51 protein-coding genes, 1 tRNA gene and 2 pseudogenes (2 of these 54 running past the window's edge) are annotated in these 57671 nt (G+C 60.6%); 29 read left to right on the top strand and 25 right to left on the bottom strand.

Annotation, left to right across the window (positions count from 1 at the left end):
* The 6 genes and pseudogenes from F451_RS0112050 to F451_RS27235 all read left to right on the top strand — a co-directional run.
* A protein-coding gene (locus tag F451_RS0112050; protein WP_020681623.1) for an NAD-glutamate dehydrogenase crosses the window boundary here: on the top strand, positions 1–3277 show its 3' portion. It extends 1562 nt beyond the left edge of the window; the window shows 3277 of its 4839 coding nt (coding positions 1563–4839); its start codon lies beyond the left edge, outside the window; it ends in the stop codon at positions 3275–3277.
* A 61-nt stretch (positions 3278–3338) separates the two neighbouring features.
* Positions 3339–3572, top strand: coding sequence for a hypothetical protein (locus tag F451_RS0112045; RefSeq protein WP_156826460.1), 234 nt, complete (start codon positions 3339–3341; stop codon positions 3570–3572).
* A gap of 594 nt (positions 3573–4166) precedes the next feature.
* Positions 4167–5510, top strand: a complete 1344-nt coding sequence (locus tag F451_RS0112040; RefSeq protein ID WP_020681621.1) for an aspartate aminotransferase family protein — start codon at positions 4167–4169, stop codon at positions 5508–5510.
* Positions 5507–6067, top strand: coding sequence for a carboxymuconolactone decarboxylase family protein (locus tag F451_RS0112035; RefSeq protein ID WP_020681620.1), 561 nt, complete (start codon positions 5507–5509; stop codon positions 6065–6067). Before F451_RS0112040 ends, F451_RS0112035 begins: the two co-directional genes overlap by 4 nt.
* Positions 6068–6203: 136 nt before the next feature.
* Positions 6204–6278 (top strand) — tRNA-Gly (locus F451_RS0112030).
* 238 nt (positions 6279–6516) lie between these two features.
* Positions 6517–6756: pseudogene (locus F451_RS27235) on the top strand (Arm DNA-binding domain-containing protein); the annotation flags it as partial.
* A gap of 65 nt (positions 6757–6821) precedes the next feature.
* Here the strand turns inward: F451_RS27235 and F451_RS25450 are convergent.
* The 6 genes and pseudogenes from F451_RS25450 to F451_RS0111995 all read right to left on the bottom strand — a co-directional run bounded on the left by F451_RS25450 (position 6822) and on the right by F451_RS0111995 (position 12375).
* Positions 6822–7834: pseudogene (locus F451_RS25450) on the bottom strand (IS110 family RNA-guided transposase).
* Between the two features lie 109 nt (positions 7835–7943).
* Entirely contained in the window at positions 7944–8429 is a 486-nt protein-coding gene (locus F451_RS0112015) for a cyclic nucleotide-binding domain-containing protein (protein WP_040879767.1), read from the bottom strand.
* Between the two features lie 212 nt (positions 8430–8641).
* Positions 8642–9634 carry an aldo/keto reductase gene (locus tag F451_RS0112010; RefSeq protein ID WP_020681617.1) on the bottom strand — a complete coding sequence of 331 codons (993 nt, stop codon included), beginning with the start codon at positions 9632–9634 and terminating at the stop codon, positions 8642–8644.
* Positions 9635–9789: 155 nt separating this feature from the next.
* The gene (locus F451_RS0112005; protein WP_026291721.1) at positions 9790–10743 is read right to left on the bottom strand and encodes a Gfo/Idh/MocA family oxidoreductase; all 954 of its coding nucleotides are present in this window, start codon (positions 10741–10743) and stop codon (positions 9790–9792) included.
* 167 nt (positions 10744–10910) lie between these two features.
* Positions 10911–11075 carry a hypothetical protein gene (locus F451_RS27770; RefSeq protein ID WP_156826459.1) on the bottom strand — a complete coding sequence of 55 codons (165 nt, stop codon included), beginning with the start codon at positions 11073–11075 and terminating at the stop codon, positions 10911–10913.
* 76 nt (positions 11076–11151) lie between these two features.
* A complete protein-coding gene (locus F451_RS0111995; RefSeq protein WP_020681614.1) occupies positions 11152–12375 on the bottom strand; it encodes a LysR family transcriptional regulator in 1224 nt (407 codons plus the stop codon).
* 226 nt (positions 12376–12601) lie between these two features.
* On the opposite strand from F451_RS0111995, the gene F451_RS0111990 reads away from it, so the two are divergent.
* From F451_RS0111990 to F451_RS0111940, 11 genes are all read left to right on the top strand, one after another.
* Positions 12602–13609: an amidohydrolase family protein gene (locus F451_RS0111990; RefSeq protein WP_020681613.1), complete on the top strand. Its 1008-nt coding sequence runs from the start codon at positions 12602–12604 to the stop codon at positions 13607–13609.
* Positions 13610–13638: 29 nt separating this feature from the next.
* Entirely contained in the window at positions 13639–14316 is a 678-nt protein-coding gene (locus F451_RS0111985; protein WP_020681612.1) for a 4-carboxy-4-hydroxy-2-oxoadipate aldolase/oxaloacetate decarboxylase, read from the top strand.
* Positions 14309–15373 carry a 4-oxalomesaconate tautomerase gene (locus F451_RS0111980; protein ID WP_026291720.1) on the top strand — a complete coding sequence of 355 codons (1065 nt, stop codon included), beginning with the start codon at positions 14309–14311 and terminating at the stop codon, positions 15371–15373. Before F451_RS0111985 ends, F451_RS0111980 begins: the two co-directional genes overlap by 8 nt.
* 16 nt (positions 15374–15389) lie before the next feature.
* Entirely contained in the window at positions 15390–16262 is an 873-nt protein-coding gene (locus tag F451_RS0111975) for an amidohydrolase family protein (protein WP_020681610.1), read from the top strand.
* A 16-nt stretch (positions 16263–16278) separates the two neighbouring features.
* On the top strand, positions 16279–16638 hold the full coding sequence (locus F451_RS0111970; RefSeq protein ID WP_020681609.1) for a protocatechuate 4,5-dioxygenase subunit alpha: 360 nt from the start codon (positions 16279–16281) through the stop codon (positions 16636–16638).
* Positions 16631–17470, top strand: coding sequence for a class III extradiol dioxygenase family protein (locus F451_RS0111965; RefSeq protein WP_020681608.1), 840 nt, complete (start codon positions 16631–16633; stop codon positions 17468–17470). The genes F451_RS0111970 and F451_RS0111965 overlap by 8 nt, the downstream gene beginning before the upstream one ends.
* 219 nt (positions 17471–17689) lie before the next feature.
* Complete coding sequence (locus tag F451_RS27765) at positions 17690–17857, top strand: hypothetical protein (protein WP_156826458.1); 168 nt, start codon at positions 17690–17692, stop codon at positions 17855–17857.
* Between the two features lie 63 nt (positions 17858–17920).
* A complete protein-coding gene (locus tag F451_RS28420) occupies positions 17921–18142 on the top strand; it encodes a hypothetical protein (RefSeq protein ID WP_020681606.1) in 222 nt (73 codons plus the stop codon).
* Between the two features lie 427 nt (positions 18143–18569).
* Complete coding sequence (locus tag F451_RS0111950; RefSeq protein WP_169434510.1) at positions 18570–18764, top strand: four-carbon acid sugar kinase family protein; 195 nt, start codon at positions 18570–18572, stop codon at positions 18762–18764.
* Between the two features lie 568 nt (positions 18765–19332).
* Positions 19333–19611: a type II toxin-antitoxin system TacA family antitoxin gene (locus F451_RS0111945; protein ID WP_020681604.1), complete on the top strand. Its 279-nt coding sequence runs from the start codon at positions 19333–19335 to the stop codon at positions 19609–19611.
* Between the two features lie 78 nt (positions 19612–19689).
* The gene (locus F451_RS0111940; RefSeq protein WP_240476470.1) at positions 19690–20127 is read left to right on the top strand and encodes a GNAT family N-acetyltransferase; all 438 of its coding nucleotides are present in this window, start codon (positions 19690–19692) and stop codon (positions 20125–20127) included.
* A gap of 229 nt (positions 20128–20356) precedes the next feature.
* On the opposite strand, the gene F451_RS28935 is transcribed toward F451_RS0111940, so the two are convergent.
* The 3 genes from F451_RS28935 to F451_RS0111925 all read right to left on the bottom strand — a co-directional run bounded on the left by F451_RS28935 (position 20357) and on the right by F451_RS0111925 (position 22068).
* A complete protein-coding gene (locus tag F451_RS28935) occupies positions 20357–20590 on the bottom strand; it encodes a transposase (RefSeq protein WP_476738557.1) in 234 nt (77 codons plus the stop codon).
* A 170-nt stretch (positions 20591–20760) separates the two neighbouring features.
* Complete coding sequence (locus F451_RS28415; RefSeq protein ID WP_240476469.1) at positions 20761–20904, bottom strand: hypothetical protein; 144 nt, start codon at positions 20902–20904, stop codon at positions 20761–20763.
* 222 nt (positions 20905–21126) lie between these two features.
* Positions 21127–22068 carry a LysR family transcriptional regulator gene (locus F451_RS0111925; protein WP_083928418.1) on the bottom strand — a complete coding sequence of 314 codons (942 nt, stop codon included), beginning with the start codon at positions 22066–22068 and terminating at the stop codon, positions 21127–21129.
* 525 nt (positions 22069–22593) lie between these two features.
* Between F451_RS0111925 and F451_RS0111920 the strand changes: the two genes are divergently transcribed.
* The 10 genes from F451_RS0111920 to F451_RS0111875 all read left to right on the top strand — a co-directional run bounded on the left by F451_RS0111920 (position 22594) and on the right by F451_RS0111875 (position 36756).
* Positions 22594–23922, top strand: a complete 1329-nt coding sequence (locus F451_RS0111920) for a porin (RefSeq protein ID WP_020681600.1) — start codon at positions 22594–22596, stop codon at positions 23920–23922.
* A 249-nt stretch (positions 23923–24171) separates the two neighbouring features.
* On the top strand, positions 24172–25158 hold the full coding sequence (locus tag F451_RS0111915; RefSeq protein WP_026291718.1) for a TAXI family TRAP transporter solute-binding subunit: 987 nt from the start codon (positions 24172–24174) through the stop codon (positions 25156–25158).
* Positions 25159–25251: 93 nt separating this feature from the next.
* Entirely contained in the window at positions 25252–27195 is a 1944-nt protein-coding gene (locus F451_RS0111910) for a TRAP transporter permease (RefSeq protein WP_020681598.1), read from the top strand.
* Positions 27192–28514 carry a sulfatase family protein gene (locus F451_RS0111905; protein WP_020681597.1) on the top strand — a complete coding sequence of 441 codons (1323 nt, stop codon included), beginning with the start codon at positions 27192–27194 and terminating at the stop codon, positions 28512–28514. Before F451_RS0111910 ends, F451_RS0111905 begins: the two co-directional genes overlap by 4 nt.
* A gap of 8 nt (positions 28515–28522) precedes the next feature.
* Entirely contained in the window at positions 28523–28984 is a 462-nt protein-coding gene (locus tag F451_RS0111900; RefSeq protein WP_020681596.1) for a DUF3237 domain-containing protein, read from the top strand.
* Between the two features lie 385 nt (positions 28985–29369).
* A complete protein-coding gene (locus F451_RS0111895; protein ID WP_020681595.1) occupies positions 29370–30200 on the top strand; it encodes a p-hydroxycinnamoyl CoA hydratase/lyase in 831 nt (276 codons plus the stop codon).
* Between the two features lie 99 nt (positions 30201–30299).
* Positions 30300–31748 carry an aldehyde dehydrogenase gene (locus F451_RS0111890; protein ID WP_020681594.1) on the top strand — a complete coding sequence of 483 codons (1449 nt, stop codon included), beginning with the start codon at positions 30300–30302 and terminating at the stop codon, positions 31746–31748.
* 130 nt (positions 31749–31878) lie between these two features.
* Entirely contained in the window at positions 31879–33741 is a 1863-nt protein-coding gene (locus F451_RS0111885; RefSeq protein ID WP_020681593.1) for a feruloyl-CoA synthase, read from the top strand.
* Positions 33719–34996 carry a thiolase family protein gene (locus F451_RS0111880; protein WP_020681592.1) on the top strand — a complete coding sequence of 426 codons (1278 nt, stop codon included), beginning with the start codon at positions 33719–33721 and terminating at the stop codon, positions 34994–34996. Before F451_RS0111885 ends, F451_RS0111880 begins: the two co-directional genes overlap by 23 nt.
* Positions 34997–35013: 17 nt before the next feature.
* Positions 35014–36756: an acyl-CoA dehydrogenase family protein gene (locus F451_RS0111875; RefSeq protein ID WP_020681591.1), complete on the top strand. Its 1743-nt coding sequence runs from the start codon at positions 35014–35016 to the stop codon at positions 36754–36756.
* A 419-nt stretch (positions 36757–37175) separates the two neighbouring features.
* On the opposite strand, the gene F451_RS0111870 is transcribed toward F451_RS0111875, so the two are convergent.
* From F451_RS0111870 to F451_RS0111815, 11 genes are all read right to left on the bottom strand, one after another.
* Positions 37176–37646, bottom strand: coding sequence for a MarR family winged helix-turn-helix transcriptional regulator (locus tag F451_RS0111870; protein ID WP_020681590.1), 471 nt, complete (start codon positions 37644–37646; stop codon positions 37176–37178).
* Positions 37647–38066: 420 nt separating this feature from the next.
* On the bottom strand, positions 38067–39038 hold the full coding sequence (locus F451_RS0111860; protein WP_020681588.1) for an IS1380 family transposase: 972 nt from the start codon (positions 39036–39038) through the stop codon (positions 38067–38069).
* Between the two features lie 179 nt (positions 39039–39217).
* Positions 39218–40417, bottom strand: coding sequence for a formaldehyde dehydrogenase, glutathione-independent (gene fdhA / locus F451_RS0111855; protein WP_020681587.1), 1200 nt, complete (start codon positions 40415–40417; stop codon positions 39218–39220).
* A gap of 70 nt (positions 40418–40487) precedes the next feature.
* Entirely contained in the window at positions 40488–41351 is an 864-nt protein-coding gene (locus tag F451_RS0111850) for a class III extradiol dioxygenase family protein (protein ID WP_020681586.1), read from the bottom strand.
* On the bottom strand, positions 41351–41707 hold the full coding sequence (locus F451_RS0111845) for a hypothetical protein (protein WP_020681585.1): 357 nt from the start codon (positions 41705–41707) through the stop codon (positions 41351–41353). The genes F451_RS0111850 and F451_RS0111845 overlap by 1 nt, the downstream gene beginning before the upstream one ends.
* Before the next feature lie 18 nt (positions 41708–41725).
* Positions 41726–42166 (bottom strand): nuclear transport factor 2 family protein, encoded by a 441-nt coding sequence (locus F451_RS0111840; protein WP_020681584.1) that lies wholly within the window; start codon positions 42164–42166, stop codon positions 41726–41728.
* A complete protein-coding gene (locus F451_RS0111835; RefSeq protein WP_020681583.1) occupies positions 42163–42873 on the bottom strand; it encodes an alpha/beta fold hydrolase in 711 nt (236 codons plus the stop codon). Before F451_RS0111835 ends, F451_RS0111840 begins: the two co-directional genes overlap by 4 nt.
* Before the next feature lie 75 nt (positions 42874–42948).
* Complete coding sequence (locus F451_RS0111830) at positions 42949–44241, bottom strand: porin (protein WP_020681582.1); 1293 nt, start codon at positions 44239–44241, stop codon at positions 42949–42951.
* Positions 44242–44389: 148 nt separating this feature from the next.
* Complete coding sequence (locus F451_RS0111825; protein WP_020681581.1) at positions 44390–46027, bottom strand: sulfatase-like hydrolase/transferase; 1638 nt, start codon at positions 46025–46027, stop codon at positions 44390–44392.
* Positions 46027–47955 carry a TRAP transporter permease gene (locus tag F451_RS0111820; protein WP_020681580.1) on the bottom strand — a complete coding sequence of 643 codons (1929 nt, stop codon included), beginning with the start codon at positions 47953–47955 and terminating at the stop codon, positions 46027–46029. Before F451_RS0111820 ends, F451_RS0111825 begins: the two co-directional genes overlap by 1 nt.
* A gap of 93 nt (positions 47956–48048) precedes the next feature.
* The gene (locus F451_RS0111815; protein WP_020681579.1) at positions 48049–49053 is read right to left on the bottom strand and encodes a TAXI family TRAP transporter solute-binding subunit; all 1005 of its coding nucleotides are present in this window, start codon (positions 49051–49053) and stop codon (positions 48049–48051) included.
* A 128-nt stretch (positions 49054–49181) separates the two neighbouring features.
* On the opposite strand from F451_RS0111815, the gene F451_RS0111810 reads away from it, so the two are divergent.
* Entirely contained in the window at positions 49182–50081 is a 900-nt protein-coding gene (locus tag F451_RS0111810; RefSeq protein ID WP_020681578.1) for a LysR family transcriptional regulator, read from the top strand.
* A 26-nt stretch (positions 50082–50107) separates the two neighbouring features.
* Here the strand turns inward: F451_RS0111810 and F451_RS0111805 are convergent, their stop codons facing one another.
* The 5 genes from F451_RS0111805 to F451_RS0111785 form a co-directional block, all read right to left on the bottom strand.
* A complete protein-coding gene (locus F451_RS0111805; protein WP_020681577.1) occupies positions 50108–51061 on the bottom strand; it encodes a PDR/VanB family oxidoreductase in 954 nt (317 codons plus the stop codon).
* Between the two features lie 22 nt (positions 51062–51083).
* On the bottom strand, positions 51084–52139 hold the full coding sequence (locus F451_RS0111800; protein ID WP_020681576.1) for an aromatic ring-hydroxylating dioxygenase subunit alpha: 1056 nt from the start codon (positions 52137–52139) through the stop codon (positions 51084–51086).
* Between the two features lie 613 nt (positions 52140–52752).
* Entirely contained in the window at positions 52753–54321 is a 1569-nt protein-coding gene (locus tag F451_RS0111795) for a sulfatase family protein (RefSeq protein WP_020681575.1), read from the bottom strand.
* Position 54322: 1 nt separating this feature from the next.
* A complete protein-coding gene (locus F451_RS25440) occupies positions 54323–56230 on the bottom strand; it encodes a TRAP transporter permease (protein WP_020681574.1) in 1908 nt (635 codons plus the stop codon).
* 95 nt (positions 56231–56325) lie between these two features.
* Positions 56326–57327, bottom strand: a complete 1002-nt coding sequence (locus tag F451_RS0111785; RefSeq protein WP_020681573.1) for a TAXI family TRAP transporter solute-binding subunit — start codon at positions 57325–57327, stop codon at positions 56326–56328.
* Between the two features lie 113 nt (positions 57328–57440).
* On the opposite strand from F451_RS0111785, the gene F451_RS0111780 reads away from it, so the two are divergent.
* Positions 57441–57671: the start of a LysR family transcriptional regulator gene (locus F451_RS0111780; protein WP_020681572.1), read on the top strand. It continues 681 nt past the right edge of the window; only the first 231 of its 912 coding nucleotides appear in the window; its start codon is at positions 57441–57443; its stop codon lies off the right edge, out of view.

Raw genomic sequence — 57671 nt, 5'->3', positions numbered from 1 at the left:
CGGCACTTTCTCAAGTGCGTACCGGGAACACTTCCCGGCCGGGAACGCGATTTACGATATTCAGCGACTGGACGAACTCTCGCCTCAGCGGCCCCTGTCGATGAGCTTTTACCGCAAGCTCGAGCAGTCCCGTGAATTGCTGCGTTTCAAGCTGTTTACGGCCGACCAGGCGCTGGTGCTGTCCGATATGATCCCGATCCTTGAAAACCTCGGCATGCGTGTACTGGGTGAGCATCCGTATGAAGTCCGCCGGCGCGACGGCCGGCATTTCTGGCTGCATGACTTTACCTTGCAGTACAACAGCAACGAGCCCGTTGAGCTCGAAGACGTAAAGAGCATCTTCCAGGATGCCTTCGGGGCGATCTGGCAGGGGCAGGCCGACAACGATGAATTTAACCGTCTGGTCGTTGGCGGCAAGTTTAACTGGCGGGAGGTGGCGCTGCTACGTGCTTACACCCGTTACAATCGTCAGCTGAGATTCGAGTTCAGCCAGCCTTACATAGCCGATGCCCTGGCGCGGCATTTGTATGTTACCAAGCTGCTGGTCAACCTGTTCAAGGCACGGTTCGACCCGGCCAGACGCAGCAGTGACAAGGCGGATGCGGTCGTCAAGCGCCTCGAAGCCAGCGTGCTGGAAGCCCTCGATCAGGTCGATAATCTAAATGACGACCGGATTCTTCGGCGTTTGCTGGAGTTGATAAAGGCAACGTTACGGACCAACTATTTCCAGACGGGTGCCGATGACGAGCCGCACCCCTATATCGCGTTCAAACTCGATCCGGGAAGTATCGCCAATATCCCGCGTCCGCGTCCGATGTTTGAGACTTTCGTGTATTCACCTCGTGTTGAAGGGGTGCATTTGCGTGGCGGAAAAGTGGCCCGTGGCGGGTTGCGCTGGTCTGACCGCCTGGAGGATTACCGTACCGAAGTCCTGGGTCTGGTGAAGGCTCAGCAAGTTAAAAATGCCGTGATCGTGCCCGTCGGCGCCAAAGGTGGCTTTGTCGCAAAATGTCTGCCGGAGGACGGCGGGCGCGAAGCGATTCAGGCTGAGGGCATTGCCTGTTACAAGGTCTTTATCCGCGCCTTGCTGGACCTGGCAGACAATCTCGTGGCGGGTCAGCTGGTACCGCCTGCGGATGTGGTGCGCCATGACGGCGATGATCCCTATCTGGTGGTCGCTGCCGACAAGGGGACAGCCACCTTCTCGGATATTGCCAACGAAATTGCGGCTGAATATGGTTTCTGGCTCGGTGATGCCTTCGCATCTGGTGGAAGTCAGGGCTATGACCATAAGGGCATGGGCATTACCGCCCGGGGTGCCTGGGAATCGGTCAAGCGTCACTTCAGGGAGCTTGGACTGGACACCCAGAGCGAGCCATTCACCGTCGTGGGCGTGGGCGATATGGCCGGCGACGTGTTTGGCAACGGCTTGTTGCTGTCCCCGTTTGCCTGCCTGGTGGCGGCATTCAACCATCAGCATATTTTTATCGACCCGAATCCGGATGCGGCGGCAGCATTCAAGGAGCGCGAGCGGATGTTCGCGTTACCGCGTTCGAGCTGGGCTGATTATGATGCCAGCCTGATTTCGTCCGGTGGCGGCATTTTCCCGCGTCAGGCCAAGTCGATCGCAATAACCGACGAAATGCGCGAGCGGTTCGATATACAGGCCCAGCGGTTGACGCCGAATGAATTGATATCAGCCTTACTCAGGGCGCCGGTTGACCTGCTTTGGAACGGTGGTATTGGTACCTACGTCAAGGCAAGCCAGGAGACCCATGCCGACGTTGGAGACAAGGCCAATGACGCGGTGCGTATCAACGGTGCACAGCTGCGTTGTCGCGTTCTGGGCGAGGGGGGGAACCTTGGGTTCACGCAGCTTGGTCGTATCGAATTTGCGTTGAATGGCGGCGCCTGCAATACCGACTTTATCGATAATGCCGGTGGCGTTGACTGTTCCGACCATGAAGTGAATATCAAAATCTTGCTTAATGAAGTTGTAGCGGCCGGCGATATGACCGTGAAGCAGCGTAATCTCCTGCTCAAGGAGATGACCGATGATGTTGCCCAGCTGGTACTGAATAACAACTATCACCAGGTGCAGGCGCTGAGTCTTGCCAAACGTCATGCCCGGGAGTCGCAGGACGAATATATACGCTTGATCGACCGTCTTGAGGCTGATGGAAAACTCGATCGCGAGCTCGAATTCATACCCGGCGACGAAGAGCTGCAGTTGCGTAAAGGCCGCGAACAGGGCCTGACGTTGCCCGAGTTTTCGGTGCTGATTTCCTACGTCAAGGCGGAGTTGAAACAGGGGTTGAATTGCCCCGCGATTTATCAGGACAGCTACCTGGCACGCGAAGTGGACGGCGCTTTCCCTGCGCGCATCGTGCAGCAGTTCCCTGATGCGGTAACCGGCCACCGCCTGCGCAATGAGATACTTGCCACGCAACTGGCCAATGGCATGGTCAATCGTATGGGCATCAGCTTTGTGAGCGTGGTGAGGCAGGCAACGGGGGCTGACGATGCCGAGATCGCCAAGGCGTATGTCATTGCGCGTGAAGTATTCCGCATGGATGAGTACTGGCAGCAGATTGAAGCGCTCGATGGGCAGGTGCCGGCCGATGTTCAGGTATCGATGATGGCTGAGCTGGTGCGGCTGGTTCGCCGCTCTACGTTCTGGTTTGTGCGTCATCAGCCGCAGGGTCTCGATGTTGCCGGCTGTATAGACTGCTACCGTCCTGGCGTCGAAACGCTGTCGATGCGCATGAGTGATCTGATTCACGGCAGTCGTCTCAAGGCCTGGGATGAACGCAAGGGGCAGCTCCTTGAGTCGGGTGTGGGTGAGTCGCTCGCAGCTATCGTGGCCAGTTGCGATAGCCTGTTCTCCCTGCTCGGCATCATTCAAATCGCGCAGCAGATTGATCAGCCGGTTGACCGCGTGGGACTGGTGTATTTCACGGTGGGCGACTGTCTGGATATGCACTGGTTTGCACAGCAGGTACGCAGCTTCGATGCCCGCAGTCATTGGGAAGCATTGGCCTGTGAGGGATATCTGGATGAGGTCAGTACGCAGCAACGCGCACTCACGGCGCAGGCGTTGCGTGATCCAGGCGAGGCCGAAACAGCCAGAAAAAGGGTCGGTAACTGGCTTGCGCAGCATCCACAGCCATTGAAGCGCTGGCAGGCCATGCTGGAGGAGATGCGATCGGCTCAGGTTCAGGATTGCGCTATTTTTTCCGTGGCCTTGCGCGAACTGCAGGAACTTTCTCAGGCCTGAGCAACAGGCTGGCCGGGGGGTATGCCGGCTGGCTCATTCAACTAGAGATATGGACAATACCATGAGCAATATCCTGTACCTGCATCGTTTCAACCGAGTGCAGGAGGTGGACAGCATGGAGCAGTGGGGCCCCGAAAGTTGGTGGGTTATTCGCCGCCAGGTGTCGCGCGACGGCACGCCGTTGCATGCCAGTCGGGTGGTGCATTTTGCCTGCAGCGAAACTGATGCACGGGGCTGGGTCGAACGTCAAAAGGGGCTGAGTGCGGTAACTGACCCTCTGCGGGCGACGGGTTAATTTAAACGTACGCCGTGCTCCAGCCGGAATGGGGCGCGGCAGGGTCATACTAAGGGTATGACGCCAAGACAGTGGCCAGGGCTGGCGGCGATAGGCATCATGGCAAGACCATAAAGTGGCCGAGCGCGAGCCGTTCCAGCTGGCCTTCCTGCATTGTTGGCCGACCTCGACTGGAGCCCGTGTTGGTCTGGCGCCGTTAAACGATCATTTTCTCATTGTTGCCATGCTCATGGCGCGACGTGGGCCCTCAGGCAGGGACTGTGGCGTTGTGTCGTTACCTTGCAAGATTTCCGCCTGAAAACGTTAGGAATGGCTGCTGCTCCCAGACAGTTGCAGCCCGTTCAGGTTCTGGCTGGTTAAGGACCTGTCGGGGCCTGAGCGCTGTCGCGCAGCCGTCTGTGGTTGTCGAAAATACCGGCAATGGCGTTTGCGCCCTTTTACTCACTATCTTTTAAACAGGAAAGCAGCAGGACCGGGGCATTATCGGGCTCGCCGGTTGTTGTTTGTTATTTGTCTTTGCGCAAAAAGATTTGCATATTTATTTTAATGCAAATATATTTGCATATATAGGCTCACCCATCGGGGAACATTTACATGACTCACGTCTTTCACCGCAATATCCACCAGTCCTACCCGGTTGCTGTCGCCGGTGATGGCCCCTATATCATTGCGGCTGACGGGCGCCGTTACCTAGATGCCAGTGGCGGGGCGGCAGTCTCGTGCCTGGGGCACAGTGCCACTGAAGTGGTGCAGGCTATTCAGGCGCAGGTGGCGAGTCTTGCGTATGCACATACCTCATTCTTTACCACCGAGCCCATGGAGCAGCTGGCGGATTTTCTCATCGAGCGTGCCCCGGCGGGACTTGAGTACGTGTACTTTGTTTCCGGCGGTTCGGAGGCCGTGGAGGCGGCGCTGAAGCTGGCGCGGCAATATTTCACCGAGACAGGGCAGCCGCAGCGCAGGCATCTGATCGCCCGGCGCCAGAGCTATCACGGTAACACCCTGGGTGCGCTGGCGACCGGTGGCAATGCCTGGCGCCGTGCCCAGTTTGAGCCGCTGCTCACCAGTGTCAGCCATCTGACGCCCTGTTATGCCTATCGGGAACAGGGCGAGCAGGAATCTGATGACGCCTTCACCACGCGTCTGGCAAAGGAGCTGGAAGATGAAATCTTGCGCCTGGGTGCCGATGAGGTGATGGCCTTTGTCGCAGAGCCGGTCGTGGGGGCAACGCTGGGTGCCGTACCACCGGTGGCGGGTTACTTTCGCAAGATCCGCGAGGTCTGTGACCGTTACGGTGTGCTGCTGATTCTGGATGAGGTCATGTGCGGCATGGGGCGTACCGGTACCCTCTTTGCGATCGAGCAGGATGGCATCAGCCCTGATATCACAACGATCGCCAAAGGGCTTGGGGCGGGTTATCAGCCCATTGGCGCGACGCTGGTCAGTGGCCGTATCTATGATGCGATTGCCGCCGGTAGTGGCTTCTTCCAGCATGGTCACACCTATATTGGTCATGCCACTGCCTGCGCGGCGGCACTTGCGGTGCAGCGCACCATCGAGCAGAAGCAGCTTTTGCCGCGCGTACGGGAACTCGGCCATGCACTTGAAGCACGGCTGCAGGATCGCTTTGGCGATCATCCCCATATTGGTGATCTGCGTGGTCGCGGTCTTTTCCAGGGGCTGGAGCTGGTGCTTGACCGTGAGACCAAGGCGCCTTTCGATCCGTCGCTCAAGCTCAACGCGCTCATCAAGCGCGAGGCCATGGAGCAGGGCCTCATGTGCTACCCGATGGGAGGTACCATCGATGGTCGGCAGGGCGATCATATCCTGTTGGCACCGCCCTTTATTCTGGAAGAGCACCACCTGGATGAGCTTGTCGACAAGCTGGATCGCGCCATTGGCGTATCACTGCGCAAGGTAAAAGGGGATCGTGCATGAAGTCGCGCTTGAGCGAGCTGTCGGCCGCACAGATGAGCCCCGAGCAGCAGCGCGTGCTGGACGCTATTCTCAGCGGCCCGCGCGGCAATCTGGACGGACCCTTTCTGGCCTGGATTCACAGTCCAGGGCTGGCGGATAATGCCCAGGCGCTGGGAGCATTCTGCCGATACCATACGTCCATGCCGTTGCGTCTGTCTGAGCTGGTGATTCTGGTCACGGCGGCCTGGTGGCAGTCCCAGGCCGAGTGGCAGATTCACGAGCCTATTGCGCGCCAGGCCGGCCTTGGCGACGAGGTTATTGATGCACTGCGCCTGGGCGCTACACCAGAATTTGAGCATGCAGACGAGCAGCTGGTGTATCAAATTGGCTGTACGCTGTATCAAACCCGGCGCATAGACGCGCAGCTCTACCAGCGTGCCGTGGCCGAGTTTGGTGAGCCTGCTCTGGTCGAGTTAATTGGGATCTTTGGCTATTACGCGCTGGTTGCCATGACACTGAACGTGTTTGAGGTGCGCCGCGAGGGTGCCACGGCCCTGCCGTTCACGGAACCCGAGTAGGCACCGAGCGCCAGGCGTTTGCACGGCCTTAGGGTCTGTATTATTGATCGATAGAGTGCTGTTGCGCCTTTTGGTTGCGGCGCGGCGGCACCGGGTATTGCACGCATTGCGGCACAGCGTTAAATTGGCTCATCAGGCGGGTATCGTATAGTGGTTATTACTCAAGCTTCCCAAGCTTGCGAGGCGGGTTCGATTCCCGCTACCCGCTCCAAGTCAGCTTTCCAGGGGCTTCCGCTGAAGTCGATAGATTTATTTAAGACACTGATTATGTTAATTTTTTAGCCTGAGCTCGATCCAGTGGCGTCCAGCGCAATCCACTGACTACCGGTACAAAACGGTACAAAAAGTGGTACAACAATGCGGCGAGCGCCCATTCCGCATTGTTACTGGAGGAGCACGGGCCCGATAACGAACATGGCATCCAGTTCGCTTCAAAAGGAGTTGGACACATGCTCACCGATATGACAGTCCGCCAAGCCAAGGCTACCGGCAAAACGTACACTATCGCCGACTTCGACGGCCTTTCCCACTTCGTCTCGGCCAAAGGCAGCAAGGCCTGGCACTTCCGCTATTCCTGGATGGGTCAGCGCAGCCGCATCTCCCTGGGCAGCTATCTCGAGTTGTCGCTGCGCGAAGCCCGGAAACTGCGAGACGAGACGCGCTCGCTGGTTGCCAAGGGCACCAACCCACGGTACAACCGGTTGTGCCACCACGCCAATGCTGTTGCATTCACCTCGGTTAACACTTTTCAAACTCATGCCGGCCGGTATTCAGACCTCTTCGCCAACATCGCCCAGAGTATCCGTGCATGCTTTGCCGCCAGGGCAACCGCTGCTTTGTTAAAGCCTCTGCGTTCTCGAACCGCCTTGACCCACTGGCTCTTTCGGTCATCCTTATTCATCAGGTAGCGCATTACAGCGCGCGCCCCATGGATCAGCAGCGTTCGCAGATAAACGTCTGCGCGTTTGGTGATCCGGCCATGTCGCGATCGACCACCGGTTGACCACTGTCTTGGTACAAGCCCGAGCCATGCCGTAAATTGCCGGCCGTTTTTGAAGGTGCTGATGTCACCAACCGTGGCAATGAGAGCCGTAGCCGTAATCGGACCAACACCCTCAAGAGCCATCAGTCTTTTGGCGTCTGCATCGGCTTGGGCCAGCGCCTCAATTCTCTTGTCATACTCGCCGATCTTTCGATCCAGGTTGCAAAGCCGTTCATACTGGCTTGCGAATACCTCTCTCGCTATAGCCGGCAATTCATTCTCGGCATCCTCGAGAATACCGGGTAATTGGCTGCGCACATGGCAGCGGCCTTGCGGCAAAACAATACCGAACTCGCCCAACAGCCCCTGATCTGATTGACGAGTGATGTACGCTCACCCACCACCAAGCTTCGAACTCGGTGGACCATCAGTACGGCTTGCTGCTCTTCGGTCTTTATCGGTACGAAGCGCATATTGGGCCGACCGGCGGCTTCACAAATGGCTTCTGCGTCATTGTGATCGTTTTTGTCGCTCTTTCGGTATGGAGCCACAAACTGTGGAGCCATCATTCTGACTTCATGGCCAACGCTGCGTAGCTTTCGCGCCCAATGGTGGGCACTGCCGCAGCTTTCAATGCCGACAATACAAGGATGGAGCAGAGCGAAGAACTCCATTACCGGGTTACGCGTGAGCGTCTTGCGCAGGACCTGTTGTTCTTGCTCATCAACGCCAAAGACTTCGAAAACACTCTTGGCCAAGTCGAGACCAAAACGCATAATTTCCATGATGGGCTCCTTCTTTACGATTGGTTGCGTCAACTTCCAATCTGGCACATAGATGCCGTAGGAGGGGGAGTCCATCCCATTTCCTTAGTAACCGGCCGCGCGGCCGGGGTCAGTGTCCGATCGCGTGTTCTACCAGGATGTCGCTCAGCTTGCGGACGATTCTCGCCAGATCCCGCGCAAGGTTGAGCGTCATGATGCCGAAATCGAATGGGTACTTTTCATGCAGCTCGGCAAACAGGGCGCAGGGGATCTCCAGCACGATGCTGTCTTCCCTCGCTACCGCCTTGCCGACGTGCTCGTGCAGCGCAATCATGGCGACGAAACCCACCTCGCCACCGGGTTCGGCGGTCCGGGTGTAGGCGTGCTCGCCTCGGTGCTGCTTGTAGAAGTCAAGCGCCCCCTGGCAGACGATGAAGAAGCTGTCGCCGGGGGTGCCGGCGGCGAAAATTTCCTCGCCCTTGCGGACGCGAAAGATCCGCCCGTTTTGCAGCAGGAACTCGATCGCGTCGCGCGATATGGCGCCGAAAATGGAGCCGCTCTGCAACCAGTCCGGATCCAGTTCTTTGCGCAATGATGTAAAGCTCACCGGTTCCATCTTATCGCTCTTGTTGCTGTCAGCCAGTAGTGCAACGGTTCGCTGCAAAACGCTGTCTTTAACAATAGCCCAGTTGCAGCTGACCTATTTGGTCTACTGAAACCTTGATGTGACCGGCCGTGCCGCGGGGGCCGGTGGTCGCCGGGTGCTGCAGAAGGGCGGGGCGGCCAGGGGGCGCCCCGGCCGCGGGTCGATGCCGGGGCAGTCTGGTGTCAGGCGAACTCTTCGGTGTCGATCTCGGCCTGCTGTGCGGCGTTGTAGCGTGTGCCGGAGACGCTGGACTGGTTGATCAGCGCGTCGAGCCGGGTGACGGTCTCGTTGGCGAGCGTGACGCTTTCGGCCTGCAGGTTTTCCCGCATATGGTCGACGATCCGGGTGCCCGGAATCGGTACGACGAAGTCACCCTTGCTGCGCAGCCAGGCCAGCGCCAGCTGTGCTGGTGTGCAGCCGGCCTCCTGTGCGATGGCCACATATTCATCCAGCAATGCCAGGTTCTTCGGATAATTCTGCGCGTTGAAACGCGGCATGATGTTGCGGATGTCCTTCGATTCGAGGCTGCCGGTATCCGTCAGCGTCGCGGTCAGATACCCGCGTGCCAGCGGGCTGAAGGCGACCAGCGCGGTGCCGGAAGCGCGGCAGGCGTCAAGCACGGCGATCTCCGGGTTGCGGGTCCAGAGAGAGTATTCGGACTGGAGCGCAGCGATCGGGTGCACGCCCTGGGCCTTGGCCAGCGAGACTGCCGAAACTTCCGACAGACCGATGGCGCCGATCTTGCCGTCGTCGACCAGCCGGGACAGAGCACCGACGCTCTCCTCGATTGGCACCTGCGGATCGAGGCGGTGCAGATAATAGAGGTCGATGAAGTCGGTCTGCAGCCGGCGCAGACTCGCTTCACACTGGCTTTTCAGGGTTTCCGGGCGGCCGTCGATCTCTTTCTTGCCGCTCTCCTGGCCGATCGCCATGCCGCACTTGCTGGCCAGGAACAGTTGTTGGCGCTTGTCTTTCAGCACCTTGCCGACCAGCTTTTCGTTGGCCCCGCCGCCATAGAGGGTGGCGGTATCGAAATGGCGGTAGCCCATGTCAAAGGCGGCGTTCAGTGCCTGGGCGGCGTCGGGTTCCGACAGCGGGGTGCCATAGGCGTGGGACAGGTTCATGCAGCCCAGGCCGATCCCGGGGCCGTTGAAGAATGGGTTTTCAATCTGCATCGTGTCAGGCCTCCTTTTAGTGTCCGGACGATAAAGCAGGCATCCGTTCCAGCCAAAATACAAAAGGCAGTCCTAGGAGCCTGTCGGGCTTTCCGCAGTAGATCAATGTTAAGTCCGACAGGCTGCTAGAGCTGCCTCGTTCTGGGTCGTGCTGATCAGGCGTCTTCCTGCAGGCACTGCTCTAGACGGTGCAGCGTTTCCATCGCCGGCAGGCACTGGGCGACGCTGGCGTTGGGCTCGCGGCCTTCCCGAATGGCGGCGATGAATTCGCGATCCTGGAGTTCGATACCGTTGTTGGATACGGCCACGCCACTCAGGTCGATCTTGTTCTCGTGGCCGTCGAACAGATCGTCATAACGGGCGATGTAGGTGCCGTTGTCGCAGATGTAACGGAAGAAGGTGCCCAGCGGACCGTCGTTGTTGAACGACAGCGACAGGGTGCAGATGGCGCCGCTCGGGACCTTCATGCCGATGCTCATGTCCATGGCGATGCCCAGCTCCGGATGAGTCGGGCCTTCCAGCGCCTGTACCTTGCTGGCGGTTTCACCGGTCTGGTACTGGAACAGGTCGACGGTGTGACAGGCGTGGTGCCACAGCAGGTGGTCGGCCCAGGAACGCGCCTGACCCAGGGCGTTCTTGTTGGTGCGGCGGAAAAAATAGGTCTGCACGTCCATCTGCTGCACTTTTAGCTCGCCGGCCATGATCTTGTTGTGGATCCACTGGTGGCTCGGGTTGAAACGGCGGGTGTGGCCCGCCATGGCGACCAGACCGGTGCGCTGTTGGGTTTCGACCAGCTTACGCGCATCTTCGATGTTGTCCGCCATCGGGATTTCCACCTGCACATGCTTGCCGGCTTCGAGGCACTGGATGGCCTGGGATGCGTGCAGATGGGTCGGCGTGGCCAGGATCACGGCGTCGACGTCATCGCGCACCAGGGCTTCGGCCAGGTCGGTGCAGTAGTGGCCGACGCCGCGCTCTTGGGCAAAGGCGCGAATCGCATCCAGCTTGGTGCCGACAACCGAGGAGACCTCGGCGCCTTCGATAGCGGCGATGGCATCCATATGCTTCATGCCGAAAGCGCCGGAAGCGCCTGCGATACATACTCTCATCTGTCTTCTCCTGCTAGTTGCCGGGGGCCGGACCGGGGGGCAGAGCCGGTCCGGTGTGTGCCCGGTGCCTTCTTGGGGCTATGGATAGTGCAGTCCCGGGCGGGCTGCACCCTTATAAGGTCAGTGCCGATGCCTGTTTGCACCGGCGGGTGTTCAGGCTGAACGGGTCAGCCCGCGGCGCGGCCGAGCCGCGCCAGAATGTTGTCTGTCTGCATCGTCAGGTCCGTGTCATCACCGCATAGCTGCAGATCACCTACGCGCTGCTGCCAAGTGGTCGTGGCGCTGGCCATTTCATTGCCGATCAATTCGCTGGTTCGGAATTCTTGTTTCAATGTAACAGCGGTGGCCGGGACTGAATAATTGAATCTGGTTTAATGGTATTCAATTTATGCATAGTCCTATGTTTTATCAGAGGTCGGCATAACGGCCGGCGGCGGCGCGCAGCATGTCGAGAAACTGATTCTGGGCGGGGGTAGGCTGCCAGTTTCGGCGCAGGGTAATGCCAATTGGTCGACGCGTATGACTGAGGGAGAAAGGCAACACGCAGAGCACGCCGAGGCGAAGTTCGTGCTCGATCTGGTGAGTCGATATCATCGTCAGTCGGTCGCTGCCGCGCAGCAGTTCGCGGATAAGTATTTGCGAACTGGTCTCGACCAGCCGGTGCGGTGTGGACTGTCCCCTTTCGACGAAGAGCGAGTCGAAGAAGGTGCGGGTGGGGGTGCCGATGCGCGGCACCACCCAGGAGTATTCGGCCAGCGTGTCGATATCGAGGGACGTGCTAGTGGCAAGCGGATGACCCTTGCGCGCGACGATTGCCAGCGGCGGTGCCAGCAGCTCTTCCTGCAGAATGTCGTCGACCGGCGGCGGGAAGCGCAGCGCGCCGACCAGAAAATCAAGATCGCCCTCGCGCAGGCGCTGCAGCAGGCCGTCGTAGGGTGCATCGACCACGTTGATGCCGATATCCGGGTGCAGAGCGCTGAAGCGGTTGATCACCTCCGGCAGAATCGAGGTGCGCGCGAGCGGCATGCTGCCGAGATTGATGCGGCCGACTTCCCGTGACCGCAAGGCGCTGATCTCATAGTAGCCCTGTCGGATTTCGGCGAACGCCAGCTTGGTGGCCCGGGCCAGCACCTGGCATGCCTTGGTGGTGCTGATGCCGGTGCTGGTCTTCTCGAACAGCGGTATTGCCAGCAGCTGCTCTAACTCCCGGGCGGCACGGTGCAGCGACGACTGGGAAACGCCGAGGTTGCGGCTGGCGAGGGTGAAGTTTTTCGCCCCGCTGACGGCCACCATGGCCTTGAGCTGGGTGGTGGTCAGCAACGGCAGTATCTGCTGGGCCGATGCGGGACGGCCACCGGCGCGGTTTTTCAGCGCTTCGCGGATACCCCGTTCGATGTAGTCCAGGCAGCGCCCGATACGGTTGCACCATACCTTGCCGGCGGCGGTGGGGTACATGCCGTCGGAGTGGCGTTCGAACAGCTCCGATTCGAGTAGCGATTCCAGTTTTGCAATTGCCTGGGTGATCGCCGGCTGAGACAGGAAGACCCGCGGTGCAGCCTTGCTGATGCTCTGATATTTCGCCACTTCAACAAACACCCGCAGGTGTCTGAAATTGGGGATCGGGTACGTCATGGGTCTCGCTCGTTTTTTTGTCGATGGAAGGTGCTATATCAAAATCTAATACCATCGCAGTCAAAATGAAATGGCCAAAAACGATCGGGTCGGTCGATACTGATTACACGATGTAAGACGCCGCTGGCGCCGGTCCCCGGATCCGGTCCGCAAGCGCCGAGCGCCACTGGGCATGGGGTGCAGTACGGCGCGACGATAAACCGAACGGAAAAAAGAGAGTCTAGCAATGATTATCGACTGTCATGGCCACTACACCACCACACCGCCGCAAGTCGGTGAGTATCGCGACAAGCAGAAGGCCGCCGTTGCCGAAGACCCTGCCTTCATTGGGGAAAAAGGGCAAATGATCATCGGCGATGACGAGATCCGCGAAAGCATCGAGAAGAACCAGTTGCGACTGCAGCAGGAACGCGGCACCGATCTCACCATTTTCTCGCCGCGGGCCAGCTGGATGGGACACCATATCGGAAATGAATACACCAGCCAGTTCTGGACAGAGCATCAGAACGACCTGATCCGCCGTGTCTGCGACCTATTTCCGAGCAATTTCGCGCCCGTGGCCCAGCTGCCGCAGTCACCCGGCGTCGATCCGGCCAAGTCGGTGTCGGAGATCGTGCGTACCGTCGAGCAGATGGGCTTCATCGGCATCAACCTGAACCCGGACCCCAGCGGTGGCCACTGGAACGGTGCCTCGCTGGCGGATCGCAGTTTCTACCCGATCTACGAGAAGATGGTTGAGTACGACATTCCGGCCATGGTGCACGTCAGCGCGGCCTGCAACGACTGCTTTCACACCACCGGTTCCCACTACCTGGGTGCTGATACCACGGGCTTTCAGCAGCTGATGATGTCCGACGTGTTCAAGGATTTCCCGCAGCTGAAGATCATCATTCCCCATGGTGGTGGCGCTGTGCCCTATCATTGGGGGCGATTCCGAGGTCTGGCGCTGGATCAGGGCTTTGAGCTGGAAGAACGCGTGCTGAACAATATCTATTTCGATACCTGTGTTTACCATCAGCGCGGCATTGATCTGCTGCTGGATATTGTTCCGGTCGAAAACATTCTGTTCGCCTCCGAGATGATCGGTGCGGTGCGGGGCATCGACCCGCTCACCGGCCATTATTTCGACGATACCAAGCGCTATATCGACAACAACCAGGCGCTCAGCGCTGGCCAGAAACAGCAGATCTTCGAAGGCAACACCCGTCGAGTGTTCAGCCGTTTGAAAGTCTGACGCGACAGAAATAAGAGGGGTGAACTGAAATGAAAGAGACCATCGTTGTACAGCATATCGAGCGCGCCGAGCAGGCCGTGATCGATGGCCTGGCCAAATGTGGTGTTGCCACCATTCATGAGGCGCAGGGCCGTGTGGGTCTGTTGGCGCACTACATGCGCCCGATTCAGATGGACAAGAGTATTGCGGGCTCTGCAGTGACCATCTCCGGCGCGGCGGGCGACAACTGGATGATGCACGTGGCTATCGAGCAGTGTAAAGCCGGCGACATGATGGTGTTCGCACCGACATCCCCGTCTTACCACGGTTTCTTCGGCGACTTGCTGGCCACCTCCGCCCAGGCCCGTGGCGTGGTGGGACTGGTCATTGATGGTGGCGTGCGCGACACCCGCGACCTGCGTCAGATGGATTTCCCGGTTTGGTCCAAGGCGGTTTTCGCCGAAGGCACCATCAAGGAGACCGTCGGTTCCGTAAACGTGCCGATCGTCTGCGCCGATGCCCTGGTCAATCCGGGTGATGTTATTGTCGCCGACGACGACGGTGTTGTGGTCGTGCGCCGCGAAAAGGCCGCCGAGGTGCTGCAACTGGCGCTGGAACGCATGGATCGCGAAGAGGCCAAGCGCGTGCGCATGGCCAACGGCGAACTGGGCCTGGATATCTATGACATGCGCCCGCGCCTGAAAGAAAAGGGCCTGAAGTATGTCTGACGGCATCCGTTGCATGTGGATGCGCGGCGGTACCTCCAAAGGGGGATACTTCCTCGCCTCGGATCTGCCCGCCGATACGGCCGAGCGTGACGCCGTTCTGCTGCGCGTGATGGGCTCGCCCGATGCGCGCCAGATCGACGGCATGGGCGGCGCCGACCCGCTGACCTCCAAGGTCGCCGTGGTCAGCCCGTCCAGCCGTGACGATGCCGATGTCGACTACCTCTTCCTGCAGGTGTTCGTCGACCAGGCGATCGTCACCGACGCCCAGAACTGCGGCAACATCCTCGCCGGTGTCGGGCCTTTCGCCATCGAGCGCGGCCTGGTACCGGCCCAAGATGGCGAGACCGAGGTGCGCATCTTCATGGTGAACACCGGACAGATCGCCACCGCACGCGTCTGCACGCCGGCCGGCAAGGTCAGCTATGTGGGCGACGCCCGCATTGATGGCGTGCCCGGTCACAGCGCGCCGTTGCCGATCACCTTCGCCGATACCGCCGGCTCCAGCTGTGGCGCGCTGCTGCCGACCGGCAATACCGTCGATCTGATCGACGGTGTCGAGGTCACGCTGATCGACAACGGCATGCCGGTGGTGATCATGCGTGCCAGCGATATGGGTATCAGCGGCGGCGAAACCCGTGAGGAACTGGAAGCCAACGCGGGGTTGCGGGCGAAGCTCGAGTCGATCCGGCTCAAGGCGGGCCCGCTGATGAACCTGGGCGACGTCAGCGAGAAGTCGGTACCGAAGATGACCATGGTCAGCACGGCCAGCAACGGTGGCTGCCTGTCCACGCGCACCTTCATTCCGCACCGCTGTCACGCCTCGATCGGCGTGCTGGGTGCGGTCAGCGTCGCGACGGCGGCGGTGCTGCCGGGCTCTCCGGCGGCAGCGGTGGCCAGCGTTCCCGAAGGCACGCGCAAGACGCTGGCGGTGGAGCATCCGATCGGCGAGATGACCGTGATACTGGACATTGACGAGGCCGGCAATCTCGGCCCGGCGGCGCTGCTGCGGACAGCGCGCAAACTGTTCGATGGCGAAGTCTTCGCCCATAACAACTGACAGAGTGGTGCAGCAAATGATGGATCCCGATTACCTCCCGTTTCATCCGAACCCCAGCAAGCCCGAATTCAAGGCGCCGGCCGGTGCGGTCGATGCGCACTGTCACGTCTTCGGTCCGGCGGACAAGTTTCCGTACCACCCCAAGCGCAAGTACACGCCCTGCGACGCGCCCAAGGAAAAGCTGTTCGAGCTGCGTGACTACCTCGGCTTCGAGCGCAACGTCATCGTGCAGGCATCCTGCCACGGCACCGACAACGCTGCGCTGATCGACGCGCTGGAAAGCGCCGGTGACCTGGCCCGCGGCGTGGCGGTGGTGGATCCGGCCATCACCGTCGAGGAACTCGAGGCGATGGACAAGGCGGGCGTGCGCGCCGTGCGTTTCAACTTCGTCAAGCGTCTGGTCGACACCACCCCGAAAGCGGTGTTTCTGTCGGTCGCCGAGAAGATCAAGCCGCTGGGCTGGCACATCGTGGTCTACTTCGAGGCGCCGGACCTGGAAGATCTGATCCCGTTCCTCAACGAGCTGAACACCACCATCGTGGTCGACCATATGGGTCGTCCGGACGTGGCCAAGGGTGTCGATCACCCCGATTTCCAGCGCTTCATCCAGCTGATGCGCGACAACGACAAGGTCTGGACCAAGGTGTCCTGCCCCGAACGCCTGACCCTGACGCCGCCGGATTACAGCGACGTGGTGCCTTTCGCCCGCACCCTGGTCGAGCAGTTCCCGGACCGCGTGCTCTGGGGTACAGACTGGCCGCACCCGAACATGAAGTCGCATGTGCCGGACGACGGCAAGCTGGTGGATGTTATTCCGCAGATCGCACCGACTGCCGAGCTGCAGCAGAAGCTGCTGGTAGACAACCCGATGCGGCTTTACTGGTCCTGAGAGAGGAGACCTCCCGATGACCGAGAAAAAAGAAACCTGGGGTACCATCAAGTTTGATGGTCCCATGGCGACCAAGGGCTACGCTCTTAACAAGATGTGCTACTCCTTCAACGGCGCTGAAGGGCGTGAGGAATTCAAGAAGGACGAGGCGGCCTACTGCGACAAGTTCGGTCTGACACCGGAGCAGAAGGAAGCGATCCTCAAACGCGATATTCTGGCGCTGCAGCGCGAAGGTGGCAGCATCTACTACCTGGCCAAGTTCGCCGGCGTTCTCGGCCTGAACGTGCAGGATGTGGGCGGTCTGCAGACCGGTCGCACAACCGAAGAGTTCAAGGCATACCTGGACAGCCAGGGGAGAGGTAAGAGCAATGGCTAAGATTATCGGTGGTATCACCACCTCCCACATCCCGGCGATCGGTATCGCCATGGACCGTGGCATCGAAGACACCCCGTACTGGAAGGACTTCTTCGCCGCCTACCCGCCGATCCGCGAGTGGCTAAACGAGCAGCAGCCTGACATCGCCATTGTCTTCTACAATGACCACGGTCTGGAGATGTTCCTCGACAAGAAACCGACCTTCGCCATCGGCTGCGCGTCGCAGTACGAGAACGCCGACGAGGGCTGGGGCATCGCCACCATCCCGCCGGTGACCGGCGAGACCGAGCTGTCCTGGCATATTGTCAACGAACTGGTTGAGAACGACTTCGATCCGACCGTCTGCCAGGACATCAAGGTCGACCACGGTCTGACCGTGCCGCTTTCGCTGATGTACCCGGGCCGCAATTACCAGCACCTCAAGGTGATCCCGGTCTGCATCAACTGCGAACGTCACCCGATGCCCAAGCCGTCGCGCTGCTATGCGCTGGGTCAGGCGATCGGCCGTGCGGTCGAGTCCTTCCCGGGCGATCAGAAGGTAGTGGTATTCGGTACCGGCGGACTGTCCCACCAGCTCGACGGTGAGCGTGCCGGCATCATCAATGCCGACTTCGATAACGAGTGCATGGACAAGCTGGTTTCGGATCCGGAGGCGCTGACCCGATACAGCAACGACGATCTGATCGAGATTGCCGGTGCCCAGGGGGTCGAGCTGAACATGTGGCTCGCGATGCGCGGCTGCATGCTCGGCAACGTTCGCGAGGTGCACCGCAACTACGTGGCGCCGATCTCGAATACCGGCGCCGGTACCCAGTTGCTGCTGCCCGAGTAAGCAGCAGGGGGAACGCTAGAAAACCGGCAGTTCGCAAGCTGCCGGTTTACGAATACCCCGAGTGTCAGCAATGGACCCGGGTCGGCCGGTGCTCGCAGAGGTTTGAATGGATCGCGTTGAAGTACCTGAACCACCCGCAAGCGAGAGTCGAGCGGTAACGGCTCGCGGGAGGGGGTGCGGGATTCCAACCCTGGCTGACACAACAGTTATATGATTTACATGAAAAAGCTGACCCGTCTCGCTGCTTCCGCCCTCATCGGCCTGCTGCCGTTCGCCGGCCCAGGCCGCGGATTAAAACCTGCGTTTCGTCCACTTCTGGCCGCAGAGTTTCGGCGTGCCGCCTTCGAGACGTGGGGCAAATCCCTCGAAGACGCCTTCGACGGTTGAATCGAGGTCGAGTTTTATCCCTCCTAGATACTGACCGAGGCCACGCAGAGTTACGAGGCGGTGATGAACTGCGGCGACGATGTCACCGCCGCGGTGCAGGGCTACTGGGCAAGATCAAATCGCTTGGCGGACAAGTTTCCGTACTATCCCAAGCACAAGTACACGCCCAGTGACGCGCCGAAGGATAAACTATTCGAACTGCGCGACTACCTCGTCTTTGAACGCAATCTTATCGTTCGGCTACTGCTGATTCTGTTTCCAGTGCTTGCGCAGGGGCTGGCCTGAACTGGCTGGCTGTGGGCAGGTCCTTGCCGGTACCCGTCGCTATTGCGGCACAGGGAAGTGCAGCTTTTGCAGACTGATGAAAACTGCCCGCGTTGTAATCACAGCATTAACGTTCGTCTTACGGGCTTCGCCTGAACGTACTTTTGTGCTGCCCATCGGGGTGAGCGAAGCTAATAGGCCGGCCACGTACAGGTCATAAACTCCTTCAGTCATCTTTAGTCCAGTAAGCGACCGTCAACGTCCGATCCTTTGCTTGTCATCCGTGATACCAAAGGCAAAGGCGCTCTTGTCAGGGGTAAATTTCACTACTGACTGAAAAATAATTCACCATTCCCTGTCTGTGTTTAATGGTTTGTTTATATAAATTTTTGTTAAATAATAAGTTTTTATGTTGGCGCAGCGTTTGCTTTTACAGTTGGGAGAGGAGATGAAAAAATACCTTGTTCTGGCTGATGATTTTACCGGCGGCCAAGAAGTTGCCGGAAAATTAAAGCAAAAGCACATTACAACCGGGGTGGCTCTGTCCGTAGAGGGTGTGGAAAGCCTGTTCTCACAACATCAGGTTGTAGTGCTTAATACCGACAGTCGATTGATGAGTGAAGATGAAACGCCGTGCACATGAAACACCGACTTGGCTATATCGGCACCGACACGGATAATGTTCATCTGGGCTTCTCCTCATCCACATGATGGTTGGATCTTCACACCCACCATTTTGGCGCATGGCGCCGGAGTGGGGTGAGGAGGAGTCCATCCCATTGTACGCTTGCAGACGATATGGCACTATGCACGGCTTTTTGTCCGTTTGCCTAAACCCCGTCGACCAAGCTAGCGCAGCTGCCGAGAAATTGGTGCACGATTAACGTGCTACAGCGGAGACCGCATTGTGCCGGGCGCTGCCGCTGGGCGAGAGGACCGTACCTGCGAAAAACTTGCAAGCCAGCAGTTCGTAAGGCATAAGTTCAATCGTTCAATCCAAGTACCGCGACTCCATAGATCACCCTGGACAGAAGAAAAATTGTAGTACTTTCACGATTGGTGGATCGCAGGCAGCAGCTTTCCGGTGTCTCTTGGCTACCGACCATCATGGCGGCGGTCTGTCGAACATTTCGCTATTGGCCCATGTTGTTGTAAGATGACTATTATGTACGGAGTTCTCCCGTACATTTGATGACTTGAAGGAGGTTGTCATGGCAGCTGCAGCACGCGAACGCATTGATATGCGTGTCGATGAAGAGACCAAGCAGATGGCGGAACGTGCCGCTGCGGCACTTGGTTGCGCCTCCCTGACGGAGTTCATCACCCGCCTAATCCGTGAAAATGCACCAGCGATACTCGAACGCCAGGCCTCGATCCAGCTGACTAACGAGCAGTTCGACCATTTCATGGCGGTCTGTCAGGACGAAACTCGCAAACCCAGCGCTCGAATTCTGGCAGCAGCCAAACGCTTGGATGACGAGGGATTCTAATTGCCGGTACTACATGGATTCGTATTCGTCGACCAACAGCAACACGACCTGAAAGCGTTTGATTGTGGCGAGCCAGGAATGAACCAGTTCCTGGCTCGATTTGCATGCCGGGACATGAAACTCGGTATCAGTGCGACCTGGGGACTTCTCACTGACGAGGCTGCTCCAGGAGAGAAAGCTCGGTTGGCCGCGTACTATACGCTGGCTTCGGCGACCGTGACGCGTGACCAGATCCCGGAGAAAAAGCTGCCACCCTATGCGATCCCTGTGACCTTGCTGGCTAAACTGGCCGTCGACATCCGATACCAGAATCAGGGCATTGGCGAAAAGACCCTCATCTCAGCTCTGCGGCATGCGGTTAGGCTTAGCGATACAGGCTTACCTGCCGTTGGCGTCACACTGGATGTGCTCAATGACACTGCTTTGCGCTTCTATCAGCAGTTTGAGATCTTTGAGCCCTTTACGCATGGTCCCATGCGCCTGTTCGTGCCGATGCGAGTGCTGCGAGAGATCTGAGTCCCCCTTCCGTATTCGCGACCTCTTCGAGCCAGTCGTCGACGCGTCTGCATCCGTTCCAACAGTCATGAACGAGTTTACCGAGACAGTGGGGAAGGCAACGGTTCCTTCGTATCTGTAAGTCACCGAACGGCCAAGTGTGGTCGCCTGGCCCATTGGTCAACTCGTGATGTACAGGTCACTAGCTTTGGTGGCGCCGCCCTGAATCATCTATGGTCAGCTCGACGAATCAGCGGTACCGCAGTTCGCAACTGATCGGCTCGACCGGTTGCCGTTCACTGTGGATGAAATAGAATTCCTGCACACAACTGTGCCCGTATAAATCGCTCGGGCGGAATCGACGCTGGCCGCCTTCGGCATAGTTACGATCACACAGCCAGTTGAGACGGTTCATGGCTTTATCGATCAGTTGTCGGACTGGCCGCAGCGGGTGATCACTGGGAACAAAGGTGCCCAGGTGCACCGTTGTGAACAGAGATTTCTGAATGATGTCTTCGCCGCACACTATGGCTCTCGCGGCCCGTTCGGGTGCTGCCGGATTCTTCGACTGCAGGAAGTCGCGCAGACGCTCTAAATCCTAGATCGTGCCGAGGCAAAGATCGCTTGTGGCATTTCGGCGCTGGCTACTCGTTATCAGTTCCCCAACTGTCCAGCCACTTCGCCAGCGGTCGTGTACCGGCCGGTGGCCTGGAAAACCTCCCAGGCGTTGACCGCATTCAGCCTGAAGGCCTCGCACTTTTCCTCGCCCTCCACATACTCCTCGATGACTTCCCGCATGACCAGTGCGCCGAGCGCCGGCGAGCGTAGACCAGGTGCTGAAGACGCCCTATCAAGTCATCATCGGGTTTGATGGGCGTTGGCGTTGCCATATTGGTCTCCGTAGTAACAGACCATACCAAATACTACTATAGGTCGATCTAGTCCCCCGTCGATCGCACAGATATCTAACTCGAGGTTGCTGCGGCAAATGCGCCCCATGCATTGTCCCAGCTGCCAGCATCACCCATGGAGCGCTGGCGGGCGCAACTTGTGGGTCATTAACTGCTGAAACACCGACTCCAGCTCCTGCTTGAAGTACCTATAAACCTCGCAATCGATCACCTTCTCACGCGACCAGAGGTAGATATTGCGCTCGGTATCGCTGGTCGCTCCCAGGTCCAGTTCAATGATCCGGCTCGGATCGGTGACCGCACGCACCGGGATGCGTGGCAATACCGCCAGGTGGCGGCCGCGGGCCAGCAGGTTGAGCAGCATGGCGGCATCGTTCCTGAATACGGCCTGTGTCTTGATCTTTTGGATGCCCTCCGCCGTGAGCATCTTGATGAACTGTTTTTCAAAGGGGCTGGCGAGTCCGACGCTCAACCACTCCGCCGATTCGAAGTCCTGAACGGTAATGGTGTCCTGTTGCGCCAGAGGATGGCTTGTGGCGCAAAAGACGCCCAGCTGATCTTCCAGAAGCAATTCTCGATGGATCCCTGAAAGTACCTGGTCATGCGGTGCCGGCGCAATGACCACATCGTGCAGGTCGTCCAGTAGAGCGTCCAAGGCTGCGGAGGGCGAGGTCGAGGTGACGGTGATGGCCATGCGGGGATGCTCAAGGGTCAGGCGGTCGACTAGTGCCGGTATCACCGCCATCCCGATCATCGGTCCGATCGCCACGCGCAATTGTTCGTTCAGACCTGTTCGGTAACGCGAGACCTGCTCCTTTGCCATCTCCATGTTGCGCATGATTGCGCGTCCTTCCCGCGCCAGGGCTTCGCCCATCTGCGTACTTTTGACTCCGAACCGGCTGCGCGAGAACAACTTTGTGCCGGCCTGCATTTCGAGCGTGGCCATGACACGCGTGAGTGTCGGTTGCGCAACGAGCAGGTGCTTGGAAGCGGACGTGATCGACCCTTTGTCCAATATCACGGCGAGATAAACGAGATGTCGTGGATCCATACATTTTTGTAATATCGAGTGGCTGTTTTTGCATTTTACAACGTAGAGGATACTCCGTAAATTAATTAATAAACATAACAAAGTAAAGCAACGGAGATCCTGTGGACGTTCTCAAAATACGCTGGCACGGCGTTCTTATCACACCTGCGGCGAGTGGGCCACATTTCTTCCATCCAGCATGGATATGTATGAAAACTGCTGCGCTTTCCAGTCTCGCCGGCTTGCACTCCCGACTTAGTGCGAGCAGCCGGAACTGGGGGCTGCTCGACTCCCACAGGTTTTCTTAGAGGAAATCGTGATAAGCCGGTACGCAACGCCGTAAAGGCTTCTCTGCTTTCAATAGTGCATTGTTATCTGTCCTGAAAAGGACAGGTTATTTCTGCTATCAGCTTTGCGCGGGAAAGTCATTTTCTTTCCAATTAGAACTCAACTTTCCGGGTGGTGCCGGGAGACTTTCTTTGCGCATGAATCCCGGCCTCGAAAAACTGTTTCTCAACAATAACGATTAAAATTAAGGAACTATAGATGCGTAATCTTCTTGTAAGTAAAAAGCGAAAGGCGGATTCTGCAGCCAAGGCGCTCAGGATCCCAGGCCGGTTCTCGGGTGAGAGAACGGCACTGGCCAGCGCTCTGATACTGGCGCTGGCGTCGAGCCAGGTGGCGGCGGTCGGGCTCCAGAAGGGGCCTCAGGAAGCGGGGTTGGGCATTGAGCTCGGGCTAGGCGTGCATGCCGGTTTTTCATCGGTAGACTATTCCGACTCGTCCAATTCCAACCCGGACAAGGAAAATGTCAACAGTGACCTATCATATTACTATACGGCATCGACGACCATCGATCCGACCTATGTGTTCGACACGACTAACCATGGCGGCTTTCAGTGGAAACTGCATACGGCTATCCAGCTCGACGATGCCTGGCTCGATGACGATCAGATCGATGAGCTGGCGATTGAGCTCAAAAGCGACCGCTACGGCAATTTCTACCTCGGTGAAGATGACGGGGCGGCGGATCGCATGAAGCCCAAACAGTCGGGCCGGGTCGGCATTGCCGTCGGTCACGGCGCCTTTACCGGCATCATTCCCTGGTGGGGCAACCTGCCCTTCGCGGGCGGTACCATCCGTGAGGGAGGAAATCCTTACAACTGGGACTGGCCCAACGGCATCGTCGGCGGGGACTGGCGTTCCAGTTCCCGCGATACTCAGGACGCCATCAAGATCGGCTACGAGACACCCAACTGGAACGGGTTTACGTTCGGTGCCTCGATCAACCTGCAGGATACCTATGCCGGATTCGATGGTCCCGGCACCATACCGGACGAGCAGGACAGCTGGAGCGATCTCGGGCTCAAGGACGACGAATACGAACTGGCGATGCAGTGGAACGGGAAAACGGCCGCGGGCTATGCGCTGAGTGCCGGTCTTATACATACCTCGGTTCACGTGGTAAACGACGACATGCTGCAGGAAAGCACCGATGCCGGCTTCAAGGTTGGGAAACAGCTCGAGTCCGGCGCGACGGTCAGCGGCAGCGTCTACTACGCCTACGAGGACTATAACAACGACAAGGCCGATATTCATGTCGACGATCAGCAGGTCCATGTCGGCTTCGACTGGGCGAAGGGCAAATGGAAAGTCGGCGTGAACTATACCAAGGCCTGGGACCCCTACAATCCGGCCGGCACCTTCCTGCTAGCGGGCGGCGACAACGAGGGCTACAGCATCGGTGCCAACTACAATCTGGCCAAGGGGCTGACGCTCGGTGGTGGCGTGCTCTATGCCGAAAACGACCGCGGTGAGGAAGCCACCGAAGTGGGTCTCAACCTGAGCTACCGCTACAAGACATTCATCCACTGACTCCTCTGAACGAGGTCCCTGAGTGACGAGCAGTCGGGCCTATGGCCTCAGCTGCTTCGTTTCACCATGCGCCTGCCTGTGATCGATACCGGATTGACCGGCAGGTGCCGGGTGCCGGAGCGGTTACCCCTCATCTATCTGTTTTTATCCATTTTTGAATGATTGGGCGATCGATTTTGTATTTTACAACGACTGAGTCGGGATGTAACTTAGTTAATATCCATAACAAATAAAACAAGTGGAGGTCTCATGACCAACTCAGCAAAATGGTTGCGCCGCAGTCTCTGTGCGGTAGCGGTCAGTCTCGCTACAACAGCAAACGCCCAACAGATCAGTATGGAAACCGTCGCGCCCAGCAGCGTCGCCGGTATCGTGCCCCAGACCATGGCCAGCTACTGGGCCAAGGAGGGGGTCGATGTCCAGCTGTCCATGAATCAGACCCTGACCAAGTCGCTGCTGAAAATGACCCAGGGCAAACTGGATTCTGCCATCGTGCCCCCGAACGCCTACAATGCGCTGGTCAACGGTAAAGCGCCGTACGCGGGCATGGGGGACCAGGGAGCTGCACTGGCCCAGAAGGTGCGCTCTTTGTTCAGCATCCCCGCCAGTGTCTACCACGCCATCGTCTGGGACGATTCGGGCATCAAGTCCTGGGCCGACGCCGAGGGCAAGCGGGTATATATCGGTCCGCCGGGGGGGGCCGCTAATGAGCAGATAACTGCGATGGTCAAGGCCGGTGGTCTGAACGACGATCAGTATGAAGCCGTCAAGGCACCCTGGGGGCCCGCAGCGCAAAGTTTCCAGGACGGCCAGTTCGACGTGCTGGTGTCAACCTACGGCCTGGGCTCGCAGGCGCTGTCGGAGCTCAGCATGAGCCGCGATATCCGCTTGCTGTCGGTGCTGCCGGAGAAGGGCGAGCCGCCGGCGGGGCTCGGGCTGGTGCCGGCGAAGATTCCGCCGCACACCTATCCCGGGCAGAAAAACGACGACGAGGTCATTGCCTGGCAGGCGGTGCTGATGCTGGGCGTGAAAACGGACATGTCGGACGATCTCGCCTATCAGCTGACCAAATCCTATATGGAAAACCGTCAGGCTCTGGCCGATGGCAATGCCCTGCTCAGGGAGCTGCCAACCGCCGATCCGCTGGCCGGCGTCAATGCGCCGCTGCATCCCGGCGCGCTGCGCTATTACCGCGAAGCCGGTATCGAAGTGCCGAAAGCCCTACTGCCCAACTAAGGCGCTGAGCCGGCCCCGCGTTTCCGTCGGGCCGGCTGCCCGGATTCGCTGCTCTCGAGAGGCGCCGAAGGTGCCGCTCCCCTGGAGGTTGCAATGTCTTCCTGTTCTTCAATTGTCAGAAAGCCGCTGTTCTGGCTCACCTCGGCGCTCAGCCTGCTGGTGAGCCTCTATGGTCTGGCCAATGTCATGCCCGCGATCGGCGATTTTCGTCTCGGGCCTTTCCCGATGGTGTTCTTCCGAGCCACCTTTTTCGCGCTCTGTGTGCTGGTGGTGCTGGCGGGGGTGCTGGATAAGCGGGAAACCCTCTTGCCCCGCTGGATATCCGCTGTGGCGGTGCTGCTGACGGGCGGCCTGCTCTGGTCCTGCTGGTCCTTTTACCATGTCAGCATTCAACTGGAGGAGTCGATGTTCCTGTTCGGTCCGCAGGAGGTGTGGATCGCTCTGCTGGCCTCCAGTGGCGCGCTGTTTTTCTGCTGGCGCATCTGGGGCGCGCCGGTGGCGCTGCTCGGGATTGTCGGCATTGCCTATATGGCGACCGGTCACCTGTGGCCCGGGCCGCTGCGGACCGTGGGCGGCAGCGTCGAAGAGATGCTGGCGCAGAATCTGCTTTACAGCCTCGATGCCGGCATTCTCGGCAGCACCTTTTCGGTCGTGATCACGACCGTATTTCCGTTTATTATTCTTGGTGCGGTGCTGGAAGGCGTCGGCGCCGGTGATTCGATGATCCGTATCGCCTTTTCGTGGATGCGCCGCACCGCCGGCGGGCCGGCCCATGCGGCGGTGCTGTCGTCCGCTCTCTTTGGCACTGTCTCCGGCAGTGCGGTCGGCAATGTGGTCGGTACCGGCGTCGTCACCATTCCGATGATCAAGCGCAGGGGCTTTACGCCCAATTTTGCCGGTGCGGTGGAGGCGGCGGCGTCGACCGGCGGTCAGATCATGCCGCCCATCATGGGGGCTGCGGCGCTGGTGATGGCGGATTTCGTCGGCGTCAGCTATCTCACCGTGATTGTGGCGATTCTGGTACCGGCGATCGCCTATTACTGCAGCCTGTTCGCGATGATCCTGTTCGAAACGCGGCGCCTGGGCATCAAGGCCGACGCCGGTGCCGAGTCCGAACTCGACATGCCGACACGGCAGGATTATCTGAACCTGCTGCTGATCTTCCTGCCGCTGGCGGTCATCGTGGCGCTGCTGATTTCCGGCCTGTCGCCGTCCGGTGCCTCGATCTCGGCGCTGGCGCTGCTGTTCCCGCTGAGCCTGATCAACCCCGAGGTGCGGGCCAAGCCGGTCAAACTGGTGAAATGCCTGTGTGACGGGGGCAGTACCTTCGCGCGACTGCTGATGGCGATTGCCGCGGTCAGTATCGTGATCTCCGCGCTGTCGGCCACCGGCGTGCCGGTGAAGTTCGGTATCCTGCTGAGCAGCATGGCGACGGATTCACTGATGCTGTCGCTGATCGCGGCGGCGGCCTGCTGCGTCGTGCTCGGCATGGGCATGCCGACTTTGCCGGCCTATGTCACAGTGGCGACCATCGCTATTCCGGCCATGCAGCAACTGGGGCTGGAGCCGTTGACCGCGCATATGTTCGTCTTCCTGATTGCCGTCGCGTCGGCGATCACGCCGCCGGTGGCGATCGCGGCCTATGCGGCGGCCAGTATATCGGACGGGCGTCCGATCGCGACCTCGGTACAGGCATCGAAGGTCGGGATCATGATCTTCATCATTCCCTTCATCTTCGCCTATAACCCGCTGCTGCTGACCGTGGAACAGGCAGGGGCGGCGTTCGAACTGGTGCCCTGGCTCTGGCTGATCGCCAAGCTCGTACTCGGGATCTATCTGCTGGCGTCCGCCCTGACCGGGTTTGACCTGAAGAAACTGCGGCTGTTCGAGATCGCGCTGCGACTCATTGCCGTGACGCTGCTGTTCGTGCCCGATGCGGGCTGGGATATGGCCGGTATCGCGCTGGCCGCCGTGGTGTGCTTCGGTCATCACTGGTGTGAATGCAAAAACGTTTATTCGAAGGTGTTTCATCAATGACTAATATTATCTATATCGTCGCGGATGATCTGGGATATGCGGATCTGGGATGCTACGGCGGTCGCGAGGCGCAGTTCGGTCAGGTGTCGCCCAATATTGATTGCCTGGCGGAAGAAGGGATGCTGTTTCTGGAAGGCTACTCCAACTCGCCCGTCTGCTCGCCGACCCGGTTTGCGCTGATGACCATGGCCTATCAGTATCGCCTGCGGGGCGCGCTGGAGGAGCCGATCAACAGCCGCAGCAAGGGCAGCAGCACGCTGGGCCTGCCGCCCCATATCCCGACGCTGCCGTCGCAGCTGAAGAAGGCGGGCTATCACACCGGCCTGATCGGCAAGTGGCATCTGGGCTACCCGCCGCATTTCGGTCCCCGTGCATCTGGTTACGACGAGTTCTACGGCATTATGGCCGGCGGTGTCGACTACTTCACGCACATGAGCGGGCGTGGTGATCATGATCTCTGGATCAACGAGGAAGAGCATCACGAGATCGGCTATCTGACCGATCTGCTGTCCGAGCGTGCGGTCGAGTTCGTCAATCGTCGCGCGGCAGCGGCGCGGAAAGATACGCCGTTTTTCCTCAGCCTGCACTACACCGCTCCGCACTGGCCCTGGGAAACCCGGGACGATGCCGAGTTGGCCGAGGATATCTCCAGGAACAGCCTGTTCCATCTCGATGGCGGCAACATCCATACCTACCGGCGCATGATTCACCATATGGACGAAGGCATCGGGCAACTGATGGCGGCGCTGGAGGCGCAGGGGCTGGCCGATGACACCCTGATCGTCTTCACCAGCGACAACGGTGGCGAACGCTTCTCCGACAGCTGGCCGCTGGTGGGCGGCAAGATGGACCTGACCGAAGGCGGCATCCGGGTGCCCTGGATCGTGCGCTGGCCCGGCGTGGTGAAGCCGGGTAGCGTCAGCATGCAGCACTGCATGACGATGGACTGGTCCCGTACCCTGCTGGAGGCCGGCAACGGTGAGGTCGATCCCGAATATCCGGTGGACGGCGTGTCGCTGCTGCCGGTGCTACGCGGCGACGTCGAGCAGTTCGAACGTCCGTTGTACTGGCGCATGAACCATCGCGATCAGCGAGCGCTGCGGCTGGGGGATTACAAGTACCTCAAGGTCAACGAGCACGAATACCTGTTCAATGTGTCCCAGGATGCCCGCGAGCGCGCCAACCTGGCGAAGCGGGAGCCGGAGCGCCTCAGCGCCATGCGCGACCAGTGGCTGGCCTGGAATGAAACCATCCCGCCGATCCCGGAAGACGCCACCGTCAGTTTGGGATATTCACTCAAAGATATGCCGCAGAGGTAAGAACGACGATGACTGCCTTGCCAACCCTGAAACCCTTCGCCAAGTTGCAGATACAGGTGGACAGCCCGCAGGAAGTGGGCACCGCGCAGCATGGACTGCGGCGCCTGATTCCCATTCTCGGCGGCCAGGTCGTCGGTGACGGCTGGGAAGGGCGCGTGCTGCGCGGCGGCGCCGACTACCAGCTGATCGTGACGCCGCGCATGGCCGAACTGGATGCCCGCTATACGATCGAAACCGACGGTGGCGACTACATCTACGTGCAGAATCGGGCGATCCGCGTCGCCGATCCGGATACGACTGCGCGCCTGGTGAGAGGGGAGAGCGTCGACCCGTCGCTGATCTATTTTCGCTGCAGCCCTTCGTTCGAGACGGTGTCGCCGAGTCTGAAATGGATCTGCGAGCGGTTGTTTATCGGTACCGGTATCCGGCGACCCGATGACGTTGAGCTGGAGCTGTTCGAAGTCTGCTGATTCACCCTTCAATTGAGTATTGAAGCAGCGTTGCCCTGCTTCGGTGGGGTCTTTTTATGTCTGATCGCGATGAAAACGTAGGGTGGCTAAGGCCGTCAGCGGTGCTGTCCTGCCGCATGGCTTTCGTAGCTTGGCCTTCCATGGTCGTCACGCGATGCCCGGATCTGCCGGCTGTTCTGAAGTCAGATGTCGAGGCGATGTTCACCTGGTTTAAAATAGTTATTATAAGTAACTATAATAAATTTTGATAAATTATAAATGATTGTAATATAAGGGAATATATTATGTAAATAGGTTTTTTAAAATAGTTAATTGACATAACTAAACTATCGCGATATCTTGAAGTCACGCAATCGAACAAGAAGTGCCAAGTGAGGGCCAGAAGATGAGCAAGTACGAAAACCGTTGGCAGACCGTGTTGGTGGAAGTTCAGGGCGGTATTGGATGGGTCACGCTGAACCGTCCGGAGAAACGCAACGCCATGAGTCCGACGCTCAACCGCGAAATGCTGGAAGTGCTGGATCAGGTCGAGCAGGACGGGGACGTGGGCGTAGTAGTGATCACCGGTGCCGGCGAATCCTGGACCGCAGGCATGGACCTGAAGGAGTACTTTCGCGAGACCGACTCGGGTCCCGAGATCCTGCAGGAGAAGGTGCGTCGCGAAGCGTCCGAATGGCAGTGGCGCCGCCTGCGCATGTTTGCCAAGCCGACCATCGCGATGGTCAACGGCTGGTGCTTCGGCGGCGGTTTCAGCCCGCTGGTTGCCTGCGATCTGGCGATCTGCGCCGACGAGGCCACCTTCGGCCTGTCCGAGATCAACTGGGGCATTCCTCCGGGCAACCTGGTGAGCAAGGCCATGGCGGACACCGTCGGCCATCGTCAGTCGCTGTACTACATCATGACCGGCAATACCTTCGATGGTCGCAAGGCCGCCGAAATGGGGCTGGTCAACGAAAGCGTGCCGTTGGAAAAGCTGCGCGAGACCACCGTCGAGCTGGCCAATAATCTGCTTGAGAAGAACCCGGTGGTTATGCGGGCAGCGAAAAATGGCTTCAAGCGCTGTCGCGAGCTGACCTGGGAGCAGAACGAGGACTACCTGTACGCCAAGCTGGATCAGTCACGGCTGCTCGACACCGAAGGCGGACGTGAGGAAGGCATGAAGCAGTTCCTCGACGAGAAGTCGATAAAACCGGGGCTGCAAACCTACAAGCGCTGAACGAAATCGCAGCGGCAACCGTTGTCTTCCGGTTGCCGCTTGGTGCCATACGGCACGACCCCTTGGTGCCCCAATAATCAGAATAAGCGAGAAAGTCCTATGTTTGACGTACCTTTGTTGATCGGTGGTCAGGCTGTCGCGGCAGCGGACGGTCGCACCTTCGACCGCCTGAGCCCGCTGACTGGTGAGGTGGTATCCCGCGCGGCAGCCGCCTCGGTCGAGGATGCCAACGCGGCGGTGGCAGCCGCCCAGACGGCGTTTCCAGCCTGGTCGGCGCTGGCGCCGAACGAGCGCCGCCGCCGGTTGCTCAAATGCGCCGACTTGATGGAGTCGAAAGCGGAAGCCTTCATGGCGGCCGCCAGCGAGACCGGTGCCGCCGCCAACTGGTACGGCTTCAATGTCCACCTGGCGGCCGGCATGCTTCGCGAAGCGGCATCGATGACCACCCAGATCAACGGCGAAGTCATTCCGTCCGATGTGCCCGGCAGCTTTGCCATGGCGCTGCGTCAGCCCTGCGGCGTCGTGCTCGGTATCGCGCCCTGGAATGCGCCGGTGATCCTTGGTACCCGGGCCATCGCGATGCCGCTGGCCTGCGGCAATACGGTGGTGCTGAAAGCCTCCGAACTGAGCCCGCATACCCACCGCCTGATCGGCCAGGTGCTGCAGGAGGCGGGGCTGGGCGACGGCGTCGTCAACGTCGTCACCAATGCGCCTGAGGACGCCCCGGCCATTGTCGAGGCGCTAATCGCCAACCCGGCGGTACGTCGCGTCAACTTCACCGGTTCCACCCAGGTCGGCCGCATCGTCGGCGAGCTGGCCGCACGCCACCTCAAGCCGGCACTGCTGGAGCTGGGCGGCAAGGCGCCGCTGCTGGTGCTGGACGATGCCAACCTGGATGCAGCGGTCGAGGCGGCGGCCTTCGGCGCCTACTTCAACCAGGGACAGATCTGCATGTCCACCGAGCGTCTGATCGTCGACAACCGCATTGCCGATGACTTCGTCGAGAAGCTGGCGCGCAAGACGAAGACGCTGGTCGCAGGCGATCCCAACCACAGCGAGTCGGTGCTGGGGTCGCTGGTGGATGTGTCGGCGGGCGAGCGCATCAAGGCGCTGGTCGAGGATGCCGTGAGCAAGGGCGCCCGCCTGGTGACCGGTGGTCAACTGGAAGGCAGCATCATGCAGGCTACGCTGCTCGATGGCGTGACTCCGGAGATGAAGCTCTATTACGAGGAGTCGTTCGGGCCGGTGGCCGTGGTGATTCGCGCCGACGGTGACGACGCCCTGGTCGGGAAGGCCAACGATTCCGAGTTCGGCCTGTCGGCCGCAGTCTTCAGTCGAGACGTCTCCCGTGCCATGGGCATTGCCCAGCGCATCGAGTCCGGCATCTGCCACATCAATGGCCCGACGGTGCATGACGAGGCGCAGATGCCGTTTGGCGGCGTGAAGTCGAGCGGTTACGGCAGTTTCGGTGCCAAGGCTTCGATTGAACACTTCACCCAGCTGCGCTGGATCACCATCCAGAACGAGCCGCGTCACTACCCGATCTGAGCCTGGGAGCCTGTCGGACTTAAAGCCAAGCCCGACAGGCACCTGGTCGCCCATAACAATTAAAGCCGGGGCCGTAACTGCTTATGCAATAGCGCGGCCTCGTGTTTATCTTAGCCAGGGAGTCGTTGCTGTGACTATTCCGACCCAGTCATCCTCGCAAGCCGTCTATCGGCCGGTTTCGATCGGCGAGCCGGACGTGGAAATACGCCACCAGGACGGTAATATCTATCTGCGTGCCCGCGAGCCGTTGAAAGCCTATCCGGACCGGCTGCTGGAGCGGCTGGAACATTGGGCCCGGGTCAGCCCCGAACAGACCTTTATCGCCCGGCGGAGACATGACGGCGAGTGGCAGCGCATTTGCTATCGCGAGATGCTGCAACGGGTACGCAAAATTGCCCAGAGTCTGGTCAGCCTCGACCTGTCCGAGACCCGTCCGCTGCTGATTCTCTCCGGTAATGACCTGGAGCACATGCAGCTGGCACTCGCGGCCATGTACGTCGGCGTTCCCCATTCGCCGATATCGCCACCCTATTCCCTGATCGCCCAGGACTTCACCAAGCTGGAGCATATCGTCAACCTGATCCAGCCGGGCCTCGTCTTTGCCGCCAGCGGCGAGCACTTCGCCCGCGCCATCGCGGCGGTGGTACCGAAGGACACGCCGGTGGTCCTCACCGAAGGCACGCTGCCGGATCGGGAGACGCTGTCGTTCGCGAGCCTGCTGGCGCCGGAAGACTGCAGCGACGCCGACCGTGCTTACGTCGCCACCGGGCCGGATACCATCGCCAAGTTTCTCTTCACCAGCGGCTCGACCAAATTGCCCAAGGCCGTGACGACGACGCAACGCATGCTGTGCGCCAATCAGCAGATGCTGCTGCAGACCTTTCCGGTTTTCGGCGAGGAGCCGCCGGTGCTGGTTGACTGGCTGCCCTGGAACCATACCTTCGGCGGCAGTCACAATGTCGGCATCGTGCTCTACAACGGCGGCACCCTCTACCTCGACGACGGCAAGCCGACACCGCAGCATTTCGCGCAGACGCTGCGCAACCTGCGCGAGATCTCGCCGACCGCCTACCTCACCGTGCCGAAAGGCTGGGAGGCGCTGGCGAATGCCCTCGAGTCCGATACCCAATTGCGAGATTCCTTCTTCAAGCGCATGAAACTGTTCTTCTTCGCTGGCGCCGGGCTGTCCCAGCCGGTCTGGAACCAGCTGGACCGGATCGCCGAACAGCACTGCGGCGAGCGCATACGCATGATGGCCGGGCTGGGCATGACCGAAACGGCGCCGTCCTGCACCTTCACCACCGGCCCCGTCTGCTCGGTTGCGGGCTACGTCGGTCTGCCGGCACCCGGTTGCGAAGTCAAGCTGGCACCGGACAACGGCAAGCTCGAGGCCCGTTTCCGCGGCCCGCACGTGATGCCGGGTTACTGGCGCTCCGAGGCGCAGACGCAGGCGGCTTTCGATGACGAAGGCTACTATCAGAGCGGCGATGCGCTGCGTTTCATGGATCCGGAGCAGCCGCAGAAGGGTCTGATGTTCGACGGGCGGATCGCCGAAGATTTCAAACTCTCCTCGGGCGTTTTCGTCAGCGTCGGCCCGCTGCGCACCCGCACGATCCTGAAGGGCGCGCCGTACGTGCAGGATGTGGTGGTCACGGCCCCCAACCGCGATTATTTGGGGCTGATGATTTTTCCGGATGTACGGGAGTGCCGCAAACTCGCTGGCCTGCCGGCAGAGGCCAGCGTCGCCGAGGCGCTGGCAGCTCCGGCGGTCAGGCAGTGGCTGCAGGGATTGCTGCGGGAGCTCAACCAAGACGCCTCGGGCAGTTCCAACCGCATCGATCGTGCCTGCCTGCTGGCCGAGCCGCCGTCACTCGATCTGGGCGAAGTGACCGACAAGGGGTCTATCAACCAGGGCGCAGTGTTGAGCAAGCGGGCATCCGGGGTGGATGCCCTGTACGAGGGACAGGCCGATGACATCGTTTTCGCCGACTAGCAAGGCGGGGGGGCTGCGCGGACAGTATCAGGCATTCAGCGACGTCGGCATTCGGACGGCGCTGCGCACGCCTTGGGTGGATCTCAACGGGGCCCTGTCGCTGGTATCGCCCACCGACCTCGGTATCAAGGTCGGTCGGGAGGTGCTGGCGGCCGCGGGAGTCGATGCCGGGGACGTCGACAATCTGGTGGTCGGGTCTGTCGGGCCCGCTGCATTCGACGCCTATCTGCTGCCTCGTCATATCGGCCTTTACAGCGGGCTCGACCTGCGGGTGCCGGCACTCCTCGTGCAGCGTATTTGTGGCACCGGTTTCGAGGTGCTGCGACAGGCGGCCGATCAGGTGCAGCAGGGTGCGTCGGACCTGGCCTTGTGCGTGGCCACCGAGTCGATGTCGCGCAATCCGATTGCCGCCTTCACCCATCGCAACGGCTTTCGCCTCGGCGCGGATGTCGAATTCAAGGATTTTCTCTGGGAGGCGCTGCTCGACACGGCGGTCGGTCTGAACATGATCCAGACCGCCGAACGCATTGCGTCCGTTTACGGACTCGCACGCGAAGAGGTGGACGTCTGGGCGGCGAGAAGTTTCGAACGCGCGGTCGCGGCACAGGCCCGGAACTGGTTCGACGGTGAAATCGTGGCTGTCCGTTCCCAGGATTTCGAGGCCGAAGGCTGCCAGCCCCGCGGTATCAGGCTGCCCCGTGGCTGCGACAGCGTCACCCGCGACAGCCACATCCGGGCATCCTCGCTCGAGACGCTGTCCCGGTTGAACAGCCTCTATCCTGGCGGTGTGCAGACCGCCGGCAACAGTTGCGCGGTGGTCGATGGGGCGGCAGCCGCGCTGGTATGCCGCGCACAACCGGGCGATGGCGGCAACCCACTGGCGTATCTGAGGGCGACGGCCATCGTCGGCGTGCGGCCGCAAGTGATGGGCATCGGACCAGTCGATGCGATCCGCCTGTTGCTCGAGCGCAGTGGCCTCGGCATCGACGAGATCGATCGTTTCGAGATCAACGAAGCCCAGGGGGCCCAGATCCTGGCGGTACAGCAGGTGCTCGAGCTGAACGTCGAGAAGGTCAACGTCAACGGCGGCGCGATTGCTATCGGCCATCCGCTGGCCGCGACCGGCTTGCGGCTGTCGCTGACACTGGCCCGGCAACTGCGCGAAGCCAATCTGCGCTACGGTATCGCCGCCGCCTGTGTTGGGGGCGGGCAGGGGATGGCGCTGTTGCTGGAAAACCCCGACTACAGACCATAAGGGACCGGAGAGCTATCGTGTCGAATTACAATCCACCGCTGCAGGATATGCAGTTCGTCATCAAGGAGTGGCTCGAGGCGCCGCAGGACTGGGCCGGATGGGAACAGCACTCGGAACTGGACGCGGAGCTCGCGGCCCAGGTACTGGAGGAAGCCGGCAAGTTCACCGCCAACGAACTGGCGCCGCTCAACGTCAGTGGTGACGAACAGGGGTGCCGCTTCGAAAACGGCAGCGTATCGACGCCGGCGGGCTTCGCCGGCAGTTACGCCCGTTACGTCGAAAGCGGCTGGCCATCGCTCTGCTGTGCCGAAGAAGATGGCGGCCAGGGGCTGCCGCAGCTGCTGAATGTCGCGCTGCTGGAAATGCTGTTTTCGGCCAACCATGCCTGGGCCATGTACCCGGGCATCGCGCACGGGGCTTACGAATGCCTCAGCGAATCGGCGGAGCCCTGGATCCGGGAGCGTTACCTGCCGCTGATCGTCTCCGGCGAGGCGCTGCCGACGATGTGCATCACCGAGCCCCAGGCGGGCAGCGATATCGGTCTGATCCGCACAAGGGCGGAGCCGGAGCAGGATGGTGCCCACCGCATCAGCGGCAACAAGATTTTCATCTCCGGCGGTGAACAGGATATCACCGAGAACATCCTGCACTTGGTGCTGGCCCGGCTGCCGGCCGCGCCGGCCGGTCCCCGCGGTCTGTCACTGTTCCTGGTACCCAAGTGGCTGGAGCAGAACGGCGACAGGGTGCGCAATGGAGTGCACTGTATCGGCATCGAGCACAAGCTGGGGATCCGTGGCAGCGCCACCTGCAGCCTATCGTTCGAAAAGGCTACCGGCTGGCTGATAGGCGAGCCTCATGCAGGCCTCAAGGCGATGTTCGTGATGATGAACTCCGCGCGACTGCACGTTGGGCTGCAGGGGCTCGGGCATGCCGAGAAAGCGCTGCAGGCCGCCACCGACTATGCCCGCGAGCGCCGTCAGATGCGTGCAGCCACGCGGCCCGGGGGTTGCGAACCGGCGGCAGTTGACCCCATCGCCTACCATGCGCCGGTGCGCCACACGCTGCTGGAACTGCGGGCCTTCACCGAGGGCATGCGGGCGCTGGGCTACTGGGCCGGCCATATGCTCGACGCGCTGCACCAAGCGGAGGGCGAGGAAGCCGCTGTGCTGCAACGACGCGTGGCGCTGCTGACGCCGGTGGTCAAGGCGTTCTTCAGCGAGCAGGGCTTCCGCTTGGCCAGCAATGCGCTGCAGGTATTCGGTGGCTACGGCTACACCCGTGAATACCCGATCGAGCAGACCCTGCGCGACAGCCGGATCGTGATGATATATGAAGGTACCAACGAAGTTCAGGCCAATGATCTGCTGTTGCGCAAGGTACTGGGCGACGGGGGCCAAGGCGTGCAACAGCTGCTCGCGCTGATCCGTGCGGAAGGCGCGCGACTGGCGGGCGCTTGCCCGATTTACGCAAAGCAGCTGGAGGCGGCAGCCGCTGGGCTTGATGCCGTGGTTGGAATGATGCTCGACAGTCAGGATGCCGAGTATCCGTACCGCGCCGCAGGCAATTTCCTGCGCCTGATGGGATTGCTGCTCATGGCCTACGCCTGGGCCAGAACGGTGCGCAAGTCCCTGAACCGCGAGGAGCCGTTCTACCGGCAAAAGCTGGAAACGGCTGGGTTCTTTTTCAACTACCTTCTGCCGGAGTATCGCTATCGAGTCGAACTGATCGAGGCCGCCGCCTCGCCGATGCCGTTCGTTTGAGATCGGACCGGAAAGCCGCTATGGCAGTAGCGGCCTTTTTTCGCTTTTTTAATTTTCTCGGCGAGAAATGCCATTAGTCTGGCGAACAGGGAAGTCACCTGATTATTTTCCCGATAGGTCACTAGAACGGGCGCAGTTTGCTGGCGTTCGTGCTAATCTGCGGCCAAATTGAGCATGCCTGCTTCATTTATTGACCCGGAGGGCTAGTACTCCCGAGTTCGACACTTCGAACGTAACTCATTGATTTATATAGGACAAAAAATGCCATTACAAGGCATACCTTCCTAATTAAATCAATAGCTTAGAGCCGTAACTGTCGAACTCCAGAGTACTGTCCGGTATGCTGCTCGTCGAAAATATGAAGGAAAACAAGCCCAAAAATACCGCCTGAAAAGCGGTATTTTTCAAGACTTAGAGCTTTATTGATAGATCTTTCGCAATAATCTGAGCAGCTCGGCGCGCTCGTTTTCGCTGAGGTTTACGGTACCGCCAATATCGATAGCCTTGGCGGCTACCTTCAGTTGCTCGAGCAGCCGCTCCCCTGCCTTGCTCAGGAAAACACCGTAAGAGCGCTTGTCGGGTTTGCACCTAACCCGCATCGCCAACCCCAGATTTTCCAGTTTGTTGATCAGGGTGACAACTTGGGGAGGCTCTATGGAAAGCTGGGCGCCAAGTTCTGCCTGCATAAGGCCAGGATTCTGTTTGATGATCACCATGGCGGCGAACTGAGACGGCCGAAGCTCATATTCGCCAAGCTTGCTCACGAGATTTTTGTTCAGGTGGACATGGGCACGTTTCAGGGCATACCCAATCAGGTTATCCAGAAGGCTATCTGACTGAACGCCAGAGTAAGCATTATCGATCTTTTGGCTGTATTCCAGTTTGGACATGGTCTTTCATCACACGGCGATCCAATAAGGTTATTTAGTATAACTATTTTTCTAGCGCCGAGACACCTGTAAAGGGACGCTTGGGGCCGAAACCTCTCTATTTATCACCCCCGCTGGCCGGCATGCTGTCAAGGCTGTTGAATCTCGACCGGTTGAAGCTTATGCCACCCCCTCGTCTAACCCGGATGTTTCATAAAAACGGCAGCCTGCTCGAAATTTGAGCAGGCTGCCGTTTTTTCTCGCGCGTTTGAAGGCCGAGTCAGGCACCGCCAGGTTGACATTGATGCTCTGCACATAAAGAACCCAGGCCGCGACTTGCATGAGTGGCGCGGTGCGCCCTGAATCGCTGAGGCCAGGCGTATTAGTGCCTCCGGCCTTGGCCGGATCAAATCATTTCGGTGAGTAAAACCGCGTTTGGCGTCAGCGGCGCAGCGGTGGCGGGTGAGCGAGGTAAAGCTGTTCGCTGATGCGGTGCAGCACGCCTTTGACCGGGCAGGCGCTTGGCAGGTGCAACTTGATCCGGTCCTTGTATTGCACGACCCGCACGGCCAACTTGAACAGCTTCAGGATGATCGACATCGGCTGCGCCCGGGCCAGCTCGGTATGGCACAGCGTGTTCTCACGCAGGCTGTGGATCAGGCAGTAGGCGGCGCAGGCATAGAACAGGCACAGGTGGTTGGCCAGGAAGGCATGATCGGAGGTGCGGTCACTGGCCAGGTCGTTCTTCACCGCCTTGATGAAGTTTTCGTCCTGGCCACGGGCGCAATACAGGTCACGGTACAGCGCCTCCGGGCTCGGGTCACCGAGCGAGGTGACCACGAAACGCGGGGTGGCACCGAGTGCCATCACCTCGGCCTTGAGGACGACCCGGTAGGCCTTGGCCCAAGAGCGGGCCTTGTAGTCGAAATCATCATAAAGCCGCATGGCGCCCGGCGCCGCCGTGCCCGCGAGGCGGGCGTTACTGGCGATGAAGCGCTCGACAAAGGCCCTGCCCAATCGATAGATGTCCTTGCGGCTGAGGCTGTTCTCCAGGCGCGAGAAGGTGGGCCCCGAGGCCAGCGCAGTAGCTTCGTCCAACGGCGTGCGCTCCAGTGCCAGCTTGAACACAGGGTCGCGGCGCAAACTGTTGACGTCATTGCCGTCGACATAGCCGCAGGCGCTTTGATAGATCCGCTGGCGTAGCAGATCGACGACGCTGTGCTCGATGTAAGACGGATGCCGGCGGTCATTGATCGCTTCCGCGAGGCGGCCGATCAGCCCGCACTGCTGTTCGACGCCACGGAGTAGCAAGGGGCCAAAATCGCTCGAGAGTGCGCCGCCTTCGAAGTCAGCGCGCACGGTGAAACCGGCGATGGCAGGAAAACGCAGCTGGTTTTGGGTAGAATCTCGCATGGCGGTCTCGTTTAAGCTTCGCACGAAGCGTTATTGGCGTAACTCCTTTTACATCAAAAGGTTAAACGAGACTCGCCCCTATTTATGAAAAATCCGGGATAGGTATTCTGTTGTTCTTTTAACAGGCTGGGCAGAGTGCCACTGCGATAAGCTTTTTACACCCTCCTGATTGATTGGGGTTAGGCTGTCACCGAACAGTGCGGGTCTATAACGTACTTCTTGGCCGCGCCGCCGTCGAATTCGGCGTAGCCGTTGGGCGCCTGATCCAGCGTGATGACTTCCACGTTGACCGCGTCGGCGATCTTCACCTTATCGAACAGGATCGCTTGCATCAGCGGGCGATGGTACTTCATCACCGGGCACTGGCCGGTGTGGAAGCTGTGGGACTTGGCCCAGCCGAGGCCGAAGCGCATGCTCAGGGCACCCTGCTTGGCGGCGTCGTCAACCGCACCCGGGTCTTCGGTCACGTACAGGCCCGGGATACCTATCTGGCCGCCGGCGCGGGTCAGCGACATCGCCGAGTTCAGCACGGTAGCCGGTGCTTCCTTGCCGTGGTTGCAGCCACAGGCGTGGGCTTCGAAACCGACGCAGTCGACGAAGGCATCGACTTCACGCTCGCCAAGGATGGCCTCGATCTTGTCGGCCATATCGCCGTCCTGGGTCAGGTCGATGGTTTCGCAGCCGAAGCTGCGGGCCTGGACCAGGCGGTCTTCGATCATGTCACCGACGATAACGCAGGCGGCACCCAGCAGCTGGGCGGAGACAGCGGCCGCCAGGCCAACCGGGCCGGCACCGGCAATGTAAACGGTGGAGCCAGGACCAACACCCGCGGTAACACAGCCGTGGAAGCCCGTGGGGAAGATGTCGGACAGCAGGGTCAGATCGCGGATCTTTTCCATCGCCTGGTCGGCATCCGGGAATTTCAGCAGGTTGAAGTCAGCGTAGGGCACCATGACGTATTCGGCCTGACCGCCGACCCAGCCACCCATGTCAACGTAACCATAAGCGGCACCCGGGCGCGCAGGGTTCACATTGAGGCAGATGCCGGTTTTGCCTTCCTTGCAGCTGCGGCAGCGGCCGCAGGCAATGTTGAAGGGCACTGAGACCAGGTCGCCCTGCTGGATGAATTCAACGTCGCGGCCGCATTCCACCACGATGCCGGTGATTTCGTGACCCAGCACCAGACCTTCCTCGGCGGTGGTGCGCCCGCGCACCATATGCTGGTCGCTGCCACAGATGTTGGTGGTGACGACCTTGAGGATAACGCCGTGGTCGCATTTGCGGTTGCCGATGGCGAGTTCCGGGTAGGCGATGGATTCAACGGCGACTTTGCCGGCGCCTTTGTAAACGACACCGCGGTTTTCTGTGGACGCACTCATGTTTTTCTCCTTTCTTGTGTTGCTCCGGGGCGCCTGCGATCAGGCCCCGGAGGCTGCTTGAAACTTGTTCTCAGCCGGCGTCTTGCGCGCCAGCGTCATCTTCCAGCGCCAGCAGGCCGATGCCGGTGGTCATCGGCGCGTAGTAGAACTGGTGTACCTCGCGTACCTGCGGCGCCATGGCGCCGCGCATGGTCAACCACATGATCATTTCACCACCCTCGGCGCCGGCGGCTGTCATCACCTCCTTGTGGGATAGGTCAGCCAAGGCTTCGGGTTCGTCCTGGATACGCTGGAGCCACTCACGATCCCAGGCTTCGTTAATCCACCCGAACCGCTCGCCGTTGAGCTGATGAGACAGCCCGCCCGTACCCACCACCACAACGCGCAGATCCTCCGGGTAGGACTCAACGGCGCGGCGGATGGCCTGTCCGAGTTTGTAGCAGCGTCTGCCGCTGGGTATCGGGTGCTGAATGACATTGGTCAGCAATGGCACCACCTTGACCGGCCACTGGTCTTCGTCGTGTGCCCACAGCAGCGGCATGGCCGTCAGAAATCCATGATCGAGCTCCATCTCCTGGCAGAGGGTGAGGTCAAATTCATCTGCAACCAGAGCGTTGGCCAGGTGTTCGGAAAAGTCGGCGTCGCCGGGGAAGTCCGGCAACGGGCGCCGGCCGTAGCCCTCGTCGGCGACCCGGTATTGATCCGCAACACCGAGTGCAAAGGTCGGATAGCGGTCGAGGAAAAACTCGGTGCCGTGGTCGTTGTAGACCAGGATAACGACGTCCGCCTTGACCTCTTCGGCGAGCCAGCGCTTGACCGGCTCATAGCCGTCGAACAGCGGTTGCCAGGCGGGGTCCGTCTGTTTCTGCTGATCGTAGGCCCGGCCGATGGAGGGGACGTGGGAAGAGCCGATACCGGCGACTATCTTGGCCATCAGGTCGCTCCTGGAACGTTGCGGGTTTTCATGAAGTCCTCTAAGCTTTCGCCGCGCATCTGGGCGCCGATCGGGTATAGGCCGTGGCCGAGGGTGGCGCCGAGCTTGAGGAAGAAAAACAGGTTGCCGCCCAGCTGCGTCAGGCGCAGCCAGTCGCGCTCGCGCACCGCCTGCTTCTGTTCATCGTCGAGCCCGAAGCGGGTCATGTAGGCTTCCTCGTCGGCGAGATAGAGGTCGCGGTTTTCCGCAAGCCTCAGCGAGTGGCACATTTTGTTGATGGCGTATCCCCGTCGGGACAGCCGCAAGTCGAATACGTAGGTGCCGGGGATGCCCCAGCGGTCCTGATTATCTGACATCGTTGAATTCTCCCAGTGTCATTCGCCGTAAAGGACGAAACAGGCGTGACGTTCGGCGAGGCGCCAGCCGTCGCTGCCGTGGCGGCAGAGATCGTCGAGCTCGCCGATCAGTACCTTGCCGTCCAGTGGGGCGCCGAAAGGGTCGCCGGGTTCGGCGGGGCCGCTTGAGGCGTACAGCTGAACGTAGCAGCGGACCCGTACGCAGTCGGCCGATTCCCGGCTGAAGCGGAAGTTGCTGCACAGGTGGCGTGTGATTCGACTCGCCGGTCGGACGAGGTAGCTGTTCAGAATGGCGTCGCGGCCCTTCAGCGGTGTCCGGGGCGCGCTCGGGCGGTACAGCAGTGCGTCTTCGGTGAACAGCTCCGCCAGTCCTTCGTAGTCCTGCTGGTCGGCGCGAAACGCCGCCTCCAGCACCAGCCGTTTGCAGGCTTCCTGCTGCTCCGGGGTCGGCAATGTCATGCTTGTGCCTCCATCCAGTCGCGGATCACCGATGTTACGGCTTGTGGCCGTTCCATGGTGCTCATGTGACCGGCGTCTTCGATTACTTCCAGGCGGCTGCCCGGTATCAGACTCGCCATTTCCTCGTGGCGCGCCAGCGGACTCCAGCTGTCTTCCCGGCCGCACAGCAGCAGCGTCGGGCAGTCGATCTCGCCAAGCTGCGCGGTGGCGTCGGGCCTGTGAAGCAGGGCCTCGATCTGGGCGGCGAAGATTTCGGGCGTCTTGCGTTCGATCATCGCCAGGATGTCATTGACGAGCTCCGAGTCGTCGAGGCGGGACGGATGCACCATGCCCGCCAGCCAGGTCCGGCCCATGGCGCGCATGCCGGCCTCTTTGGCCTGCTGCAGCAGCGCCAGCCGGCGGCTTTTTTCATGCTCGCCGGCTTCTCCTGCGGGACGGCCGGCGTAGCCGGAATCCAGCAGAATCAGGTGGCTGACCCGCTCCGGGGCCTGGCGATAGATTTCCAGCGCCACCCGTCCGCCCATCGAATGGCCGGCCAGTACAAAGTGCTCGGGGGCCCTGTCGAGGGCGCGCGCGGCCATGTCCTCGATCGAGTCGGCCAGGCCGTAGTCCGGCACCAGGCAACGCCAACCGTCAAGCGATGCGGCCTGGTCGCGCCAGACCGCATCGTCGCAGAGCAGGCCCGGCAGTAACAACAGAGACTTCATGGATTCCTTCCTGATAACGGGCGCCCCCAGGTCAGGACCTGAAGGCGCCGGTTGGATTCAGTGGTCAACAACCTGTCAGAACAGTACTGTCTTGAAACGGTAGGTCAGGTTCATGCCCACCTCGGTGGCCTCTTCGCCGTTGTCGTTCTCGGCGTAGAGAACGCCGCCGCCGAGGGTCAGCCCCTTGGCTAACTGGTAGTTGGCGCCGATGCTGTAGCCTTTGTTACCGCCACCGCCGAGCTGTACCGTCCCGGCCGGATTGTACGAATCCCAGGCCTGGGTGTAGTTCACGCCGACTTTCCATTTGCTCTTCGTCCAGTCGAAACCGATGTGGACCTGCTCATCATCGACATGAATGTCCGCTTTGTCGTTGTTGTAATCCTCGTAGGCGTAGTAGGCGCTGCCGCTGACCATCGCGCCGGAGTCGAGCTTCTTGCCGATCTTGAATCCGACATCGGTGCTCTCCTGCAGCATGTCTTCATTAACAATCTGCGCCGACGTGTGGGTAATACCGGCACTCAGCGCATAGCCCGCCGCTGTCTTGCCGTTCCACTGCAGTGCCAGCTCGTACTCGTCATCCTTGAACCCGAGGTCGCTCCAGCTGTCCTGTTCGTCCGCTATGCTGCCGCGGACCCCGTCGTATCCGGCGTAAGTATCCTGCAGGTTGATCGAGGCGCCGAACATAAACCCGTTCCAGACCGGTGATTCGTAGCCGATCTTGATGGCGTCCGAGGTGTCGCGTGAAAAGGCGCGCCAGTCGCCGCCGACGATGCCGTTGGACCAGTCCCAGTTATAGGGGGCCGAGCCCTCGCGGATGGTGCCGCCGGCAAACGGCAGGTTGCCCCACCAGGGAATGATGCCGGTGAAGGCGCCGTGACCGACGGCAATGCCGACCCGACCCGACTGTCGCGGCTTCAGGCGGTCGGCGGCGCCATCGTCCTCGCCGAGGTAGAAGTTGCCGTAGCGCTCGCTCTTGAGTTCGATCGACAGTTCGTCGATCTGGTCATCATCAAGCCAGGCGTCGTCCAGTTGAATGGCGCTGTGCAGCTTGAGCTGGAACTGGCCGTGACGATCGCTGAGGAAGTTATAGATCGGGTCCAGCGTGGTGGTTGCGGTGTAGTAATACGGCAGACCGCTGTTGATCTCCTCCTTGCTCGGGCTCGGTGCTGTGCTGTCCTTGTAGTCGATCGACGAGAGGCCGGCGTGTGCGCCAAGGCCGACTTCGAGAGCGAAGCCCTGTTCCGTTTCGGCCCTGGCCTGGGCAGCCGCCGTCGCCAGGGTTGCTGCAATCACCGAGGCCAGGAGGCGCGGTTGCAGTCGGTTTAGGGACTGGGTGCTGTTCTGTCGGGTCGGTTTGATGTAAGTCATCGAGCATAGTCTCCGCTTCTTGTTGGTATTGTTGTTGGTATTTTTGTTGGGTTGGGTTGCCCCTTGTGTGACCACGGAGTGATGCACGGGCATTGGTCATGCATCTTTCCGGGCAGCGGTATTCGGTTGTTCATCCCCTGCGGTATGGTCAGAACACTCCGACTTCCGCCGGCGGGCGCACATCGTCCGTCAGCTCGCTGCCGGACCAGACGCCGACGAGGATGCCCTTGCGACGGGACAGCCCGGTCAGGGATCGCTCCTTCTCCCGGCTTACGGTGGAGCGGTTGCGCAGACCGGCGCTCCAGTCGAGCATCTGTCCGCGCAGTTGTGCGCGGATCGCCGCGTATCCGGGATCCCGGCCCAGGTCGACGAACTCGTTCGGATCGTTGTGCAGGTCGAACAGCATGTCCGGCAGGCCGAGGCAGTGCACCAGCTTGTAGCGGCCGTCGAATGCCATCGTCGTGCGGGCTTTCAGCGGGTCGACGCCGAGTTGCTGCGCCACCGGCAGGCGTCCGTAGTCGCCTTCGGAAAAGATCACCGCTCGCGCGGGTGCTTCTGCTTCGCCGTGCAGCCAGGGCCGTAGCGAATGACCTTCCAGGCGGTGCTCCGGCGGTGTGCCGCCAAGCGACTCGATGAAAGTCGGCAGCAGGTCGATGGCACCGGTCAGGGCATCACAGGTCTGGCCGCGGGTGCTGTCGGCGGTGGTGGCGGGGTCATGGATGATCAGCGGAATCTTCACCGACGGCTGATGGAACAGGTCCTTCTCGCCGAGCCAGTGATCGCCGAAGTAGTCGCCGTGGTCGGCGGTCAGCGCGATCAGGGTGTGTTCGGCCTGACCGCTGTGCTCGAGGTACGCGAACAGTCGGCCGAGCTGGTCGTCCAGCTCCTTGATCAGGCCGTAGTACGTCGGCAGCACGTGATTGCGCTTGTTGACGTCCTGGAAGGTGCGGGCGACGCCCAGCTGCATGAAAGCCTTCACCAGCGGGTGCGGGTCCTCGAGCTCCCGTTCCGAGCGTACCGGTGCTGGCAGCTCGCAGCCGCGGTACAGGTCGTGGTAGGGTGCCGGCGCCAGGTAGGGCCAGTGCGGCTTGATGTAGGACAGGTGCAGGCACCAGGGCGTATCGCCGAGGGCCTCGATGGTCTCGATCGCGCGCCCGGTCAGATAAGCGCTCTCCGAATAGTCCGCGGGTATCCGGGCCGGGCGGTGTGCGTTCTCCATGTAGAAGCCGGACAGCGGGATGCCGTCGTCGCCTTCGGCGGCGTTGGCCCACTCGAGCCAGGGATTGCGGCCGGTGAAGCCCTGCTCGCGCAGGTAGTCGTTGTAGCGCGGTTCACGGCTCGAGTAGGGACCCGCCGGCCCCTCCGGATGGATGCCGTCGTCGTGCTCGCCCTCGACGAAGCCGGCGTTGGTCAGGGCGCGCCCCTGGTCCGATTCCGGGTCGATACCCAGACGATCCATGCCCTCGCGGTCCGGTTTCATGTGGGTCTTGCCCAGCAGCACCACCCGGCGCCCCTCTGCCTGCATGTAATCGGCCAGGGTCCACTCGTCGAGCCGGAAGGGCCAGTCGTTCCAGGTCGCGCCGTGGGAGCGCACGTGGCGTCCGGTGTAGATCGAGGCCCGCGCGTTGCCGCAGCTGGTGCCCTGGGTGTAGGCGTTGGTGAAACGCACACCCCGTGCCGCCAGCCGGTCGATATTGGGTGTCTCGACCACAGGGTTTCCGTAGCAGGACAGGGCGTCCCAGCGCAACTGGTCGATCATGATAAACAGGATGTTCTTGGCGGACATCAGCTAAGCGCCTCTTGAGGTTTGACTTGATTGATGCGGTGCAGGATCAGCATGCCGGTTCCCACTGCGGCAGCGACCAGGCTCGGCAACTGGAAAGGCGCTAGCAGCACTATCGCCAGGGCGAATCGGATCAGGCTCGACAGTGGAGACAGCGGCTGTTGATCGAAGCGTGCCAGGGCGCTGCCTGCCAGATACAGCGCCAGAGCCAGCTGCGCCAGCATCCACAGATAGGCGCCGAGGCTGAACACGCCGCCGGCCTCTGGCACCGTGAGTATCAGCGGGTTGTAAACGAACGCGAACGGGATCAGGAACAGCATCGCCGCGATGCGGGTGCTGACCAGCGCGGTCGCCATTGGCGAGCCCTGGGAGATCGACGCCGCGGCGAAGGCGGCAATGGCGACCGGCGGCGTAATGACCGAAGCCACACCGAAGAAGAATACGAACATATGCGCGGTGATCATCTCCAGGCCGAAGGCCTGCAGCGTGGGGCCCATTACGACGATGATGGCGATATAAGCCGGCAGCGTCGGCATACCCATGCCCAGCACGATACAACCGATCGCGGTGATCACCAGTGCTGCCAGCAGTGAATATTCCGAGGCGCCCGACAGCAGCACGGCGAACTTGGTCGGGATGCCGGTGGACGACATGGATGCGACGATGATGCCGACGATGGCGATGGCGATGCTCAGGCGCGCAACCGTGATGCCGCCTTCGGCCAGGGCACTCAGCAGGCGCTGGGGCTGGCGACGCATCTGCGGGTTGATCAGGCTTAGCGGCAGCAGCGCGAAGATCGCGGTGATGGAAGCGCCGGCGGGGGAGGCGCCCTGAATCAGCAGCGTCACGATGATGGCCAGCGGCGCAACGATCAGCATCAGGTTGATCCAGTCCTGGCGTGTCACCGGCTCCGCTGTTTCCGTGTCGTTGGCCTCGACGCCAAGCTTACGTGCCTCGAAGTAGACCGCCAGGAACAGACTGGCGTAGTAGGCCAGCGCCGGAATCAGCACCGCGATGATGATGGTCAGGTAGCTGACGCCGACATAGTCCGCCATCACCAGCGCCGCAGCACCCATGATCGGTGGCAGAATCTGCCCGCCGGCCGAGGCGGTGGCCTCGAGGGCGCCGGCGAAGTTGCCGGAGAAGCCGCGCTTGCGGATCATCGGGATGGTGACGACGCCGGTACCCACGACGTTGGCGACCGCACTGCCGGAGACGGTGCCGAACATGCCGGACGCGAGAATGGCGGCATAGGCTGGGCCGCCCCGGAAGCGATGCATCAGCGCGAAGGAGATGCGGATCATCGAGTCGCCAGCACCGCAGCCGTCGAGCACCGCACCGAGAATGATGAATGGCAGGACGGTGCTGAGAATGATACCGAAAATACTGCCCATCAGGCCGTTGTCGGCGCCGAACCAGAGGTTCTCGGCAAGGCCGTCGACCAAGTTGCCGCCGGACGTCCTGAGTATGCCGGGCCAGTAGTCGCCGGTGCTGAGGTAGGCGAACGCCAGCAGGCCGATGATGGCGATGGGTGCGCCCCAGAGGCGCCAGCACAGCAAGGTGGCCACAGCCACGGCGGCGACGGCGACCAGGGCATCGGCGGCATCGAAGAAGACGATGGACTTGATCATCTGGACACCGACCTGGTAGTAGCGCACGCAGCAGTAGGCGACCAGCACCAGCGCGATCAGATCCAGCAGGATGCGCCAGGCCGGCAGCGGCCTTCCGGTGGTCAGGTTGCGCTGCCAGCCGAAGACGATCGCGATGGCGACGCAGAGGAAGAAAAACAGTGGCCGGAACCATTCGAGCTCGAACGGGCCGATGCGGGGTATGGAGGCATAACCCGGCATGACGTTGGCCAGGCCCAAAAAGGCCAGCAGGCCCCCCAGCACCCAGATCAGGTACTGCAGTTTGTTGATGCGATTGGACATGGGAATTCTCGGTTGCGAGTGGGATTAGCCGGGGCCCGTCGGGCCCCGGCTACAGACGCCTTGACAGGTCGTCGAGCTTAAGTGCCGACCGGGTTACTGGTCGGTCAGCAGCTGCTGCGGGATCTCGATCCCGACTTCGCGGTAGTACTTGACCGCGCCGGGGTGTAGCGGTGCATTGACGCCGGCGAAGGGGTCTGCGGTGTTGGTGTCGCTGAGCAGCGCGTTGGATGCCTTGATCGCATCGATGTTCTGCCAGTACGCCTTGGTGAAGCGGTAGGCGACGTCGTCCGCCATGTTGCGGTTGACCGCCAGGTACATGATATTCGACCCGGTCAGGATGTTCTGGTCGCCGTTGACCTGGCCGGCGTAGGTGTTGGCCGGAATCACCGAGCTGGTCATGTAGGCCTTGTCTTTGTATTCGCGCCACTGATCGGTGCCGGTAACGCTTTCGGGAATACCGAGAATACGGATTTCGCGCTGCAGGCTCAGTTCGTTGATCGACTGCTGCCCGATGGGCGCGCTGGTGACCAGCACGTCGTACTGGCCGTCCTGGAATCCCTGGATGGCAATATTCCAGGGCGCGCGGATGGCCTCGTAGTCGGTTTCGGGCTTAAGTCCCGACGCCACTTCGATCATGCCGATGATCTGCATGTTGGCGGCGCCGGCCGGCGGTCCGACGAAGACGCGTTTTCCGCGCACGTCATCCCAGTTCTCGATGCCGGAATCGGCCCAGGTGATGGCGTGGTAGGTGCTGCCCGGGAGCCCCGTGAGGGCACGAACCTCGCCGGCCAGCTTCCTGGCCGCTTCGGCCTGCTCGGCGTAGGGACCGGTGCCGTTGCGCATGGCGCTGAACGCGGGCGGCGGCACAAGGGATGCATCGAGCCGGTCCGCGCCCAGCTTCATGATCGATTTGGTCAGCGTCTGGCCCAGGATGACCTCGAGGTTGATGTCTGCCTTGGCGGTGTACTGGGCGATTGCCTGCGGCAGTATCCCGGTGACCGAGGAGGCGCCGCCGGCATCCAGACGCAGGGTTTCGGCGCTGGCGGGAGTCAGGTGAAGTGTGCAGAGTGTGCCGATAACGGCGATTATTTTTTTCATGACGACCTCTTAATTGTTTATATGGTGTGATGTCGTGATTGCCAGTGTGCAGTACTGGATCCAATTCGTATAATGACTTTTTAAGGTTTTAAACATAAAAAAATGAATACAAGAGCAGGCGCGTAGCGATGGAACCCAAGCATTTGATTCAACTGGCAACGATTCTGGACTGTGGCTCGATCAACCTGGCGGCGCAGCAGCTCAACGTCTCGCAGCCGACGCTCACGAAGAACATGCAGACGCTGGAAATGCAGGCCGGCGCCAGCCTGTTCAGCCGCAGTCGTCACGGCGTGCGCCAGACCGAACTGGGCGAGGCACTGGCGCGTGAGGGGCGGGTGATCGGCGATGCGCTCTGGGCCGCGCAGCAGATAGCCGTGCGCCACCGTCTAGGCATGCAGTCGGAGCTGCGCATCAGCGTCGGTCCTATGGTGGCATCGCTGCTCATGCACCGGGTGACCGAGAGTCTCCAGTCACAGATGCAGCAGCTGTCGGTGGTGGTTCAGGTCGAAACGCCGTCGCGTTCGCTCGATCAGCTCAATCGCGGCCAGCTGGATCTGGTCATAGGTCCGGAGGTGCCGACGGCGCGGCCCGAGCTCGAGCGCGTGCACCTGTTCGAGGACGAGCTGGCGGTGTTCGCCTCGGCGTCACATCCGCTGGCGGGTGCCGACAGGGTGGAAGTTTCCGACCTCGACGGTTATGACTGGATCAACTTGGCGACCTACGCCTTTTTCGGCGAGTCGTCGGTCGAGCTGCTGCAGCGCGCCGGCGTTCAGCGCTTCAACACCGCGATCGCGCTCAGCGGCGATGTAATGATCTGCTTGAATTCGATGATGACGGGACGCTACCTCAGCCTGATGCCGGTGCGGCTGACCGCCTTGGCTCAGCGGGATTACGGGATTCGACGGTTACCCGTCGACACCGACTTCGGCCGGCGTGATATCTGCCTCTGGCACCGCCGGGACTGCAAGTTCCGGGGTCTGGTCGAAAGCATCCGCGTCACCATCGAGCAAGCATTGCAGGATGCCTGAGCGACGGTGCGCTCAGGCGCCGCAGCTTAGATATCCAGCACCAGGCGCTTGCTTTTGGCTCTCGAGCAGCAGGGAGTGAACTGGTCGTTCGCAGCATGCTCGGCGGGTTCCATGAACAGGTCGCGGTGATCTGGTTCTCCCTCCAGTACCCGGGTGAGGCAGGTACCGCAGACGCCGTCCTCGCAGGAATAAGGAATGTCGATATCCTGTTCCAGCAGCACCTGCAGCGCGCTCTTGTCGGCCGGAACCTCGAGTATCTGGCCGCTGCTGCCAAGCTGGATCTCGAAGGCAGCGTCGGCGTCATGATTGACCGGCGCCGCGGCGAAATATTCGCGGTGCACCTGGTCCGCCGGCCAGCCTTGCCGCTCGGCGGTGTCCAGTACGTGATCCATGAAGCCCTTGGGGCCGCAGACATAGATATGGGTGCCGGTTTCCGGGCGGGCCAGCAGGCTGGCCGCATCCAGTTTCTGTGTCGGGTCGCCGTCATCGAAATGGAACTGTACCCGCTTGGCTAAGCCGCTGTCGGCGATGCGCTGGCGGAAGGCCGTACGGCTTTCGGAGCGCGTGCAGTAGTGCATTTCGAACTCGCTGCCGCTGTGTGCCAGTCGCTCGGCCATGCACAGAATCGGCGTGACCCCGATACCTCCGGCGAACAGCAGGCTGCGCGCGGCCTCGTGGGCCAGCGGGAAATGATTGCGCGGCTCGCTGATCTGCAGCCGGTCGCCGGCCTGTACCTGCTCGTGCATCGCTGCCGAGCCGCCGCGGGAGGATGGATCTTTCAGCACGCCGATCTCGTAGCGATGGCTCTCCTCCGGGTGGTTGCACAGCGAATACTGGCGTACCAGGCCGTTCGGCAAATGGACGTCGATATGGGCGCCGGCGCCGAAAGCCGGCAGCGCGGCGCCGTCGGGACGTGCCAATTCGAACCGGAAGATGTCCTCGGCGTCGAGGGTCTTGGAAATAACTTCAATTTCGATCATGGTCAGGTCTCCTGTTCGGGGGTCAGTTGCCGCTGGCCACGGACTCGTTCTGTTCCTGTTCCGCCTTGAGGAGCCGATCCAGGATGCGGCGTGACTGGACGCCACCGGCATCGATATTCAGTTTCAGCAGCTTGCGATCGGGATAGTCGAGCAGGTTCTGCTGCTGCTGTTCGAGCATATCCAGGTCTTCGCCGAAGATTTTGCCCTGGCCTTCGCGGATCTGGGCCGTGAGGTTGGTATCTTCCGGCTTAAATTTGCGGGCCATGCCCCAGAAATACCAGTGGCTGGTCTCGGTTTCGGGGGTTATGAAGTCAACCACGGTGCTGGCCGCCTTGTACTCGTCCGGGGCGTCGTAACCGCCGTGACCGGCATGGGCGACACCGACTTCGATCATGACGTGGCTCGGCGGCGTGAAACGGCAGATCTGCCAGCGGTCCACCGGTACGTCATCGGCCAGGTGGTTCGCTTTCAGGGCCATGCGCCAGAATGGCGGCGCCGTGATGTTGTCCATATAGCGGCTGGTGATCACCTCTTCGCCATTCACCTCGGTGGCGACGGGCGCCTCGTCGATCTCGGGCTGGCCGATGCTGGTGGAGTGAACGTAGGTCTCATGTGTAAGGTCCATGAGGTTGTCGATCATCAGGCGGTAGTCGCAGTTGATATGGTAGAGGCCGCCGCCGTAGGCCCAGTCCGGGTTGTCGGCCCACTCCGGTACGGGAATCAGCTCGGGGTCGGCCTTGGATGCATCGCCGGGCCAGACCCAGACGAAGCCGTAGCGCTCCACCACCGGGTAGTTCTTGATGCACGGAAAGCCCCGAACGCGCTGGCCGGGCATCTCGGCGGTCTTGCCGTCGTTGTCCATTTTCAGGCCGTGATAACCACAGACCAGCAGGCCGTCTTCGACGTAGCCCAGAGAAAGGGGAGCGCCGCGGTGCGGGCAGAAATCTTCAACGGCCGCTGCGCGGCCTTCGGGGCCACGGTAGAAAACCATCTTCTCGCCGCAGATCTGGCGGCCCAGTGGTTTGTCTGCGAATTCGTTCGGGGTGCAGCCGACGTACCAGGTGTTCTTCAGAAACATTTGAGACTCCTCTGGGTGCTTGTTTTATTTTGGATCCAATTATAGGGATATCTTGATTAATATCAAGCTTTCTATCCAATATTGGATCCAATTTGAATTTATAAGGAAGTTCCTTATTGGCTTTTTTTGTTATAGATAGGCCTTTTTCGGCTCGATTTCGGGCTGCTTAGTCAGAGCCGGTAGCTCATGACGTCGCTTGGCATTCGGGAATAGAAGCTTCCGCTTATATGCTGGAAGGCTATTGGATCCAAAATTGCTATAGTCGGTAGCAGGATAAAAGCGATGAATTCACAGCCGTCGGGGCTTGAGGTTTGATATGAGCAAAGCGGGGCAGCGTGTGCTGAGCGCATTGCGACAGATGATCATTTCCGATGAGCTGGCCGCAGGTGAGCGACTGGCCGAAATACCGACCGCCGAACGGCTGGAGGTTTCCGGGACGCCGATGCGTATCGCCTTTCGGGCGCGATGCCGAAACCTTTGCCGGCAGAACGGAACAAGCCGCGGAGCGGCACGTGGTCCGAGTGGAGTCAGCCTGAGAACAGACGGTGCAGAGGCCGTCTCCCGTTAACCGGACCCGGAACTGCCGTCCGGGTCCGAGGGTGCCGGTTGCGCCTCAGGCCCTGCGAATGGCGCGCGGGCTTTCATCCATCGTCGCGGTGATTTCCAGCGCCAGCAGCTCCATCAGTTCACCTTTCTTCTCCCGGGCAGCGGGATCGAACCAGAGGTTGTTCAGGTGCTTCGGGTCTTCTGCCGTGTGGTACAGCTCCCCCCATTCCTCGCCCGGATAGAGGGTCAGGCGCCAGTCGTGGGTGTACAGCGTACGGCTGCGGGAGGCTTTTTTCAGACCCATGCGGGGCACGTTGTCGTTGTGTTCGATCAGCAGTTGCTCCCGGCCTTCGCCGCTTGCCACGTCGGCCAGCAGGTCGCGTCCCTGAATGCCGAAATAGGGGCTGACGCCGGCGCGGGCCATAATGGTCGGGCCGATATCGACGGCGCTGCCCAGATGGTCCGTGACCGTGCCGGGCTCGGCTGTCGGGTCGCGCCAGATAAAGGGCACGCGGTGAATGGATTTGCGCATCCAGGGGCCCTTGAGCAGCATGTTGGCGTCGCCCAGATAATCCCCGTGGTCGGCGGTATAAATGATCACGGTGTTGTCATCGAGCCCCCGGGCCCGGAGCGCGGCCGTGATGCTGCCCACGGCATCGTCGATCATGTCGATCATGCCGCCGGTCAGCGCCATGGCCTCCTTGCAGTGCTGCTCGGTGGCGGCGAAGGCTTCCTGCGGCGTATCCGGATACTCGCCTTTCTCGAGGCGCTGCCGGGCAAATTCCAACAGCGGCGCCGGCGTTTTCAGATCCTCGGCCCTGACGTCCAGCTCAAACTGCTCGGGCTGATACCGGTCCCAGTATTTACCGGGCGGGTTGAAGGGGTGATGGGGATCCGGGAAGGATATGAACAGGAAAAACGGCTCCTCCTCACTGGCCTGCTCGTTGATCCACTCGACGGCCTGGTTTTCGATGTAACGCGTCGGGTAAAGCTCTTCGGGCATCTTGGTCCGCTTGGCCTGGGGGCAGCTGTAGTCATGCTCGAACTGCTCCTTCGGGTCACGCAGTTGCTCCCATTCCGGCGTTTTGCCTCGCAGCCACTGCAGGTAGTGACCACCGGCCCTGTCGCCGTGGTCGGTCACCATATCGACATGGTCGAAGCCGTAGTAGGGCGTCGGGAAGTCGTAACGCTCCGTGCCTTCGTACTGACGCGGTTCCTCGTACACGTACGGCTTAAAGTCGTCCTTCCAGGCTTCCGAAATCGGACCGTTGTACTTTTCTTCCAGGGCCTTGCCGAAGGGGGCATCATTGGAGGTGAACGGCTGCAGATGGCTCTTGCCGATCGCCGCGGTCTGGTAGCCGGAGGCTTTCAGCACCTCGACAAAGGTGTTGGCGCGGCTGGTCAGTGCGCAGCCGTTGTAACGCAAGCCGTGGACGCTGGGGTAACGCCCGGTGAGAATGCTTGCGCGGTTGGGCATGCACACCGGTGACGCGGTGTGGAATTCATCGAAACGAATACCCTGGGCCGCGAGCTTGTCGATATTGGGGGTGTTGAGGACCGGATGTCCGTAACATCCCAGCCAGTCGGCACGCTGCTGGTCGGAGACGATCATTATGAAATTGGGCCTGCGATTCATTTTATACCTCCTTTATCGCCGGGGTTGAGCTGGATGCCAGAATTCGTCGCGCCACCAGCAGGCCGCCGATCACCAGGGCCACCAGCTTGGCGACGACAAAGGGCGACAGCAGTGCCAGTGCCAGTGCAAACAAGACCAGGCGCTCAGGTATGCCCAGCTCGCAGCGGTCGAAACCGATCAGCGCACTGGCGGCCAGGTAGATGGCGGCCAGCAGACTGACGATCGAAATCACCAGGTGCAGCGGCTCCAGCGGGGCGTCGGATGCGGCGCCGAGCAGCAGTGCCGGATCCAGGGCGAAGGCGAACGGGATCAGGAAGATCATCGCGCCGATGCGCGAGCTCTCGACCGCGGTTCCGATCGGTTTGCCCTGGGAAATGGAGGCGGCGGCATAGGCCGCGATGGCCACCGGGGGCGTGATGACGGACGCCACCCCGAAGAAGAACACGAACATGTGCGCGGTCAGCAGGTCCAGACCCAGCTGCTGCAGGGTGATGCCCATGACACTGATAATGGCGATGTAGGCCGGCAGGGTGGGCATCCCCATACCCAGTACCACGCAGCCGATGGCAGCGATGATCAGTGCCATCAGCAGCGACGAGCTTGCCGCCTCGGTCAGCAGTACCCCCAGCTTGGACGGAATTCCGGTTGCTTCCAGCGTCGCCACGACAATGCCGACGATCGAGATCGCAATGATCAGCTGCGCCACGGTATGGCCGCCGGACGACAGGGCGCCGATTAGCTTGGCCGGCTTCTTGCGGATCTCCGGGTTGATCAAGCTCAGCGGAAACAGCAGCAGGATCGCCGAAATCGAGGCGCCGGCCGGCGACATGCCGCTGATCAGCAGCCAGACGATCAGGAAGATCGGTCCGAACACCAGAATCAGGTTCAGCCAGTCCTGGGATTCCGGTTTCTCGGCAGGCTCATCGTCGGTTGCCGAGATATTGAGTCGCTGGGCCTCGAAATAGACCGACATGAACAGGCTGATGTAATAGGCCAGCGCCGGTACCAGAACCGCGGTGATGACACTGAGGTAACTGACGCCGACGATATCGGCCATCACCAGTGCCGCCGCGCCCATGATGGGCGGCAGGATCTGGCCGCCGGTTGAAGCCGCCGCTTCGACGGCACCGGCGAAGTTGGCGGAAAAGCCCCGGCGCCGGATCATCGGAATGGTGACAACGCCGGTTCCGACGACATTGGCCACGGCACTGCCGGAAACCGTGCCGAACAGCGCCGACGCGGCGATCGCGGCGTAGGCCGGGCCTCCACGGAAACCGCGCATCGAGTAGAAGGCGATACGGATCATGGAGCTGCCGGCCCCGGCACCCTCGAGCACGGCGCCCAGAATGATGAACGGCAGTACCGTGGTCAGGACGATGCCCATGATCGAGCCGAGAATGCCCTGGTCGGCGCTGTACCAGAGGTTGGCGGCCAGCGTCTCGCTGATATCGGACGGAATGGTTGCGAAGACGCCGGGCCAGTACTGACCGGTGGCGAGATAAAGCGCGGCGATCATGCCGAGAATCGCAATCGGCGCGCCCCACTGCTTCCAGCAGATGAAGATCGTCAGCGCGGCGGCGAAGGCGGCAATGATGCCTTCCCGTGGACCGAAGAAGTAAATCTCATTCACCAGGACCTGACCGATGTGGTAGCTGTCCCAGCAGACAAAGGCTGTCGCCAGCGCCACGACCGCGAACAGCAGCAGATCGAGGGGACGGTGATGCTTTATCAGGCGGTGGCTCAGGAACGCCATAACGCAGAGCAAGAAAAACAGCGGCCGATACCATTCGATCGCGAAGGGACCGATGCGCGGCAGGACGTCGAAGGTCGGCAGCACATTGCCAAGACCAATCAACGCGATCACCAGCCCGACCAGAAAGCTGAAGCGAGAGTAGAGAGTAGATAGCATGGTGGAACCCGAAAGCTGAGGTGGGATCTGGCCGGCAGCCGGTGGCTGCCGGCCGGTGCGTCCGAACGTGCGAAGGGTCTGTTACATCCGTCTGGCTACATCAGGTCGGCGGGAATCTCGATCCCCTGTTCCTGGTAGTAGCGAGCCGCGCCCGGATGCAAGGGCACGTTCACCCCGGTAAAGGGCTGGGACGGATCGACCTGCTTCATCAGGGCGTTGGCCTGCTTCATCGCGTCGATGTTGTCCCAGAATGCCTTGGTGAGCTTATAGGCGGTATCGTCATTCAGCTTGGTGTTGGTGACCACCATCATCAGCGTCGTACCGGTGTTGATCGCCTGGTCGGCATTGACCTGTCCGGAGTAGGTGTTGGCCGCAATGGTTGCAAGGCCGATGACCTGCTGGCGTTGAAACTCTGTCCAGCCAGGGGAGGCGATGACCTCCTCGCTCACCGACAGAATCCGGATCGGGCGCTGCAGGCTGAGCTCGTTGAGTGCCTGGGAACCGATCGGATAGAAGCCCATATAGACGTCGAACTGGCCGTCCTGGAACCCCTGAAGGGCCGCGCCCCAGGGCAGCTTGATGCCTTCATAGTCGGTACCGGCCACCAGGCCGCCGGAGGCCTGCTCGATCAGTCCGGCGGACTGGTCTGCGGCGGCACCTGCCGGCGCACCGATAAAGACGCGCTTGCCCTTGAGGTCCTTCCAGCTCTCGATGCCGGAATCGGCCCAGACGATGCCGTGCATAGCGCTGGCGGAGAAGCCGAACAGTGCGCGCAGGTTGCCGGACAGTTTTTTCGCCTGATCGGGGCTGCCCTTGTAGGGGCCTGCGCCGGCTTTCATGGCTGTGATGGCGGGTGGTGGGGCAACGGCAAGGTCCAGTCTGCCGGCGGCTACCTTCATGACCGACTTGGTCAGAGACTGCCCCAGCACGACCTGCAGGTCGACACCCTCCTTGGCGGCGTAGGGAGCCATCGACTGTGGCACGATGCCGGTCAGGGAAGCGGAGCCGGCCCCCTCGAAGCCTAGGGACTGTGCCTGGGCGCCAAGGGCAGCTAAGGACAGGATGCCTGCAGCGACGGTGTTTTTCAGAAAGTTCACTGTACAATTCCTCTTATCGTTTTAATTGGACTTGTTGGATACGTTGATCATAGAATCTTTGTGAGATATAAATGAAATTACATTTTACGGTACGGCTATACAGAAATTTATAGATGGATCCGCGCTTACTTAGACAACTGGCTGTAATCGTGAAGCATGGCTCGCTCAGCCGGGCCGCTGAACGACTCAATGTAACCCAACCCACACTGACCCGTGCGATTCAGACCATCGAGCACAAGGTTGGGGGGCCGGTGCTGGTGCGAACGTCCAGTGGTGTACGCCCGACCGAAATAGGCGCCCGCCTTGCAGAAGTCGGTCAACGGATCAGCGACTATGCGGAGCAC

It is taken from the genome of Marinobacterium rhizophilum DSM 18822, from assembly GCF_000378045.1.
GTDB classification, from domain to species: domain Bacteria; phylum Pseudomonadota; class Gammaproteobacteria; order Pseudomonadales; family Balneatricaceae; genus Marinobacterium_A; species Marinobacterium_A rhizophilum.
The sequence above is the reverse complement of the archived record's forward strand: the minus strand, read 5'-3'. Positions and strand labels throughout refer to the sequence as shown.

Coding starts and splice junctions, on each gene's coding strand:
- F451_RS0111920 (WP_020681600.1), top strand. CDS start 22,594: ATGCGTAATCTTCTTGTAAGTAAAAAGCGAAAGGCGGATTCTGCAGCC.
- F451_RS0111825 (WP_020681581.1), bottom strand. CDS start 46,027: ATGTCCGCCAAGAACATCCTGTTTATCATGATCGACCAGTTGCGCTGG.
- F451_RS0111950 (WP_169434510.1), top strand. CDS start 18,570: ATGAAAAAATACCTTGTTCTGGCTGATGATTTTACCGGCGGCCAAGAA.
- F451_RS28415 (WP_240476469.1), bottom strand. CDS start 20,904: ATGCGGGAAGTCATCGAGGAGTATGTGGAGGGCGAGGAAAAGTGCGAG.
- F451_RS0111940 (WP_240476470.1), top strand. CDS start 19,690: ATGAACCAGTTCCTGGCTCGATTTGCATGCCGGGACATGAAACTCGGT.
- fdhA (WP_020681587.1), bottom strand. CDS start 40,417: ATGAGTGCGTCCACAGAAAACCGCGGTGTCGTTTACAAAGGCGCCGGC.
- F451_RS0111850 (WP_020681586.1), bottom strand. CDS start 41,351: ATGGCCAAGATAGTCGCCGGTATCGGCTCTTCCCACGTCCCCTCCATC.
- F451_RS0111915 (WP_026291718.1), top strand. CDS start 24,172: ATGACCAACTCAGCAAAATGGTTGCGCCGCAGTCTCTGTGCGGTAGCG.
- F451_RS0112015 (WP_040879767.1), bottom strand. CDS start 8,429: ATGGAACCGGTGAGCTTTACATCATTGCGCAAAGAACTGGATCCGGAC.
- F451_RS0111800 (WP_020681576.1), bottom strand. CDS start 52,139: ATGTTTCTGAAGAACACCTGGTACGTCGGCTGCACCCCGAACGAATTC.
- F451_RS0111905 (WP_020681597.1), top strand. CDS start 27,192: ATGACTAATATTATCTATATCGTCGCGGATGATCTGGGATATGCGGAT.
- F451_RS0111845 (WP_020681585.1), bottom strand. CDS start 41,707: ATGTCAGATAATCAGGACCGCTGGGGCATCCCCGGCACCTACGTATTC.
- F451_RS0111895 (WP_020681595.1), top strand. CDS start 29,370: ATGAGCAAGTACGAAAACCGTTGGCAGACCGTGTTGGTGGAAGTTCAG.
- F451_RS0111970 (WP_020681609.1), top strand. CDS start 16,279: ATGACCGAGAAAAAAGAAACCTGGGGTACCATCAAGTTTGATGGTCCC.
- F451_RS0111830 (WP_020681582.1), bottom strand. CDS start 44,241: ATGACTTACATCAAACCGACCCGACAGAACAGCACCCAGTCCCTAAAC.
- F451_RS0111810 (WP_020681578.1), top strand. CDS start 49,182: ATGGAACCCAAGCATTTGATTCAACTGGCAACGATTCTGGACTGTGGC.
- F451_RS0111980 (WP_026291720.1), top strand. CDS start 14,309: ATGTCTGACGGCATCCGTTGCATGTGGATGCGCGGCGGTACCTCCAAA.
- F451_RS0112010 (WP_020681617.1), bottom strand. CDS start 9,634: ATGCAGATTGAAAACCCATTCTTCAACGGCCCCGGGATCGGCCTGGGC.
- F451_RS0111820 (WP_020681580.1), bottom strand. CDS start 47,955: ATGTCCAATCGCATCAACAAACTGCAGTACCTGATCTGGGTGCTGGGG.
- F451_RS0111975 (WP_020681610.1), top strand. CDS start 15,390: ATGATGGATCCCGATTACCTCCCGTTTCATCCGAACCCCAGCAAGCCC.
- F451_RS0111965 (WP_020681608.1), top strand. CDS start 16,631: ATGGCTAAGATTATCGGTGGTATCACCACCTCCCACATCCCGGCGATC.
- F451_RS0111795 (WP_020681575.1), bottom strand. CDS start 54,321: ATGAATCGCAGGCCCAATTTCATAATGATCGTCTCCGACCAGCAGCGT.
- F451_RS0111900 (WP_020681596.1), top strand. CDS start 28,523: ATGACTGCCTTGCCAACCCTGAAACCCTTCGCCAAGTTGCAGATACAG.
- F451_RS0111880 (WP_020681592.1), top strand. CDS start 33,719: ATGACATCGTTTTCGCCGACTAGCAAGGCGGGGGGGCTGCGCGGACAG.
- F451_RS0111805 (WP_020681577.1), bottom strand. CDS start 51,061: ATGATCGAAATTGAAGTTATTTCCAAGACCCTCGACGCCGAGGACATC.
- F451_RS28420 (WP_020681606.1), top strand. CDS start 17,921: ATGAACTGCGGCGACGATGTCACCGCCGCGGTGCAGGGCTACTGGGCA.
- F451_RS0111840 (WP_020681584.1), bottom strand. CDS start 42,166: ATGACATTGCCGACCCCGGAGCAGCAGGAAGCCTGCAAACGGCTGGTG.
- F451_RS0111835 (WP_020681583.1), bottom strand. CDS start 42,873: ATGAAGTCTCTGTTGTTACTGCCGGGCCTGCTCTGCGACGATGCGGTC.
- F451_RS0111925 (WP_083928418.1), bottom strand. CDS start 22,068: ATGGATCCACGACATCTCGTTTATCTCGCCGTGATATTGGACAAAGGG.
- F451_RS0111860 (WP_020681588.1), bottom strand. CDS start 39,038: ATGCGAGATTCTACCCAAAACCAGCTGCGTTTTCCTGCCATCGCCGGT.
- F451_RS0111815 (WP_020681579.1), bottom strand. CDS start 49,053: ATGAAAAAAATAATCGCCGTTATCGGCACACTCTGCACACTTCACCTG.
- F451_RS0112035 (WP_020681620.1), top strand. CDS start 5,507: ATGAAGTCGCGCTTGAGCGAGCTGTCGGCCGCACAGATGAGCCCCGAG.
- F451_RS0112045 (WP_156826460.1), top strand. CDS start 3,339: ATGAGCAATATCCTGTACCTGCATCGTTTCAACCGAGTGCAGGAGGTG.
- F451_RS0112005 (WP_026291721.1), bottom strand. CDS start 10,743: ATGAGAGTATGTATCGCAGGCGCTTCCGGCGCTTTCGGCATGAAGCAT.
- F451_RS0111890 (WP_020681594.1), top strand. CDS start 30,300: ATGTTTGACGTACCTTTGTTGATCGGTGGTCAGGCTGTCGCGGCAGCG.
- F451_RS0111945 (WP_020681604.1), top strand. CDS start 19,333: ATGGCAGCTGCAGCACGCGAACGCATTGATATGCGTGTCGATGAAGAG.
- F451_RS0111910 (WP_020681598.1), top strand. CDS start 25,252: ATGTCTTCCTGTTCTTCAATTGTCAGAAAGCCGCTGTTCTGGCTCACC.
- F451_RS0111870 (WP_020681590.1), bottom strand. CDS start 37,646: ATGTCCAAACTGGAATACAGCCAAAAGATCGATAATGCTTACTCTGGC.
- F451_RS27765 (WP_156826458.1), top strand. CDS start 17,690: ATGAAAAAGCTGACCCGTCTCGCTGCTTCCGCCCTCATCGGCCTGCTG.
- F451_RS0111990 (WP_020681613.1), top strand. CDS start 12,602: ATGATTATCGACTGTCATGGCCACTACACCACCACACCGCCGCAAGTC.
- F451_RS25440 (WP_020681574.1), bottom strand. CDS start 56,230: ATGCTATCTACTCTCTACTCTCGCTTCAGCTTTCTGGTCGGGCTGGTG.
- F451_RS0111985 (WP_020681612.1), top strand. CDS start 13,639: ATGAAAGAGACCATCGTTGTACAGCATATCGAGCGCGCCGAGCAGGCC.
- F451_RS0112040 (WP_020681621.1), top strand. CDS start 4,167: ATGACTCACGTCTTTCACCGCAATATCCACCAGTCCTACCCGGTTGCT.
- F451_RS0111995 (WP_020681614.1), bottom strand. CDS start 12,375: ATGACGTACCCGATCCCCAATTTCAGACACCTGCGGGTGTTTGTTGAA.